Genomic DNA, 57125 nt, shown 5'->3' on the forward strand with positions numbered 1-57125 from the left:
ATATATATTAAATCTGATTAACGAAGAAACAGGACGATTAAAAGATTAAAATGAAAAAGTTAATACCATTTGCGATTATTTTTACTTCAAATGTCGCGCTCGCTAATTGTATCAACCAAAGTGAAAACTATGTTACTTCAAAAGTTTTGAAAAGCTCTGATACAAAAATTACTCAGGTGGATGGAAAACTCGCATCAGTAATTAATGAGGATCTTTCCATTGTGCAAGATGAAAAAATTGAAAAGGTTGAAGCTACAAACGCCACGGAAAGTTGCACATTTGATAAGAACTCAATGTCGTTAGTTCTACACTATGATACTAATGAGCACTATTTAACAAACGTACATAAACAAGCTATATCAAAGTATTTAGAACTGGTTAACGAAGACAAACGTATTCTCGTTGAAGGGCACACGGATGATGTCGGAAGCCAGGCTTACAACAAAAGTTTATCCCTTCGACGTGCAAGTACAGCCTCAAAGTATTTAAAGAAAGATCTGGGGCTTGGCAACAGAATTGTGGAAAAGGCCTTTGGGGAGTCTGCACCTATATGTAAGGTGAACGAGAATAAGCTGTCAGGCTGTAACCGTCGAGTTGTATTAACTATAGAGTAATGAGCAATCCACTATTTGCTGTTGTAATTTTAATATTCATGTGCTCAATATTATGTGGTATTTAAAAGCTTAGTTTTTACTAAGCTTTTATTTTTGTGAATATTATTTCTGTAATGTATAAATTAGTTGTCTCAACCAATGAAATGTAAACATATTTTCGTGTCGATATTTTTGTTTTTTGGTAACGCTTACCATTCCTATGCTGAAGTAGAAAAACCAGCGATGAGCGCCCAACTAGAGGAGTATGTATATAACCCTCGTATACTCAAAGATGTTTCTGACACTTTATTAGGCATCGACTTAAATAAAAATAATATCAGAGATGATGTCGATAAAGTCGTTAACCACCTAGAAGTAACAGAAGCTGATAAAGAGTTTATGTTACGTTATATCCAATATGCGACAAGTATATTAAGTTATGACTTCGCAAAAGATAGGTTAGAAAATCCGCTGATTGCTAGCGAACTCTACAAAGAACTCAATTATATAAATAGTTGCTATAAAGAGTCAGGTGTTGATGGTAAAGATTTATATGATTCAATAAATGCATTAAACGTATTGATGTTTAATACAGATGCTAGAATCATTGCCTATCTACATTATGAAAAATACTTGGATATTAGAAATACATACGAATTGCTAAGCTATGATTGTAAAAACAAAAAATATCATCAAGTTTAATCGTGATATCTTTGAAATTTAAAAAGATCTGTTATTTAAAAACGAATTTAGCCACCATCGCTTTTGTTCTGTCTATACAATTATTATCAGTACACGAGGTAAAGCCGCTAGATAACCTCGCCTAGCTTACGGATACAACTGTATGGTTCTTGGCATCGGGAACAAGCAAAGAGCTAAGATTTGTAAAATGGTTTTAGCGTTTCTTTGATGTTGTTTCGAATACGCTTGTGGTGCAGGTTGTTTTTTTCTCTTTTGTGATAAATGAAATGGTAGGTGACAAGGTTTGACTCAATGGGCAAGTCAATCACTTGTAAGTCTAGTTGTTCCTTCCATTTCATTGCAAAAGACTGGGGGATTATCGCGATATTGTCACTCTCAATCACGTTTAACACAACGCCAGAAAGAGAAGATGCCACGGTTTCGACTTGTACGTTATTTAGGTATTGGTTGTGATTGGTCGTTTGATTCACAGCCCATTCATCAGTCAGCACGCAGTGTTTCTCTTTAAAAAACTGCTTGGTATTGATTTGTCCATTTATTCTCGGATGTGTTTTGCGGCATACGACGACATTTGGCTCTTCGTGAATCACCTCATTGACCAGTGTAGAATCATCAGACTTGATTGAATCAATGACTAACGCAATTTTCTGCTGATAAAGCAGTTCCAGTAACAGGTTTTTTGTCGCGACAGCTTCGTGAACAGAAACGTTGTTAATCGACGATAAACTACCCGAAAATACCTCTGAGCAGTAAACCTTAAATTGAGGCGAAATGGACAATGCATTCTCTACCATACACAGTGCTTGCCTTAGTTTGGGGAGCAAGTTCTGCCCTCTAGAAGTCAGAGAAATTGAACGTCCTACCTTGGTGAAGAGTTGGTATTCAATTAGTGCTTCCAAGCGCCTAATGGAAGCGCTTACTGCTGGTTGCGTCACGCCAAGGTGCTCAGCCGCTTTGGTGTATGATTGATATTCTGCAGCAATTAAAAATGTTTGGATTAAGTTTAAATCCAGTTTTTTATTAGTCATTAAAGTTATGGTCTGTTGTTATTTTAATATTGATTGCTTAATCAATATACCTCTAAAACAAAGATCAATTAACTTCGTTGATGTTATACAGAATATATCAAATATTAATATCTCACCGATAAATGAAACGTTACCATTGAGGAGAATCGAAAGGCTTTAAAAAACAACTAATTATCGTTAATGGATGAAAGTGTGCTTTCAATTATTGGAATCAGCCATTTATAAATAGGACTATTGCGATGGCGATAGTGCATGTATAGGTAAATATCTTGAGACTCGCCTTTGAAGGAGGCTTTTAGTTGTGGAGAGAGTGACAAACTTTTGAGTCCGGAAAGATGCTTTCTTGAAAGAAACGCAGATGTGGGGAATAGAGCATCTGTCTCCGAAATCACTTCTAATAGAGACAATATGGAACTGGACCTAAAAGCGGTTTCGGTTTCAATGTTTTCACGCTCTGCTCAGCACTCAATAAGCGTTCTGTTCTCATTCCAATCTGGGACGATGGCAGTGACAATTGGGTATAGACTTAAGTCATTACAATCGATCGCTTGATCTGATAAAGGGTGCGCATCTCTCGCTAATATCTGAAATTCATCGGTGGCAAGGTGCTTGGTTTGTAGTTCTTTAGGGACATTGTTTAGAGGGTAGTTGATTCCCAAATCTAACTCACCATTAATCAGTTTACTAATGGTATTTGAGCTCCAACTTTCTGTTTCTATTGTGATATTAGGAGCGATATCTAATAACTTTAAATGTAATTTCGCAGGGAAAGAGACGCCAAAAAATCCATTAATTGCGATTTTTATATTCGCGGAACTGCTTTCTGGCGAAAATTCATCAAGTTCTAAAATGAGATTCGATAAATCATCCATTATTTTAGGTAAGCTATCGGATAAAAGTTGTCCTTTGTCCGTAGGCTTTAATCCATACCTCGTTCGCACAAATAGTGGGTCGTTAAAATGCTCACGTAGACGTGCCATCGCCCGGCTGACAGCAGGTTGAGTGATGTTGAGCCTCTTGGCTGCCGCGACTGTTTTCTTCTCTTCCGATACTACTCTAAAAATCTTTAGCAGATTCAAATCTAAATTATGTAGCGGCTTTTTGTTTTTATCTTTATTTTTCATTCGATTACGTTCTGGTGGTGTAAGGCGTATCCGTGTTTGCATAAATTAACTTATACCAAAATTGGTATATTACCAATAATAAATGGTCAATTTATCTCCTTATCTATGAACCTTATGATGATGGTGGGTTTGAGATATGAACAAAGAATAATCGGTTCAACACTAATCTAGACTTGAAAAGACTTGTTCTCATTTGAGCAACACCATCTAATAAGATAAGGATTACTTCCATATGAAAAAGCGCATTTTAGCAGTAGCAGTGACGAGTATGCTTCTGTCTGCCTCTGTCTTTGCACAAGAAACGGTGGTTCCAAGCCGCGTGGGTGATTTGAAATTTGAATCAGATTTTCCGACACAAGAAACAATGAAAAACATGTTGAATGAAATGGATTTTCAGCGTGCAACCCAAGCTTATCTTTGGGGGATCCCTGCCTCAAGTATTATGGAATGGCTGAACGTTAGCCGTAATGATTTTAAATTCGAAGAAGGTCAGTTAGGGTTTTATAATACTCTAAAACAAAAGCAGGGCATTATTACTGCCAACTACACAACGCCATATGTTGTGGGTACTTGGAATTTGGAAAAGACTGGCCCGCTAATTATTAATCTTCCTGAAGCTAAGATGGCGGGCATGTTGCTTGATGTCCATCAGCGCGTACTGTCTGATTTGAGCTTATTGGGCCCGGATAAAGGTAAAGGTGGCAAATACTTGATTGTGCCACCGAGCGAAAAATACAAAGATCTAAATCCAAAAGGTTATTACGTCATTAGACCAAAAAACAATGTGGTATTTGCTGGTTTGCGTATTCTTGAACCGGATGTCGATCGCGTAGTGAAACAAGTGGTACCAAACATCACAACGCAACCATACGCTGGTGGTAAACTAGGTCGTAAAATCCCGGTTGCTCAAGTGCCGGAAATTGACTGGACGCATATTCCAAAAGATGGCTTGGAATACTGGAAGACCATCCATCAAATCATCCAAGAAAACCCAGTGGAAGAACGCGATCGTTTTGTTATGGCTCAGCTGAAGTTCTTAGGTATCGAGAAGGGTAAGCCGTTTAACCCAACAGAAGAGCAAAAGAAAATTCTGCTTGAAGCAAGTAAAGTTGGCCGAGCAATGGCGCAATCAAATGATTACACCAAGCGTTTTACACAGCCGTACTGGAAAGACACGAATTGGAAAGATGCCATCAGTGTGTCACTTGATCAACGAAGCGAAAACTACGATGAACTTGATGAACGTGCGGCTTGGTTCTACGAAGCTGTCACGGTTTCTCGCGGTATGAAGAGTACTGTTCCAGGCTTTGGTCAGCGTTACTTAGTAACGTATCAAGATAGTGATGGTAACTGGCTTTCAGGTGAACATACCTACAAACTGCATGTTCCAGCGAATGTCCCTGCGTCAAACTTCTGGTCGACGACGGTTTACGATGAACACAATCGTCTGATGATCATCAACGATGCAGGCTCACCAGACATTTCTTCTCGTAAGAATTTAAAAGTCAACTCCGACGGTTCGGTTGACGTTTACTACGGTCCAAAGCCAGTGAAAGGTTATGAGAACAACTGGGTACAAACGAACCCAGGAGAAGGTTGGTTTACATATTTCCGCTTCTACGGCCCAACAGAGCAAATGTTCGATAAGAGCTGGACGATGGGTGATATCGAACTCGTCAAATAAGAACATTGGTATCAATATAGGGAAACACACGTCTCCCTGAGTTATAACACGGCACCTCAAAACTGAGATTGTCTGTTGTAAAATTAAGCTCGGCTACAGGACTGTTTTTACCTGTGGCTGAGCTTTTACTAAATAAACCATGCTTATCAACTGGCTAAGTCTTTAGAATAATCTGATGGCGCGTTTTCCAACTTTCCAGTTGTTTATTGGCTGAAACACAGAACATTTACTGTTGAGATATTGAACGCAAATATCGTGTAGTCAAAGGTGGAATATCTTGTCAGAATGTCCTTACTTATTTTTAATTAATCAATTAAAAACATATAGTTAATTGTCATTTCGCTAAAGTTCGAAATTTGACTTTTTTGCTGATCAATTTAGTCTGGCTTTCCAATTAGAGGAAGCATTTATGTTCAGCATTCTAAGAAAAATAATCATACTTACCGCAACCGTAACCAGTCTTGCGGTTTCCTTTAATGCGCTTGCGAAAGAAAATACAAAAGACAGCATCGTAGTCGGCGTTATCACACAAAACGACTCTTCAAATTCCGTTGTAGACAGTGTCGGTCCATTTTATGGCATCAACCTCGATTATCTCTCTAACATCGCTAAGGTTCTTGGGCTCAACCTAGAACTGCGCGCTTATCAACACATTCCGCCGTTGCTTAACGATGTTGAAAACGGTGTGATTGATGGCGCTGTGGGTTTTAGCAAAACGCCAGAAAGAGAGAAGCGTTTTCTGTTCTCGAAACCCTTTTTCTCGAGCACCATCGCTGCTTGGTATCGTGATGCTAGCTACAAAGATCGTGATATTCGCGATATCAAATGGGTGTGTGTGGAAGGCAGCGTGTACTGCGACAATCTAACTTCGCAGGGCATCGACAACATTATCTATGTGAAAACGCGTTTAGAAGCTTTTGATGACGTTCGACGCGGCAAAGCTAACGCGTTGATTTACACCTATGTGGGCATTACCGAATACCTTGATGCTAATGATATTGTGAAAGGAATTGTCGATATTCCGAATTGGCTGCAAGAAGAGGAGGTGAGTTTTATCGCCTCACTAGACAACCAGAAACTGATCGACAGCATCGACAAAATTCTTGAATGGGAGCAGAGCGGTAAAAACATTCGTTCGGTGGCATCAAAAAACCCGTATCACATCAACGACAAGTTGCTGGTGGCGTACCGTCGTAATCATAAAAGTAACTTAACGATCACGTACAGCAGCAGTGATGAAGCGTATCCATTTCTCTATCGAGATTCGCACACGGGTAAGCTGGACGGATTCTTCCCAGACTTTATCGACTTAATTCAGTCGCGTACGGGTTTGGCCTTTAGTTATGTGAAACCGACGTCGAGTCTTTCTAATGGGTTGACGGCGTTTGATGCCGATATTGTCCCGGTATCTTATGTGGGCCCAGTGCCTAAGTCAGACTGGCTGATCACTAAACCATTCATGCACAGCAATTACGTTTCTATCCAAGCAGAAGAGAGCGAACGCGACAAGTCATCACCAGAAAAAGCGGGCATTCTACTGAGTTTAAAGAAGCAAGGGTTGGTGCACTTAGGTGTGTGGCAACAGGACCGTTTTGACCGTTATGACGATTTAAAACAGTTGCTTACGGATTTGAAATCGGGCGTTTTGGACGTGGCTTACATTCCTGATGACGTTGTTCATAGCATGATAGCGCAAGATCAGGTCGATGGTTTGGTGATCAATGAGCAAGACGTTCTGACGTTCTCGAATGCGTTTGCAGTTGCAAAACACAATACGCAGCTCCAACACATGCTCAACAGCATCATCGAAACCATTGACTCAAATGAGATAGAAAAACTTCTGCGCTCGCACCGAAGCTTCAACCTAGTTTATGGCTACGACGACGAGCAAATGGCAAAATTTTTCTTGGCAGGTGCGGTCGCTTTTTCTCTGATGTTTGCTGCCGCGTATTTCATTCTTGCGCACCTACGTCTAAAGGTGAAATTAGCTGAGCTGAATGCCAACAATGAAGAAGCGGAAAAACAATGGCTGATGGGCATCATTCAAGAAATTAACAGCTTGGTGTTTATTCACGGTGAAGATAACCAGTTGGAAATGAGCAACTGTGCCAACTACAAGAGCAAGCAATGCCAAGAATGTAAGCTGAAAAGCTGCTCGACTAATGCGCCTCTCGTGAACAACTCGGATGAATTGGCCACTGTAATTGGCGGACAACGCATCTCGGAAGAGGTCGCGTCTGCGGGGTGCGAACTCGGTATTAAACATGTGTATCGAGAGCGTAAAACCATCGCGTCTCCAAGCGGGAAGAAGAAGTTTGTGCTGACGGTGATTCAAGACATTACTCAGCAAAAAGAGCGTGAGCAGGCGTTAATTGATGCGCAAAAAGAAGCACAAACTGCAGTGCGCGCCCGTGAAAACTTTTTAGCGACCATGAGTCACGAGTTAAGAACTCCATTATCGGCGGCGCACGGCATCCTCGATTTGCTGAATCGCCAAGTGACGGCTGATTCAAATCGCGAGTTGATCGCTCAGGCCATGCGATCACTCAATCATTTGAATGTGCTAGTAGACGAAGTGTTGGATTACTCAAAGCTGGAAGCAGGGCAGTTAACCGTTGCTCCCGCTAAAACCGACTTACTCAAAACCTTGTGCGATGTGTTTAGAAGCTTCGAGCCAAGAGCGCTTGCGAAAGGTTTGGATTACAAAGTTACGATCAAGCCGCTTTCGGATGCTTTCATTGAAGTCGATGCACTGAGATTAGTGCAAATCACCACCAATCTGCTCTCAAATGCCGTGAAATTCACAGCAGAAGGCGAGATCGGAATCAGTGTCATCTTGCACGAAAAGCAGCTTATTTTGAAAGTTGCAGATACGGGCATTGGCATGACGGATGGCCAACTCGAAGGCATTCTCAACCCGTTTGTTCAAGCGGATGACAGCATTACGCGCAAATATGGCGGCACAGGGTTAGGGCTGAGCATCGTTGACCGATTGATCGAGTGTATGGGCGGCGTGCTCTGCATCGATTCACAATTCGGCTTGGGTACGACGATCACCGTCAAATTGCCAATTGAGCGTTGTGATTCAGAACCAGAAGTGCGTTTGAACTGGACTTACAGCGAGGCATTGCCACTCAGCATTCGTCAGTGGTGTGACGCATGGAAAATGCAGCCAGCAACACTGGCAAGAAGTATGGCGAACCTTTACGCCGCACAAGACAACGAAGCGGGCTTTGATGGTGTGATGCTGCGCGATGATCGAGAAATTCTCGGTAGTCTCACGTTGCGAGAGCTTCAATACCCAGATGCGCTGTTCAACTTGCTTAGCCAAACGCAGCAAGAGACCAAGCTGGACGAGCTTAAGTCCGAAGAAGTTTCGTGGATTCTCGGAACGGTATTAGTTGCGGAAGATAACCCAATCAACCAAAGCGTGATTTCAATGCAGCTGCGTGAGCTTGGTATCGAACCTGTGATTGTGAACAACGGCCGTGAGGCTTGGGAGTACATCAACCAAGATGAAAACGTCGTGTTGCTGCTGACCGATTTTCACATGCCAGAAATGGATGGCTATGAACTGATTAAACATGTGAGGGCGTCTGGTTTCAAATCGCTTCCAATCATCGGTGTGACGGCAGAGGATGCTCGGCTTGCCAATGAGCGAACACAAGACATCGGTATTGATGATGTACTTTACAAGCCTTACGACCTCAACAAATTGAAAACCGTTTTGGTGCCATTTATTGGCAAGAAAGAAAAGACCCGATTACCGGATTGGATTAAGCGTTTTAAAACGCAAGACGCAAAAGAAATTGCGCGTGTGTTTAGCCAATCTATGGCGATGGATATTGAAAACCTACAAGCCGCCCCGACAGAGCGAGATAAAAAACGGGTTATCCACGGCATCAAAGGTGCAGTTGGGGCAATTGGAATCAGCATGCTGACTGAGCTTTGCATTGAGGCAGAGCGAGTCACCGCGGCGGAGTTTGACAGGCGAGCAGCGGAGTTAATTTTACGAATCGAGCAGGAGATCGACAATATAGACTATTGGGCAGAGATGAATGAATACACAGCTTAATGTGATGGTGATTGATGACCATCCACTACAAACCACAATACTTACGCAGATATTGAATCGCTATTGCGCGCAAGTAACGTCCTTCAACGGTGTCGATGATGCGATTCAATGTGCGCAACGTCAGCATTTTGATGTGATTTTTTGCGATATCCAGATGCCAGGAAAAGACGGCATCGACATGATGGAAATGCTCGATCAGATTCAATACCAAGGACAAGTTGTGTTAGTCAGCGCGATGGAGCTGACCATCATCTCTGCGGTGCGTGCCATGTGCGAAGGGTTTAGCTTTGAGGTGTTAGGAAAGCTGCCTAAGCCGTATGACGAAAACCAAGTGGTTGAACTGCTGAGCCTAATGAAAGGTGAAAAAACCAAAAAGGCGTCGTTTATTCAACCCATCGAAGTGCAAGATCAAGAGTTTTTATTCGCGTTGGGTGAAGGGCGAGTGAAAAACTATTACCAACCGCTAGTGGATGCGCAAAGTGGAGAGGTGCTTGGGTATGAAGCGCTCGCGCGTTGGAGTCATCCGATTTATGGCGTGTTGTCGCCTTACCACTTTCTGCCGATTGTTGAACGTTGTCACCTCTCTGCCGAGTTGTTCCAAGCCGTTTTGAATAACGCGATTTATGACATCAAGCATCGGGGTTTGACGCAAAAAGTATCCATCAATGTTGATCATGAAAACTTGGAAGATCCGGAATTTTCACATCGCTTTTTGCAGCAATGCCTTGAGAACGAGATTGAACCCTCTCAAATCACCATTGAAATTACAGAGCGCGACACGTTCCAAACCAGTGCATCTCTGTACAAGAACTTACTCAAGCTAAGAATGAACGGCGTCACCGTCTCAATTGATGACTTTGGCACTGGCTCATCGACGTTTGAAAAACTGGCTCAACTGCCGTTCAACGAGCTCAAAATAGATCGCTCGTTTGTGCAAGGCGTCGAGTGCGATATGAAAAAACGCAACATCGTTGTCGCCATCTGTGCGCTGGCGAAAAGTTTGAACATACGGCTCGTCGCGGAAGGAATTGAAGATGAAGTCACGCTTCAAGTGATGCGTGAATACGGAATTGACCTTTGCCAAGGTTTCTACATCGACAAACCCATGCCTTTAGAAGCAATAACCATACTGAATGAAAGATATGAATAAAATGAATTGTTTGATCTTTGATGATCACCCTTTAGTTTGCGTTGCAATCAAATCCTTACTGAAAGAGCTGGGGATGACCAATGAAGTGTTTACCGCAACGTCTGCAAAGTCTGCATTTAAGACATTAAAAGAAAGCAACATTGAACTGCTGATTTTGGATGTGAACTTGGCCGATTGCGACGGCTTTGATTTCTACAAACGCATCAAATCCCACGGTTATGAAGGCAAGGTCATTTTCTTCTCGGCGGAAACCAGCCAAATGTACAGTCAAATGGCGTTTCGATCTGGCGCAGATGGTTATGTGTGCAAATCGGAAAATCACGACATTCTGAAAGACGCTATCGAAGCGGTGGTGAAGGGCTATACCTTCTTTAAATTTAAGCAAGTCGCGAACGAAGTCAGAGAAATGCCGCAACTTTCGAGCAGAGAAAGTGCCGTGATGAAGTATTTGCTGCAAGGCAAGTCCAATCGAGATATCGCGTCTGTGTTGTCGATTAGCGATAAAACTGTCAGCACTTATAAACGCCGCGTACTGGATAAATTTAACGTAAAGAACATTGTCGAGCTAACGAGAGTAGCGGGGACCTAAGGAGACACCATGACATTTAAAAGCATCGCGCTGTCTTTCTTTGTGGCGACGTTACTGTTTGCGACTTCAACAATGATGATAGGCGCTGTGTTGATTTCTTATGAAGTAAAGCAGTTCAACACCTACGCAAATAACCTAGCCAAAATAAAGCAAAAAGTCATTTTAATGGGGCTGCTGACGGAAGCGAAGCTTGAACAATACAAAGGCTTGAGCGTGGATGAAGTAGAAGCTCAAACTGAGTTCAGCTTCCAAGACGCGATTTACTCGCTGTCACCGTACGAAAAGCTGAATTACGTTGAAGCCGTCGCACGCAAATCGCTGCATCAAGCCGAAGCGTATTTATCAAATGCGTTTAATCGACAAAATGCCATTATGTACTTTCGCTCTTATACTGGGAGCAAGTTGATTTTAGAGCGACCAATCAAAGCGTTAGAAGGTGTGAAGGCCACATTCGATGTCGATTGGTGCAAGAGCAACTACTCTTGCGTTCTGGCTGCGTGGAAAGAACAACTGACTGATCGCGTGTTGTTTTCTCTGCCGTTTAAAACCACCTACTCGGATGACATGGCAATAAGCATCATGAGCCCGGTTTATTTCCAAGGTGAGCTAGTCGGCGAGTTTTCAGAACAGCTCTATCTTTCATCACTTTATAACGAAGGGAAAGCCGTCGACGTACAGATCTCCAATGGTAACAAGCAAATGGTGATCTATTTTTCGGGTTATCCGTGGCCATCGTTCGCGTACACCCAATCTTTTGTGGCAGACAACAACAACTTGATTGTCTACATGTACCCGTTCAGTAAAGTGATGGTGGATTACAGCTTTCTGTTTGTTATTTTCTTTTTGGCAACCTTGGCATATTACAACAAAGCGCATGAATCCAAAGAGAGCAAACTTCGTCTGGCGACGGCACTGACGAATGTGACAAAAGACGATTTAACTGGGTTACTTAACCGCAGAGTCTTTAAAGATAGCGAATTCAAACGCCGCTTGAAAACGGCCCCTTATTCCGTCATTGCCATTGATGGCGACAGGATCAAGCGAATCAATGATCGCTATGGTCATCACGTTGGGGACGAGGTTATCGAGATCATTGCCGATGCGATGCGTAAAGTGTTCAGAACCAGCGATTATCTCGTCCGAACTGGGGGCGATGAGTTTATCGCAATCTTGCCGGGGTGCAGCATCAGTCAGTCTTCGATGTTGGCGAAAAAGTTACGTAGCGTTGTCAAAGACAACCGACTTAAAACGTTAGACATTGAAGTCAGCGTAAGCACTGGCGTTGCGGCAAACGAATCACACGAATCACTGCAAGATGTTATCGTTCGAGCGGATGAAGATCTCTATGAGATGAAAAAACGCAGACAACAATCACAGTAAGTAATAGTTTTATTGATAAAAATGCCAAGTGATTGGACATAACCATGACATAACTGTTTGATTAATTTGACCAAACAGAAAGAGTTGTCTTTTATATTAGAGCAGCCAGCAAACAATGGCTGCTCTAATTATTTTCTGACCTTACATCTGGTGTCGCGTGTGAACAAAGATCTCGACTTAAACCTACTCAAAATTCTTGTCTTATTAGATAAGCACCGCCAACTCAAGCCCGTTGCAAAAGCGATGGGGAAAAGTGAAGCGTCCATCAGTAAATACCTTGCCCGATTACGACTTCAGCTTAACGATGAGCTGTTTATCCGACATCCTCACCACATGGAGCCGACGGACTATTTAAAGCGTCAACTGCCCAAAATTGCCGACGCGTTGGAAAAGCTTGAAACCTGCTTAATCAGTGGTGAGTTTGAGCCAGAAAACTACGAAAAAGACATCACAGTCTGTTTACCGCAAACCGCTCAATACTCATTTGGTCACTTGCTCGCAATGGATTTGATGGAGCTGTTCCCTAAAGCACACATTTCAGTGGCCACCATTACTGAGTACACGGTTGAAGAGATCATCCTAGGCAAGGTGGATGCGCAGCTTCATTACTTTAACGATGACTTACCGAAATCTGTCCATCAGAAATTCATTGGTTATGCACCCGCAGTGGTTGTGGTTCCGGAAGAGTTGGGGATTACAACTCTTGAAGAAGCTGCACAATTACCATTCATCATGTTAGAAATCATCGGCTGGAAAGAGAAAGAGCAGCTTGCCAAGCGCGCAATGGAGAGTCACGGTATGGTGATCAACCGAATTGCAGCGTTAGATAATGTCAGCAGCGTGTTGAAGCTAATTAAGCAAAAGAGTGCGGCAACGGTGTTACTTGAGTATCAAGCGCCAATAGAAGGGTACAACTTTATACGAGTACCGGAATCTTACTACCCGAATGGTTGGCCCAAGATTGTGGTGCAAATGAAGCAAAGTCATCGGCATGATGCAATGCACCAGCTGTTAACTGGCGCCATTGCAAAATACATGAGTGCTTAATTCTCAGTGCTTAGCGGCAAAACTGAATGTTTTCTGACTGAGGGATAGTATGCAGCAGCTCAATCAATGAGTCTGCGTGGTACTTCTTCAAGATACGTGTTTTGTAGGTACTGATCGTTTTAGCGCTCAGTGAAAGCTGCTCAGAAATTTTCTTATTTGAGTAGCCTTGCGCTAAGTAATGGAACACCATAGCTTCGCGGTTTGATAGCGTCACATCACCCGATGATGGCGTGTGAGTCGACTTAAACATCGAGTAACCGCGAGACACACTCACAATCGCATCGGCGATAGTTTCTCTTGCTTCATTCTTGTTTAAGAAGCCGTTAGCGCCCATTTCGTAAGCGGCTTTAGAAAGGCTAGAGTAGTCACGTGAAGAGACAAACAACAGTCGTCCACGATAGCCCGTCGCTAAAATGTTTTTGGCTAAACGCATACCATCTCGGTCGCCAAGCACTACGTCTAAAATAATCAAATCAATCCTTTGACTTCGAACTAGCTCCATTACTTCCGCACTGTCAGTGGTTTGGATTACTTCAGCTGTGTTGATTGCATTTTCAACAAGAGAAGCAAGCGCTTCGCTGTACAATGGCTGGTCGTCGATAATAAGAACGTTATTCAAAGTGAACCTCATCTAATATTTCAACTAGTACGCTGTCAGGCAACAGCTCGATTGGATGAGTAGGATTGTAGGAAAAACCTTGCTGAGAGGAAGGAAAATGACTCTTTCCAAAAATGAAAATCAGTGTCTTATTTTTTGGAATGTTGGCGGCAGCCATTGAAACACTTAACGATGAGAAAATTGTGTAAAAACACGCTCTGACAGAAAACTAACAAACAGAAAACGTTAATTCATCCATTGCTGACCGTGATGTTCTGTTTCGCATATTGATACATGTTGTTGTATTTAATGGATTGTAATTCTCGGTTATCACACAAGTTTCGTATTACGCGGTCACAATGCTCGAGCTTACGATAAATTGCGTATTCGCCGCGATACTCAAATGGGCGAAGTGAGGCTAACCTCACAATCGCTAAACAGATTTTCTTAGAGTGAGGAAGAAGGTCGTGCAGTTGAAAGTAGCGATCAAAGTGCGGTGTGATTGAGGAGGTAGAAATCGACTTCTGAGCGGTAATTTGTCTTCGGATTTGCTCGATTTTGGTCTGCGATTCTTGCAGGCGCACTTCCAGGCTTTTGAGCATGTGCACTTGGCTTCGGAAAATACTTGGATGCTGCGCCTCGGCAATGGCTCGGCGAGCACGTGGCAACATCGATTTCATTTCACTTAAAAATGAACAACGTTCGAGCAGTACGCACAGATGGTAAAGATCATAGAAGTGCGACAGTTGATTGCTGGCTAGTACGGCTCTGACTTGAGAAATAGCGGCTTTTAAATCACCACGAATCAGTGCGATGTGTGCGTCAATCAATGCAAATTGGGCTTTGAATTGCGAGTTCTTCTCTATTTCACCAATCAGTGGGTTTAATCCAAACAGAAGGTTTTCAAAGCATTGATTTGAAGGTGCATTGAGCGCTCGGTATAAGTGGCAGCGCACAAAATTCAGTTTGGTGAAGATGCCACCTCGGAAGGTATTTTCGTTTTTTTCGTAGTAGCGCTTAATGTAAGTGACCGCGTCATCGTAAGATTCGCTGGCTAAAGAGAGGTTGGTGATCACCAGTTCACGCTCAGAACCAGCATCCAACAACATAGTCGATTGCTTAAGGTGTTTGATCGCTTTAGGAATGTCTTCACTCAGTACCGCCATGTTAGACATTTCATCGTGATAGTAGGGGTTCTCTTTTTTACTGCTCAAGCTTTCCAGAACTTCTTGTGCTTTTTCTAAGTCATCGGTCTCAATTAGCGTGTTGGCGAGTGCAGTTTTAATCCAGTCAAAATTGTCTTCTTTGAGTAACTTTTCGTATTCGCTACGGGCGCTAGAAAACTGTTTGTTTTGCACCATTGCATGCGCACGGTAACGTCTGATCAGTTTTGAATATTCGGGATGAAAGGGAAGAAGGGTATCGGTGGCTTCAATCACGCCTTCAAAGTCCATCTCACGCAGTTTTTCGTAAATCGGTAGTAGCACGCTTCTGCGTTTCATGGCTGACAGCAGTCGGTTGCGAAAAAAGGTGTGATTAAACGGTTTTAGCAAGTAGTCATCAGGGTCGCTGTCCACTATTGAACGTACGATCTTGTGATCATTTTCTCCGGTCAAAAAAACGAAAGTTGTATGTGCAGGCAGAATTTGCGCGTGCTTTAACTCTTCTAACAACTGAAAGCCATTGAGCTGAGTTTGAAAGTTGTAGTCACAAATCACCAAATCAAAATGCATTTGCTTACAAAGATTGATGACCTCAAAAGGTTTATAAGCGTAATAGATGTCACTTAAATCGAGTTGTCGAAGTATCGCGGTCACGCTACTCGTAACCAGTCTGGAATCGTCAGCGACCAGAACTTTACACAGATTACGGTCAAAACTCATGGGTCAATCCTTGTGCAGTCAAAGCATGTAATAAAATTCAATGCAGCGGAAGCTTAAATGCTTCTCTTGAGGTTATTTTGAGGGAAGAGAATCGCTTTACGTATGTTGAGTAACCCAATGATGGACGTCATTCACGCTTAGCTCTAGATCGGTGATGAGTTTCTCTAACGCCGTTTGATAAAGGGGGGAATCAGATCGGCCCAATTGTTCGGTCAATAAAGCGGATTGATGAATATGCTCCAAGCCTATTTGTGCGAGCCCGCCTTTAATCTTGTGCACGGTCTGGAGTAAATGTTTTGGTTCGTGTAGATGCGCTTTTAACGCTTCGAGATCTTCTGTCATGGTTTCCAGATACACCTTTGCCATGTGGTGTTGCATATCGGCTGGAAAGTGAGTTAACCATTGAGTATGTAGAGAAGAGTCTGAATTCATATAAGTGGAGCATCGTTTGTTATTGATTAAGAACAGATAAATAGTTATTAATTTTAAGAAACGGGTCAAGTATAGGACTGTTTTTAAACTAATTCTAAATTATTGATATCTAATGTTTTGTTGTGGTTGTGAGGCTTTTCTTACATCAAAATAGGAAGCCAATAAGGGAGAGGTTGCTGCACTACACTCGATAGCTGCGTTTCAAATTTCTTCATGTTAGAAATGAGTGGCATTTTATTGCTATCTTCTGCGTTGTAACTTTGCTTGTGGCATAAAGCATTCGCTCAAATTATTCCTAAACTTTTCAGTGTTATGGCCGTTATAGAACGTAACGAAGGCGGGAGAGTAGAATCTCTACCGAAGTCTTGTTCAAAATTGAGACATATTTTCACTGTTTGAGATGGAAGTGTGCAGTAATCGTCCTTTTGAAGGTTTACAAACACAGTCGTAAAGACTAAAAAGGACGCTCGGATTTTTTGCCGTAGGAAGAAGTTCTTTACGGTATTGCATCAAGCCTTTTCTTGACGCGTTTTTTGGATATTGGGTCTATGAGTAACGTAACCAGCACCATTTTGACTGAAAGTGGTACCAATGAGCTCGAAATTATTGAGTTTCACCTAGAAAAACAATTGCCAGACGGCAGCACCAAAACCTGTTATTACGGTATTAACGTTGCCAAAGTACGTGAAGTGATTCGCGTGCCTGAGACGACAGATTATCCGAACGCGCAACCTCATATGATTGGTGTGTTCTCATCTCGCGATGTCCTAACGCCTTTAGTCGATTTGGCTGGTTGGTTAGGTGTACCTACGCGACAAGATCTTGAGCGCAAGTTTGTTATCGTTACCGATTTCAACAAGATGACCAATGGCTTCCTAATCGACAGCATTTCACGTATTCACCGTATTTCATGGAATGATGTGGAATCGCCAAGTCAGTTTTTAGAAGCCGGTGAGCAGGATTGTGTTGTGGCGGTCGTTCGCAAAGATGGCAACCTGATTATGATCCTCGACTTTGAAAAGATCATTGCAGACATTAACCCTGAGCTGAGTATGGAAAAATACGACGTGAAAGTGGATAAATCTGTTGATTTGAACCAGCGCATGGTTGGTAAGCGTAACGCGAAAACCATCATGGTTGTGGACGATTCCGCGTTCATCCGTTCTCTGATTCAAGATACTTTGGCGTCGTCAGGTTACAACGTTATCACCTGCAAAGACGGTGGTGAAGCGCATGAGAAATTGATGAGCCTGATTGAAGTTGCGAAAGAAGAACAGCTACCAGTGCGAGGACTGCTGGATGCGGTTGTGACGGACGTAGAAATGCCTCGAATGGATGGCATGCACTTAGTGAAAAGGTTGCGTGAAACCGAAGCATTTCGCCAAATGCCAATCATCATGTTCTCGTCACTAATGAGTGAAGATAACCGAGCAAAAGCACTGTCGCTTGGCGCTAATGACACCATTACCAAGCCTGAAATTGGTCGTATGGTGAATATGATGGATAAATACGTATTCGCTTAATTTGCGTATCGCTCATCAAGCACAGAGTTAAAAGTAATAAGGCTGCCGATTGGCAGCCTTATTTGGTTATGTGCAAGGATTAATTCTTAGAGTATAAGTTTCATTTTCTCGCATTGGTGGGCCATAAATGATGCTACATTTTTCCTTTGACGCCGTTTTATCATCTCTTGCCATCACGGCTACGAGCCTATCTTTTTCAAAAGTTTCAATCTTCCAATCAGATGAGCCATGTTGATTTTCTAATTCAACCACAAGCAATCCTAAAGCAGTTTCGTCTGCATCAGGGTATCCGTATAAGAAGACGCATCGCTTATTACTACCAATATTACAGCCATCGAAAGGCAAATCAGCTTTAGTGAATTTGTTGTCAAAATTAGCCACATATGCGTCGCTCTCTAATCCGGCGATGGCCATTTTTCCGTAACCAATCCCCAACGCCGACTCAATGGCACCTTTCATACCTTCTAAGCGGGCTTCGCGAGCATCGTTTTGTAAGTTTAAAAAACGTGGTGCGGCGGTGACAGCAAGAATGCCGAGTATCACAATCACCACTACTAACTCAATTAGAGTAAATCCAGTCTGTTTTTTCATATTATTTTCACAGCAAGTTAAAGGTAAAAAAGTAAATAACTGTACGCTTTTTTGTTGTGGAAATAAGTACAGTATTGATAAAAGGGTCAGCATTATAGAGCGATGCAAAATAAAGCGCTAGAGCTCGACATCAATCATTTTGATGATTTTATCAACGGCATATGTGTTGTTTTGGTGTACAGTGCATTCAGTTTTCTGTAAGAAAAGCCTTACGTTGGTAGTGAGGTTAGCGAAAATGAATGTTGTCTAAAAACAGACAAATAGATTGTCTTTTCATGGTCATTGAGGAATGCTACGCAAGGCGGGGTTAGGCAACCATCTCGAAATGCGATAAGTCTAGCGCCCTTATTGATCATCTGAATATAAGAACAATCTAGATGGAATTTGATTCGGTTAACTTGCTTGCGATGGGACTGATTTTTCTCGGTTCTTTTGTCCAAACTGCGATTGGTTTTGGCTTAGCCATTGTGGCCGCGCCATTGCTCATTCTATGGGCGCCCGAATATGTGCCTGCACCTATCTGTTTGGTCGCGTTGTTTATTTCGATCATGAATGCGCTGAAACACCGCAGTAGCGTCGAAATCGGTGGTTTAAAAATGGCATTGATTGGCCGAGTTCCCGGTTCTATTGCTGGTGGCTTCATGCTGTTCTTTGTCTCCACTCAAGCACTGACGTTGTGGATCGGTTTACTCGTTCTATTCGCGGTTATCGTCAGTGTGCTTCCGTTTCGTATTGAACCAACACCTCAGCGTATGACGTTAGCTGGATTTTTCTCCGGTTTGTTTGGTACCAGCTCGGCAATCGGTGGCCCTCCGATGGCATTGCTATTGCAGCATCAAGAAGCGAACCAGTTACGCGGTAACTTGTCGGCATTTTTCGTATTCAGTTCTATCATCTCTCTGGTGGTTCAAATCCCAGCGGGCTTCTTTACGTTGCATCATCTTGTGATTACGATTCCGTTGCTACCAGCTGCCGGGCTAGGGTATTGGCTGGCGATGAAAACGACGCAATCGCTGCCGAAAGAAAAGATTCGTTTTGGTGCGTTACTGCTGTGTTTTGTTAGTGGCTTTACGGCAGTCGTACAAGGGCTGAACCTGTAACAATTAGGCGCGATGATAATCACTTTACAAACGCCTTTTGCGCTATAAAATCGCGTCACTTTTTCTTCATCTCAATGAGCAATAGCCTATGAATCATCGTCACTACGGCAATTTTATGGCTGCGTTATCCTTCGTTATTTGGGGATTACTGCCGGTTTACTACCGTTTTCTTCCTAATGCTGCAATGGATGAGTTGCTGGCATGGCGCATTATTGGCTCGGTACCCGTAGGGATTCTTATCGTCTACGCGGTGACTCGCCATTGGCCAAATTGGTCACAGGTGTGGCGAGATAAAAAGTCTCTTTGGTATGCCTTTGTGGCAAGTAGCCTAATGTGTATTTCTTGGAGTGCATTTACGTGGGCGTTGACTCACCATCGAGTGATTGATGCAAGCTTGGGCTTTTTCATCGGGCCACTTGTGTCTGTCGCTTTAGGTGTATTTGTTTTGGGAGACAAGCTTTCTAAGGGGCAATTAATTGCAATATTGCTCGCAACTTGTGGCGTGTTATACCAAGTGTTTCAATACGGGCAGCTACCGTTTGTTGCCTTAACAATGGGGCTTTTCTTTGCGCTTTATGGACTCTACAAAAAGAAAATCAACTACGATTGGAGCACAACATTGTTTATTGAAGCACTTGTTCTTGCGCCGTTTGCGTTGGGATATTTGCTGTTCAAACAATGGACGACTGGCGAGCTTGCTTCTTCCGTTGATACGACAACTTTATTGCTTTACTTCGGCAGCGCGCCAATCACGATTCTGCCTTTGATCTTCTACTCAATCGCGATTCGTATTACAAACTTATCGACGGTTGGCTTGATGCAATACATAGAGCCGAGCTTGCAGTTTATTCTTGCTGTCGTGTTCTTTGGGGAGCTATTCGATGACGTTAAAGCGGTTACGTTTGCCTTTATCTGGGTGGGTTTGTTGCTCACGATCTTCGAAGGCGTTGCGAAAGGAATAAAGCGTAAAAAGTTGGCTAATCATTCGGTGTAGGTTGAATCCGGTTTAAACCAAATTTGGGCCAACCACGCTCGTTTTAGTTCATTGTGCATCCAAGTAAAACCAAACATAAAAGCGCTCAGTCGAGCGCTTTTTTTATCACTGAAATTCAAGTTATGAATAGCGATGTTTTTCATTATTCGGCATCTTGAAGTTACTTAGGTATAGTGAATAGGTATCTGAATAGAAAGGACTCAACATGATCACTGCACTTTATGCCAGTATTCTGGCTCTACTTTTAGTTTGGTTAGCGTTTCAAGTCATCAAACAAAGGCGCCTTAACAAGGTTGCGTACGCAGATGGCGGCGTAGAAGCACTGCAAATTGCCCGCAGCGCACAAAGTAACGCAAGCGAATACATACCCATTACGCTAATTCTTATGGCGTTGTTAGAGTTTAACGGCGCAGCACCCATTTGGATTCATCTTACCGGTATTATCTTTGTAATTGGCCGCATCATTCATGCCAGAGGTATCCTACAAGAGAGTTTTAAAGGAAGAGTGAAGGGCATGCAGCTGACGTTTCTCGTGATTGTGTCTCTTGTGGTTTTGAATATGTTCTACTTCCCTTACGGAAAATTGTGGTAAGTCTAATAAGTTCCTACAGCGCGAATCTGTTTGCGAATTGCTAAATCGAGTTTGCAAATTGCAATGAAAACTGTGAGCAAACAGTCGCTATTGATGAAGTTTTAATGAAATTGATTAAATATCAGCCTGTTTCTATGCGCTTTAAAGTTGGCACGCCTCATGCTTTAGTACTACTGACCCTTTCTAAGCCGAGGGTCACCTAGCCAACTGACGTTGTTAGTGAACCCAATTGTTCACAAGTATATACAGCCAATCACACACCTTGTGGTTGGCTTTTTTTTATCTTCAGGTTTCCTATCTCTACACGCTATTAGGGTGTTTGCCTTATCGAATAAAACCAACAAGTGTGATAACTTGCGCGCGGTTTAAATGTAATTGGTTGTATTAATGAAGAAAACAATACGTGTAGTAGGTGTGGCATCTTTACTGTGCTGTCAGTCGGTTAATGCGATGAGCGAAAAAGACTGGGACGTTCTAACGGATATTGGCACTTACGGTTTAGTGGCAACCGCTGCAGCTGTGCCAGCTTATAAAGGCGATTGGGAAGGGTTCTGGCAAGCAGGATTGAGCATTGGCACTGCTTCTGGTGTTGGTTTGATTGGTAAAAACACCATCGATGAAGAACGCCCAGATAAAAGTGACAACGACAGCTTTCCATCCAACCACACTGCAAACGCATTTGCTTCTGCGACCAACCTTTACTTGCGTTATGGATGGGAAGCCGGACTTCCTGCATACAGCATGGCAGCGTTAGTGGGCGTCGGCCGTGTTGAAGCCAAGAAACACTACTGGCGAGACGTGTTGGCAGGCGCGGCTTTAGGCACGTTGAGTGCTTATATTTTTACTGATGCGTATGACGAAAATGTACAGCTTGTACCTTGGGTGACCAGCGAGGATGCGGGTATCTCCATCACTTATCGTTGGTAAGGATATGAGTTAGATATATGAATCGAATGAAAAAAGCCTCGGAAATGTCCGAGGCTTTGTTGTTTATGAAGTTACTTAGAACTGCGCTTTAATCCAGATCATACGGTGGTCAGATGAAACATCTTTACCATTACCGTATTTGCCGATGCGCGAATCGTTAAACAGTTTACGACCTTCTTCATAAGATGCAGACCAGTAAACGCCGGAATCAACCACGTTTAAGTTTGCAGAAGGCAAGGCGTAGTCTACACCTAAACCAAATGTTGAAGTGATACGGTTCGGATATGGGTGAGTTGAGCTCTTTTCAACGGCGTGTTCAGCTGCGCCAAAGCTTGTTGGGTACAGGTTGCCGTTCATCACGTCTTGGTTAACCAGCGGATCACTATGCAGCTCTTGCATGATAGAGCTAATACCATCGCCAGCAACTGGATCGAGGTTTTGGTCGCCCATCATGACGAATTTAGCACCGCTCGCCAAGCCACCTTGTTTGCCTGCATCGTCGTAGAAAAATTCTTTTCCTTGGATGTAATGGTGCCAAAATTCCACTTCCGCTGCGTTTTGCGCTTGGTTTTTACCTGGATCGAAAACTGGTGGTGTAGGGTGCGACATCAGAAGATGAACAACCTCATTACCATTGCTGGTCGGGATGATAATTGGTGCATCTACGTGGTTTTTAGAAGAGAGGCGTACTTGAGCCCATTCCTCTGCAGAGTACCACTCATCGCCACACTTCATATTGTCTGGAATTTTTTGTGAGCCGTCACAGATAGTAATGGTTGGGATTTTCGCGCCTTCTAAATCTTTCCATTTAAACTCTTGGAAGGTTCGTGTATTTGCCGTATCAATTTTGTACTTAGACATTAGGGCAAAGGCGTATTGGCCATGGTACATGCCAAAGCCCCATGCATCCCCCGGCATTTGGCCGGCAGTGCCGTTGTTGTCGAGGTCAAAATCGCTCAACAAACCTGTGTTGGTAGAATAAGACTCCGCGTAAGGGTATTCGATAGGTTCGAGGTTTGCTTCTTCGCCCGCGCCATCGAGACTTTGTGCAACAGACAGGTAGTTCTTTTGGAAGCCTTCAAGGGCTGCTTTGTCTTCGCCTGTTCCGTCGTTGTTGTATTCCGCCATCATCAGTACATCAGGGCGATTCTTTTGAATGATCGCAGCAACGTTGCGAATTTGAATGACCTTTTCCGCAGTGGTTTTGTCTTCAGCTGCGATGGAGCCGTCTAAATAGGCTGTAACCAATGCAGCTTGCTGCGCTGGTTCAATTTGCATTTCATTTACTAAAGCTTCGAAGGTCGCACGGTCAAAAGAGAGGTTGTAGGTGGCAATCTTTACTTCTGTTGGCTGAACGTTTACGTATTTCGTGTCGTCGTCATTGCAGCCAGTCAGTAAAGCAGCACCGATAAGGAGAGCGAGAGAAGTTTTAATTGTTTTCATGGGTGCGTCATACCTTATAATTGATTCGGGCAAATATTAATAACATCAGTAATATTTGTAAGCGATATGAGTCACACAAACGTTTGCATAATTACATATACAATCAATTTTTGTGTGATTTGTGCAATAAATGCGACAGTTTCAACATCAAAAGGTTATATGCAAATTGTTAAAGGCATGTGTCGAGAGCGTTGAATCGCCATAAACTCATCCATAAGGTCTATAAATTCCTGTGCTAGACTCAATGAACAGAATGAGATCAATAAGCCTAACGTCCTGTTAAGGGATTATTCGGCGCATAAAATCTGTCAGTTTGGCTTTGCTATTTGTGCAAAATAGGGGACTTACCGATGGATCTAGGATCAAAATATCAGCGCAAGCTCGTAGTTGGCTTTGTGTTGGTGTCACCACTTCTTGTTTCACCTTCTCTCTCTGCCGCTCAGTTGGAGCGATTAGAGCCAAATCATGGACGTGTGGTTTCTCTCGAAAAGCAAAACCTTGCCGCGACCCAAAATGTCGCCAAAGCGCTTGGATTAAAGCCGGGCAATAATGTTCAAAAGCTTAAAGCCAACCAAGACAAAAATGGTGATGTCCACGTCCGGTATCAACAAACCTACAAAGGAATTCCGATCTGGGGGAAACAGATCGTTTTACACCGCGATAAACAAGGGAAAATCAAACGCTTTGGCGGTACGTTAGTTCATGATATCGGGCAAGACATTTCTAACACGACTCCTCAGCTCAGCCTTGAAAGAATAAGAAGCAAAGTACAAAAGCCGTATTTGGATGTTGGCTATCACATCGAAGATCAGCAACAGGGATTACGTATTTATATCGATGACAAAGACGTTGCGCATTTAGCCTATGAGATCCAGTTTTTTGCCGATTCTGAACAAGCGTTAAACCCCACTAGACCAACTTATCTCGTGGATGCTAAATCCGGTGAAGTGCTGTTGCAGTATGAAGGATTAGCTCATGCAGAAGCAGATGGCCCGGGAGGCAATCAAAAGATTGGTTTCTATGAGTATGGTAAGGAATACGACCCGCTACTTGTTCAGCAGTCGGGGAGCACTTGTATCATGGATACGCCTAATATCGTCCAAACCATCAACCTAGATGGCCGAACCTCAGGCAGTGTTCACACCTTTAATTGTCCAACGAATACGGTCAAAGAGATTAACGGCGCGTACAGTCCGTTAAACGATGCGCACTACTTTGGCAAAGTGGTATACGACATGTACAAAGATTGGTTGAATACTGCTCCCTTGACGTTTCAGCTGCAAATGCGAGTCCATTACCGCAAGCGATATGAAAATGCCTTCTGGAATGGATCGAGTATGACATTCGGCGACGGAGCGAGTTACTTCTATCCGTTAGTGAGTTTGGATGTCTCCGCGCATGAGGTCAGCCACGGGTTTACAGAGCAAAATTCTAACCTGATTTATTCAGGTCAATCTGGCGGTATTAATGAAGCGTTTTCGGATATGGCTGGCGAAGCAGCGGAGTTCTATTCCCGAGGTTCAAACGATTGGAAAGTCGGATTTGATATTCGTAAGTCTCCAACTGGCGCATTACGTTACATGGACAACCCTCCGTTAGACGGACGCTCGATTGACCACGCGTCTCAATATGTCAGTGGTATGGATGTTCATTACTCTAGTGGTGTGTTTAACAAGACGTTTTATCTGTTAGCCGTCGATTATGATTGGGGCACCGAAAACACCTTCAAGGCATTTGCCCACGCGAACCAAAACTATTGGACACCAAGCGCGACGTTTGATTCAGCTGCCGCTGGCGTATTGGCGGCGGCGCAAGACTTAAGCTTACCTGCGAGTGATGTGACGGCGGCTTTTGCCCAAGTTGGCGTGTCGACGGATGGTGGTGTCGTTGAACCACCTTCAAGCGCTTGTGATGCTGTGTCGTTGAGTAATGGGACATCAAGCAATATCGAATCTGCTTCGACAGGGCAGTGGCACTGCTTCACTATTGATGTGCCAGCAAACGGTTCAGACTTAACCATCACGACCGCAGGTTCAAATGGGGATGCCGACCTCTACGTTAAGTTGGGCAGTGCGCCAAGTTTGTCAAACTACGATTGTCGCTCTATCAGCTCGAATAGTAACGAAGTGTGCAGTTTTGCTACGCCAAGTGAAGGGACGTGGCATATTGGGGTTTACGCGTATAGCGGTATCAGTAACGTGAGTGTAACCGCGAGTTATACAGAACAAGAAGCCCCACCACCTTCTGGCGGTGTGACAACGCAATCCATTAACAATGGCAAAACGTGGACGGCGATTGTCACGGGCTCAGGATTGCATGATGGAGTGTGGAACAACAACCCTAGTGATTCATGTGGCAATGATAGCGAGTGTAGCAAATCGGGTATTGATAAAAAAACTGGTTCGGTAAGCTTCACGCTGAGTGATGGGCAAACTTTTGTCATTCTCAAACCATAGCGACAAAGCATATTTCCTAAGGCTCTGAAATTCTCAGAGCCTTATTTTTCTCTTACGAACTTTTGATTATACTCGAGGGCCACACAGAAGTGAGGACGACCTCACCGCTCTATCTTTTCTCGGGGACGACCCCAATCTCGTTGGGAAATATGACATGGCTTGGGGAATTCTCTTCATTGCGGGCTTGTGTGAAATCGCATGGGCTGTCGGTCTTAAATATTCACAAGGGTTTACCAAATTTGGCGCTTCGGCGTTCACCATCGTTTTTATGTTGTTGAGCTTTTGGCTGCTTGGTATCGCGTTAAGAACCTTACCTTTAGGCATCGCTTATGGCGTCTGGGTTGGCATTGGTGCAATAGGCACGGCAATCGTCGGTATCTACTTGTTCAATGAGCCAGCAACGCTAATTAAAGCACTGAGTTTATTGATGATTGTGGCAGGTATTGCAGGGTTAAAAATCTCTGCTTAACGCCGGGTTAAACATAAAAGAAAAGCCAGAGTCGACTCTGGCTTTGTTGCATTTAAATATCTTGCCCGTTTGGGATGGAGGCGTTAAGCGCTGCGCTTAATAAAAGGCAACCGTAAATGATGGCCGAACACATTGATCAATGCGCCCGCTACAATTAACGCGCCGCCAATGTATGTCCATAGTGATGGAAGTTCGCCAAAGAACACAATGCCTAACAGTACCGAAAAGACTATCTGCACGTAAGAGTAGGCTGATGCTTTACCTGCTTGTTGAGTTTGCATCGCCTTAGTCAGCCCAAGTTGACCAATTTGAGTGAACACGCCGACCAATACCAACATACACGTCAGGTAAAGATCTGGCATGACAAAGTTATCTCCCATAAACAGGATGGACGTTGGTAGCGCCACAAGTGGGAAGTAGAAAATGATCACCGAGCTGTCTTCGGTTTGACTGAGCTTTCTTACAATGACATAAGCAATAGAGCTACCAAAAGCACCTAAAATAGCAATCATTACACTGAACATCGGAAGTGTTTGTGCAGATTCTACGCCGGTTTCTGGCCGAACCATGACGTAGACGCCGAGCAAACATAGCGCAATACAAATGAAGGTTGTGGGCTGAATTCGCTCTTTCAAAAAAATGACAGCGAGCAGCGCCGTAAATACCGGATGAATGTATTGGAAGATGGTTGCCTCTGCCAAAGGTAACGTGGTCACCGAATAGTAAACACACATCAGCGCGAAGGTGCCCACCGCGCCACGCGCTAAAAGTAGTGTTTTGTTGTTGCCCCAAACAGAGATTCGTTTTCGTTTCACATCTAAATAACTGATCACTAAAGAAACGAGTGCTCTTGCTGCAACGATTTCAAAGACAGGGATACCATGAAGACTGACGTGCTTTACCGTGGCCGACATTAGCGCGAACCCGAAAGCGGAGAGCACCATAAAGCGCACACCAATGGGAACCATAGTGTTGAGTGAATTAGACATTTTACTGCTCATTTGTTGCGACAGATCGCACTTTAGCATACTCAACAGACAAAATGATCGGCGGCATTCAAACATCTCTGCCGAGAGAAAGAATAAGCGGTAGACTGTGGGTTCTCAATCAACCTATCTTTCTTTCGCGCATGGAGCGCATCTAGGAAATATCTAGATATTTAAGGAGCATACATGATCCCAATACAAGCGACGCATGTCTCTGGCGTTGTCATCTCTCGAATTGATGGCGTAGATAAAATTCTGTTACTCAAACGCGTTAAAGGCGGGTATTGGTGCCATGTGGCTGGTGGTGTAGAGGCTGGTGAAACAGGATGGCAAACCATTCTGAGAGAGCTAAAAGAAGAGACGCAGATTGACGATGTTGAGTTACATAAGGCGGACTTTTTAGAACAGTTCTACGAAGCGAAGGAGAACCGAATCTTGGTCATCCCATGCTTTGTGTTATTTTGTCCGCCAAACCAACCTGTGGTGCTTAATGAAGAACACACGGAATATCGCTGGTGTTCGCTGGAAGAAGCAAAGCAGCTTACGCCGTTTGCCAATCAACATCATCTCTATGATCATGTTTGGCAATACTATGTTGATGTGGAGTCGCTGACACCGTATACATTAATCGAGCAAAACAGCTAGGAAAGGGCAACAAGGACGTGACTCATAAAATTTCTGTGCGAGCAGCACAAAAGCAGGATTCTGCAACCATCTTAAGATTTGTTAAAGAGTTAGCTCGTTACGAGCATTTAGAACATGAAGTTAAAGCCAGCGTCGAAGACGTTGATCGAGCGATTTTCGGCGAAGATTCGACGACACACGCAGTGATTTGTTATGTGAACGAAGAACCGATAGGATTCGCCGTCTACTTTTTTAACTACTCAACATGGCTTGGAAAGAACGGACTCTACTTGGAAGATCTATATGTTTCTTCTGAGTACCGAAATGTTGGTGCTGGGAAAGCGTTGTTAAAGCATTTGGCGAATATTGCCGTTGATCGTGGTTGTGGCCGTTTTGAATGGGCTGTATTGGATTGGAACCAACCCGCGATTGATTTCTATCAGTCAATCGGTGCAGAGCCTCAAGATGAATGGAGGATCTATCGACTGGCGGGAGATGCATTGCAGCGCTTTGCTAAAGGATGATGTGAATGGGAGATTCGATGTATCCACACGACTATCAAGGGAATGGCTCGCAAGCGCGCTTTTCCGTCTCGGAAAGGGTCTCTATTGAGCCTCTAACCACCAAGCATGCGACGGTTTTACTGGAAGTGGTGAACACGTATCGAAACAGCCTATCTGGCTATTTACCTTGGACGGACTTTGTGACCAACCGCAGAGAAGCAGTGAACTACATCTCTCAGCGCGTGAACAGCAAAGCGTTAGATGCCCACTGGTGCGCGATTTATTTTGATGAGCAGTTTACGGGCGTTATTGGCATCAAGGGTGTGGATTCGCACACACACGTTACTGAGATTGGCTATTGGTTGGCGAACAATGGGCGAGGACACCGAGTGATTGACCAAGTGCTTGCGGTTCTGATTCCTTTTTTAAAACAGAAAGGGCATGCGCAGTTCATCCAATTCCACTGTATGGAAGATAACATTGCCAGTATCAATATTGCTGAGCGTGCTGGTGCCACATTAAAAGAATACGTTGATCACGAGTTCGAGACGCTTGACCGCTCTCAACGACTAGGCATTTATGAATTGCGTCTGACTTAGGTCCAAACCCACCGATATTTTAATCAGAGTTCGAACTCTAATTTCGCGAGCGCTACAATAGTAACATTGTTGCGCTCGTGTTAATTTGGAGCGTCATTGATCGAAACTAGGCTAGGAGAAGCATCATGAACGCAATCGCAGAGGTTGACGTGGACAACTCGTTACAACAAAGCCTCGACCGCTTAAAAGCGGCGTATGTCGCCGAACCTTATCCTAGTTTGGATGAACGTAAGCAGCGCCTTATTATGCTAAAACAAGCGCTTATCGCGAACAAACAAGCGTTGGTGGAAGCGCTGAGTGACGATTTTGGTTATCGTTCAGAATTTGATACCGCAATGACCGACGTTTTGCCGACGGTCTCGCACATCAATTACACCCTCAAGCGGCTAAAAAAATGGTGCAAACCTAGTAAACGTGAATCAGGCCTGTTGCTTGCTCCGTCGAAAGTGACCGTTCAATATCAGCCACTCGGCGTTGTCGGGATCATTTCGCCGTGGAACTTTCCTGTCATTTTGAGCCTTGCGCCTTTAGTGACTGCTTTGGCCGCAGGCAATCGTGTGATGATGAAGCTCAGCGAATTTACGCCCAAAACCAATAAAGTCATCGTCAATATTTGTCACGAGCTGTCGGAATATGTCGAAGTATTTGAAGGTGAAGCGGACGTTGCACAAGCATTCAGTCAACTGCCATTTGATCATCTTTTGTTTACTGGCTCGACAAATGTTGGCCGCGCTGTGGCTAAAGCAGCGGCAGAAAATTTGACTCCAGTGACGTTAGAACTGGGTGGAAAATCTCCGGTGATCATCACAGAAGATGCAGACATGAAGAAAACCGTTGATGCGATTTTGTTTGGTAAATGCATCAATGCGGGCCAAATTTGTGTGGCGCCTGATTACGCGTTTGTACCGCAAGAACGCATCGAAGAGTTCATCACGCTGTTCTTAAAACGTTTTGAAAAACTCTATTTGAAATCCAACAAGAATCAAAAGCTGACCCATATTATCAACCAACGACAGTATGAGCGTTTGACTGCACTGCTTGAGGATGCCAAAACCCAAGGCGCAAGCCTCCATACCGTTGAAGCGTCACCTCAAGAGGAACGGCTTTTGTACCCTCATTTGGTCACAAACGTGTCAGCGGATATGCGAATCATGCAAGAGGAAATCTTTGGGCCACTTCTACCCATCAAGCCATACAAAAGCTTAGAGGAAGCGATTGACTACATTAATCAGCACCAGCGGCCACTTGCGCTGTATGTTATGTCGGACGACAAATCGACCATCAAACATATCGTGCGCAACACACACAGTGGCGGAGTCGGCATTAACGATACGGTATTACACGTTGGCGCTGAAGATGCACCTTTCGGTGGCATTGGGCAATCGGGCATTGGTCATTATCACGGAGTGGAAGGATTCAGAACCTTTAGCCATGCGAAAACCGTACTCCACACGCCGAAATGGCTGCCAAGAACGGGGGCTTTAATGCGTCGCAGAGCAATGGCGATAAAAGCGATTCAAAAGATTTTTGTTCGATAGTGATTGGATTGTTCAAAAACCGCCCAAACGGGCGGTTTTTTGGTTTCTATGCGTTCTAAATTGCGGATTACCAAAGGCCGAGAAGCTTCCACCACGCACCGCCAACAAAAACAAAGATTGGAATGACGATGAGTGAGAAGATAAAACCGATTTTCCACCAGTTTTGCAGAGTGTGGAAGCCAGCACCAAATAAGATTGGCGCAGGGCCAGACGAGTAATGCGTGGTCGACATATACAAGTTACTGAAAACACCAAGAACAATCGCAGCAAGCATCGGAGGTGCGCCAGCAGAGATCGCAATTGCCAAGAACGCGGAGTACATCGCACTGATGTGTGCCATTGCACTCGCCATCAAATAGTGGCTGTAGTAGTAAACCAAAAGAAGCACGACGATGGTTGTCACCCAGCCAAAGCCGGACAGTGACTCGGCCATAGACTCGCTGAACCAGCTGATGAATCCGAGTTTGTTAAGTTGCGCAGCCATCATTACCAATACAGCGAACCAAGTTATGGTGTGCCATGCTTCTTTTTCGCCAAGAACGGCGTCCCATGTGATGGTGTGAGTGAGAAGCAAGAAAACTAACCCAAGTAAAGCCGTAACCGTTGCATGAATGCCTAATGTTGGGCCCAATACCCAAAGTGAAACCATACCGATAAAGGTGATACAAACCATCAGTTCGTCACGCGTCATTTTGCCCATTTCAGCCAGCTTTTGACGCGCAATTTCACGCATTTCTGGTGTCTTCTTTAGCTCTGGTGGAAACACCATGTACATCACGAGAGGGATGAGGAACAAACACAACAAACCAGGGACGATCGCCGCGGTTGCCCAGCCAGCCCATGTGATTTCAACGCCTTGTTCTTTTGCGAAGTTAGCGGCGAGTGGGTTACCTGCCATAGAGGTCAGGAACATCGCACAAGTAATCGCGTTACATTGGAAGATACATTGCACCAAAAATGCGCCGATTCGGTTCTCAGTACCTTTTTCTGGGTCGGAATCATAAGCACTCGCAACCGAGCGAAATAGCGGAGAAATAATACCGCCACAACGTGCTGTGGTACTTGGGGTTGCAGGTGCAAACAGCAAATCAGTCAACACTAAGCCGTAAGCAAGGCCTAATGAGTTGTGACCAAGTTTAGAGATAAACCAGTATCCGACGCGTCGACCAAAGCCGGTGGTAATAAAACCGCGAGAGATAAAGAACGCAGCTGCAATCATCCAAATCGTTGGGTGCGCGAAGCCAGTCAGTGCGGTTTTGATTGGCAGTACGCCAAGCAGTGTCGCGAGCGTCAAACCCATCAAGGCCATCGCGCCAAGAGGAAGTGGGGCGAGGATCAAGCTTAGTACGGTGGTGACGAAAATCGCCATCATTTGCCAAGCTTGATCGGTGAGTCCTTCCGGGGTTGGGATAAACCATAAGATGCAGCCTATCGCGACCAGTAGGAGTATTTTCATTTGGGAACTATTCATACATCCATCTCCAAGTTATTTTCTTCATCATAGGGTTTGGAAATGGCAAAAAACTGAGAGAAATCAATTTCATCAACGACGTACTTGAGCTCTTTATCAATTTGCATGTCACGACAAAATCTGTTTGAAAAATAATTGAGAATAAACGCATTAAATTAATAAAAGTCATAAAAATCACCACTGAGATCCGCGTCAAAATTCATGGTGAGAGCCCCTAAGTCGAATAAGGAATTGCGGTAAGCTTAGGGCAAGTCATTTCTTGGAATCCTATCGTGCCGTTTGCTTCTTTTTCTTTTACTAAACAACTGGCCGTATTGCTCAGTGGTGTAATGCTATTGGGCATGTTGAGTTGGTGGAGTTACAGTGCTCATCAGTTGGACGACATCCTCACTCATCAAATCAGCCTGCGTGCTCAAGTTCAGTCGCAGCAGCTCTCGCAATTGTCCAGCCTTATTGCCGCTGTTGGGTCTGGTAGCGCAAGCAAAACGTCAGAAATCATCAATGCGGTTCAGGCGGTGAGTGATGCGGATTTTATCACTGTGAGTGATCGCGCAGGAATTCGGCTGGCACATCCTGTCGCTGAACGCGTTGGTCTGCCTGTATTGGGAGGTGACATTGAAAGAGCGCTGGAAAACGGCGAGTCCTATCTTTCTTATGGCGTGGGATCTTTAGGGCCATCGGTTCGTTACATATCTCCCATTTTTTCCAATGAAGGCGATGTGATTGGCATGATCAAAGTTGGCTATTTGATTGATACTTTGGATCTCTGGACAAGCGAACGGTTATTGCCCTTGATATCGTTCGGAATCATTGCCGTCGCTATTTGTATTTGGTTGTCTTGGAAGTTTTCTCGCTATGTTCGAACTCAAATGCAAGAGTTAGAACCTTGGCAGCTTAAGCAGGCATTAAAAACGCATCAAGGCGTGCTGCAAGCGACGTATGAAGGATTGGTCGCGATAAACTCCGAGGGAAGTTTGTATCTTATTAATGATTCCGCTCGCGCTATGCTCAACTATCATCAAGAGCTTGGCAACGTATTTACCGACGGGATAGATAACCCTGAAAGTTTTTCGCTGAAAGGTGACGATTACATTAATGGATTGATTCGCGTGAATGGCAAAAATTTGGTGATGAACAGAGTTACGCTTCGTACGTCGACAGGTGAACCTTATGGCGCAGTGTTTAGCTTGCGTGACCAAAATGAGATGCACGTACTCTCGGAGAAAATCAGTCAGGTGACGCAGTACATGGAGAACATGCGCGTTGCGCGTCACGAGTATCAAAATAAGCTTTCGACTATCTCGGGCCTCTTACAAATGGGGGCTTACGATAAAGCGCTTTCAGTTTGTTTGTCGCAAGCGAAAGCCAGTCAATCACAACTGGATTCGCTACATGCGCTGAATAGCAGACCGGCCTTGTCAGCCTTGATTTTGGCAAAGGCGAGCAAAGCCAACGAACTGGGTGTGGCACTGAGCATTGACTGCCAAAGTGATTTGAGCGCGCTGTCTCGCCGTTTGTCAGAAGAACAATTGTGTGGGTTGATTGGCAATTTAGCTCAAAACGCTTTGGAAGCGGTGAAAGGACGAGAGAACGGTCATGTACACATCGGTATTTCAGAATCGGCCTGCGAGTACACCATTCAGGTTTCGAACAATGGCCCGCTGATCGAGAGTGAATTTGATGCGTTGTGCGAATTGGGCTTTACCACTAAGCAAAACAAAGCCGATCATGGAGTAGACATGTACCTTGTACGTTCCATCGTTGAGCAAGGCAATGGGCATATGGAGTTGGACAGTGACGAGCAAGAAACCGCGTTTACGATCTATTTTCCCAAGGAGTTAGGATGATAAAAGTAGTCATAGTGGAAGATGATCCCAACATTGCAGAGCTTCATCACCATTTCATTGAGCAAGTGGAACAATATCAAGTCGTCGGTATTGCCGGCAGTATTCACATTGCCCAGCAGCTAGTTACGCATACTAAGCCGGATTTGGTAATCGTCGACAACTACTTGCCAGACGGGCAAGGTGTCGAGCTGGTTTATCAATGGTTAGAGAGCGACCAGAAACCAGAATGCATTTTGGTCACGGCGGCCAATGACGCATCTACGGTTCAAAAAGCTCATCGTTTCGGCGCATTTGATTACCTCGTCAAGCCCGTTGATTACTCAAGACTAACTGAAAGCTTGCTCCGTTTCGCAAAGGTCAAAAACCATATGCGTAGCCAAGAGAGTTTTCGACAGTCGCAGCTTGATGATTTGTTCCATCTTGGAAAAGGCACGCCAACCGATTTGGCTGGTTTAGATCCTTTTATGTTCCGTCAGGTGGTGGATCTGTTTACGCATGTGCATGTCGAGCACACCGCATTGAGTGTGTCGGAAAGCTTAACCATCAGTAAGAGCACGGCGCGTCGTTATTTGGATAAAGCCGTTGAACACGGTGAGTTGGTGGCCTTTTTAGAACACGGGAAAGTAGGGCGACCGACTCGGGTTTATCGCAATAAGTTAGTATCAGAAAGCTAAGTGTTTGAGATAAAGCACAAAGAAAGGCTCTTGTTGAAAGAGCCTTTTTCACGAAATGTCGACATATTTTGGCAAGTTTAATGCAGAACTTCACTGCTGAATCTTAAGTATTTGCAGTCGTTCATCAAATCTTTAAATGCCTTTCTATCCAGCTTAATCAGAGTTTCATGATCGCCGGCTTCGAGATAGACATGTTCCAAATTTGCTAACCTTTCATCGCAAACTGTCGACATGTGGTAAGGGCTACCAATCGGCGGAATAGCGCCGTGTTCACAATCGGTGAAGAGTCGATAAACCATGCGCTCTTTCACCAAGTGGAAGGTGGCGTTAAATTCGTCGTTTAATCTCGACAAACTGATTTTGTTGTTGGCAGGTAAGACCGCCATTATATGACGCCCTTCATGATCCTCAAGAATCACACCTTTTGCGATATTCATTAAAGGCACACCTGCGGCAACACCACTTTGTAGCGAGCTATGACTGTGGCTGTGATTCACGGTTTGAAAGTGAATGTTATGCTCAGTCAAATATTCATCTAATCGGGTTGCAATTGTCATATAGCCTCCACGTGTATGAGACCCATAAAGAGTATAGGAGAGGACGGTCGCAATCGCGCATTTTACTCCGCTTGCACTGACGCTCTTTGGCTCCTGTTCTACGCTTATTTGAAAGCCAGCGACAAAGCATGGTGAAAAACAATAACTAGGGGGCAACATGAGCAAGCCAATCATCGCCGATAACAAGCCGATCAAGGTCGAATTGAAGGCCGGGCAAGAATACTATTTTTGCCGTTGTGGGCGATCAAAAAAGCAACCTTATTGTGACGGCTCGCATTCTGGAACTGGGATGAAGCCAATGAGCTTTACTGCGGAAAAAGATGAAGATGCTTATCTCTGCCAGTGCAAGCACACCGCCAATGCGCCTTTTTGCGACGGTACGCATAAACGATTTACCGCCGAGCAAGTGGGCAAAGAAGGTCCCGATCAAAAACGAGAGAAAAGTGAAAAGCTCGCCGCTGCCAATACTCAAGAGGAGCCAACTCTAGAATTTATTCACCAACTTGCCAGAGAAGGGCTCTCTAAGCTCGGTCATCATGGGCCGATGGCTGCAATGGGCGTGCCTAGGCACTTGTTACCACATTGGGATGCAATACAAATCATGGTGGCGCAAATGGCGACACAACCGCTGTTGGAAGATGTTCCCGTGTCTACCGAGTTGATTGTGGGGCCAAACGCACGTAAGCCGCTCAAGCTCGCTATTCCTTTATTGGTGTCGGACATGAGTTTTGGTGCGCTTTCGGAAGAAGCGAAAATCGCGCTGGCAAAAGGTGCGGAGTTAGCCGGAACTGGGATTTGCTCCGGGGAAGGCGGCATGTTGCCAGAAGAGCAAGCCGCTAATTCGCGATATTTTTATGAGCTAGCCAGTGCGAAGTTTGGCTACGACGAATCCAAGCTCCTAAAGGTTCAAGCATTTCACTTTAAAGGTGGGCAAGGTGCGAAAACGGGGACAGGAGGCCATCTTCCTGCCAACAAAAACGTTGGTAAGATCTCTCAGGTGAGGGGCATTCCTGAAGGGCAACCTGCAATATCGCCACCAACCTTTACCGATCTTCATACTACTCACGATTTCAGAAAGTTTGCCGACAGAGTTCGTGGCATTACTGGCGGTATTCCGATTGGCTTTAAATTGAGTGCTAACCATATTGAGCAAGACATCCAGTTTGCGCTTGATGCGAGTGCCGATTACATCATTCTCGATGGCCGTGGTGGTGGCACGGGCGCGGCACCAACCATGTTCCGTGATCACATTAGCGTACCGACCATTCCTGCGTTAGCCCGCGCACGTAAATACTTAGATGAAAAAGGTGCAAGTGACCGCGTCACGTTAATCATCACTGGTGGACTTCGCGTTCCTATGGATTTTGTCAAAGCGTTAGCGCTCGGTGCAGACGGCGTGGCGATAGCGAATAGCGCGATGCAATCAATTGGTTGTGTCGCAGCTCGTATCTGCAACACCAATAACTGTCCGGCAGGCATTGCGACGCAAAATGCCGATTTGAGGCAGCGTCTCGATGTTGAAAAATCGTCTCAACAACTGAAAAACTTCTTTGAATCATCGGTTGAGCTCATGCAAGTGATGGCAAGGGCGTGTGGGCATCATTCACTCAGCCAATTCAATGTTCGGGATTTAGCGACGTGGGATCAAAACATGGCGAGATTGTCTGGCGTTAAGTATTCAGGGGTAAATCCAATCTGATCTGAATCCATATAAAACGCATATATGTACATGTTTGGTAACAGTAAAAGCTTGTAAACAGCGTGCAAATTTTGAAGAAAAAGACTTCTTTCTTGCGTCAAGTGGACTACGCTGTTTTGGTCAGGTATTCAATGTTTTTCGCATTGAGTAGAGAATGAGTAGCCAAGGAGGCTACAAAATAAAGGAGTACAATATGAGCAATACAAACGGCGGTTCAGTAGGTAAATGTCCAGTTATGCATGGTGGACAAACATCTACAGACAAGTCGGTGATGGATTGGTGGCCGAATGCCTTAAACTTAGACATCCTGCATCAGCACGACTCCAAAACGAATCCATTTGGTCCAGATTTTAATTACAAAGAAGAACTTAAAAAACTGGACGTCGACGCACTCAAGCAAGACTTAAAAGACCTAATGACAAACAGCCAAGATTGGTGGCCAGCAGACTGGGGACACTACGGCGGTTTGATGATTCGTATGGCATGGCACGCGGCTGGTAGCTATCGTATCGCAGACGGACGTGGTGGTGCCGCAACCGGTAACCAACGCTTTGCCCCTCTCAACTCTTGGCCAGATAACGCCAACCTAGACAAAGCACGCCGACTTCTTTGGCCGATCAAGAGAAAGTACGGCAACAAGTTAAGCTGGGCCGACCTGATTATTCTCGCAGGTAACATGGCTTATGAATCGATGGGCTTTAAAACCTTTGGCTTTGGTTTTGGTCGCGAAGATATTTGGCATCCAGAAAAAGACACCTATTGGGGTTCTGAGCAAGAGTGGCTTGCGCCAAGTGGCGCGAAAAACAGCCGTTACTCCGGAGAGCGTGATTTAGAGAACCCACTTGCAGCAGTAATGATGGGCTTGATCTATGTGAACCCAGAAGGGGTGGATGGCAATCCAGATCCACTGAAAACGGCGCAAGACATGCGAGTGACATTTGCGCGCATGGCAATGAACGATGAGGAAACCGTTGCACTAACGGCTGGTGGTCATACAGTGGGTAAATGTCACGGTAACGGTGATGCTGCCAACCTTGGCCCAGATCCAGAAGGCGCTGACGTGCATGAACAAGGCCTTGGTTGGATGAACCACAAGACTCGTGGTATTGGTCGTGACACGGTAACAAGCGGTTTGGAAGGGGCTTGGACAACGCATCCGACTCAATGGGATAACGGTTATTTCTATTTGCTCTTCAAATACGATTGGGAACTGAAGAAGAGCCCAGCCGGCGCTTGGCAATGGGAGCCTATCGACATTGAAGAACAAGACAAGCCTGTTGATGTAGAAGATGGCTCTAAGCGCTACAATCCAATCATGACCGATGCCGACATGGCACTCAAAATGGACCCTGAATATCGCAAGATTTCAGAGCGTTTCCAACAAGACCCTGCATACTTTGAAGATATGTTTGCCCGTGCGTGGTTCAAACTGACTCACCGTGATATGGGACCAAAATCGTGCTACCTAGGCCCAGATGTACCTAGCGAAGATCTGATTTGGCAAGACCCAACGCCAGCAGGCAAAACGGACTACAACGTCGATCTTGTGAAAGGCAAAATCGAAGCGAGCGGCTTGTCTATCGCTGATTTGGTCGCCACCGCTTGGGACAGTGCCCGTACTTATCGTGGCTCTGACCGACGGGGCGGCGCAAATGGCGCGAGAATTCGTTTGGCTCCGCAAAAAGATTGGCAAGGTAACGAGCCAGAGCGTCTAAGTCATGTTCTTGCTGTGCTAGAAAGCATCGCAGCAGAAGAGGGCTGTAGCGTTGCTGATGCTATCGTACTTGCTGGTAACGTAGGTATTGAATTGGCTGCGCGAGCGGCAGGCCACGATGTATCTGTGCCTTTCGCACCAGGTCGAGGCGATGCTTCTCAAGATATGACGGATGTGGAATCGTTCGAAGTGCTTGAACCTGTGGCTGACGGTTTCCGAAATTGGTTGAAGAAAGACTATGTGGTGAAGCCGGAAGAGTTGTTGCTCGACCGAGCTCAGCTTATGGGTTTGACAGCACCAGAAATGACGGTACTGATTGGTGGTTTACGCGTTCTGGGTAGCAACTACGGTGGCAGCAAAGATGGCGTCTTTACCGACCGCGTGGGTACGTTATCGAACGATTTCTTCGTAAACCTCACCGATATGGCTTACACATGGAAGCCAACGGGTGAGAACCAATACGAAATTCGTGATCGTAAAACAGACCAAGTGAAATGGACGGCGACTCGAGTAGATCTTGTCTTTGGTTCAAACTCGATTCTACGTTCGTACGCGGAAGTGTATGCGCAAGATGATAATCAGGAAAAATTCATCCATGATTTCGTCGCTGCATGGACGAAAGTCATGAACGCGGATCGTTTTGACTTGCAATAAGTGAAACGATGTTCATCGATAGATGCGTAAACAAAGTTGATGAATAAGTAAGAGAGGCGGGCGCAATGCTCGCCTTTTTCTTTACGTGGCTGTTTACTTTGTTTGAAAATTAAGCTCATTTGAACCATAATCACTAGACCATATGAACTAAAGGAGCTTGATATGGCAACTGCAGCATTAAAAAGCTTCAAACCGAAACAACCTCATAAAGCCAATTTCTGGTTTATGTTGGGTATTGAAGACGCCGAGACAGGTCGCACTGATGCGGTTCACAAAGGTTTTGAACCTAAGGTGTATCGCAATATTGTTGAGCGTGTGAAGCTATCTCAAAATGAGTTTCAAAACGTCACATTGATACCTGTCAGCACGATCAAGCGTCGTCTAAAAAACGATGAACGCTTCAATACGCAAGAAAGTGATGCGATTTATCGATTAGCGATGTTATTAAAACTCGCGACAGAGCTGTTTGACAACGAAGAACGCGCGCTTGAATGGATGAAAGAGAATGTTTACGGCTTAGGTGGAAAAAGGCCGCTAGACATGGTCTCGACCACGGTGGATTTTGAAATCGTGAAAGATTTGATCGGCCGTTTAGAGCACGGGGTGTTCTCGTAATATGAAGCTCTATCGTCTCACACAAAAGAAATTTGCTGACACGCCATTCAGCCCCGTTGGCGCAAAGTTATTTGGAGGGCGATGGAACTCAAAAGGAACCGAAGCCCTCTACTTCTCTGAATCGGAATCCCTTTGCTCGTTGGAAGTGTTTGTTCACGTAAACAACGATCCTGCCATCACCAAGTTGTACGATTTATATCGTATCGAAATGCCAGAATACCTCATCGCCACCTTAGATGAAGAAGATCTCCCAGTGACGTGGCGAGCAATACCGGCGAGCGAGTCTACGCAATACATTGGTGATCAGTTTCTCAATGATCCTCATCCTGAGTTTGCTGCGCTGCAAGTGCCTTCAACGATTTCACCTCGTGATAAAAACTACGTAGTGAACCCAAATCATCCCAAAATGAAAGAGATCATCAAGAAAGCCGAAAAGCTTGATTTCGCGTTTGACCCGCGCATTTTCAAATAGAGGCGTTGGCTTTCTCTTGCTCTAAAATATTCAGCGCTTACCTGAGATAAGCGCTGAAGCATAAAAGCTTATTTTCTTGGTTATTGTCGGTCGTAAGTGAACTGTTGAGCTTCATTCGTACTGTTGTGGTAATGCCCAAGCACCAACTCAGCACCTTTGTAAGATAAATGGCTGTCATCGGTATACATGGCGTTGTTCGCACCAACTTTCATTCGACATACGCCATTTCTGCAAATGGCATCGGTCAAGTCGACAAACTCAACGTGCTCAAATTGATCAAAGTAGTTCACTAACTTCGCCACGTTTTGAGGGTGATGTCGCTTGGGAGAGAAATCGCATGCGGACTCTTCCGGCTCGCCAAACAAACGCGCTTTCCAAAGGCATTCTCCTACCGCAAACGGTGCAGAAGGCGTTGGGCCGAAAACGACCACTTCTTTCCCTTCCAGTTCATTCAACAATCCAGTTAATGATGCCTCGTAATCGGCTTGTGAAAGCTCTTTATTGAAGTTGGAAGAGATAACGACGCGACGAATAGAAGGGGTACGCAAAATGGTATCGACTGCCTCTTTGAAGAACTGTCGGCAAGAAATTGAGCCAGCAGCTTCCAGGATGTCGACATAACCGACCGCACAGGAATCTTGAGTAAGTTGCACCACGCCAGTTGGTGTTACTTCGGATAGACGCTTCACGTAAACCATGCTGTGACTATTGCCTAACACAGCAATGGTGGGTTGCGGCGCAGACGAGCACACATCGTTAACGTCGGTGTTGCCGTTGCAATCTAAACCGTAACCGTTGTTAACGCGCATGGCCTCGAAAAATGCGCTTCTTTCTGGAAAGCCACCGTTTTGATGACCAATAACGCCGAACGTCAACAAGGGCAGTGTCAACAACACAACAACCGTAGACACAGTACGCATACTCATGGCTTTTCGGCTGCGGAACGGCTTTTCAACAAAGCGCCAAGTGAAGTAAGACAGTACAAAAAGAGCGGCAATGTAAAGCGAGATATTGACGTCTTGAGTTGCGTCCAGCATGTAGCGGTAAAACACAAATAGCGGAATATGCCACAAGTACAAGCTGTAGCTGATTAAGCCGACGAACACGACCCATTTTAGGCTCAGCAATTTACCGCAGACATTGTCTTTAGAGGCAAACAAAATCACTAACGCGCTACCGATGACTGGCACCAGCAAAGTGATACCCGCGCCATCTTGCGATTTTTCAAACAAAAGTGCAGAGGCCAATATCAAAACGATGCCAATGGTTGCCAGCGTATCGTTGGATTGAACTTGGGTTTTTCTCATTACTAATGCGAGTAATGAACCGGTTGCCAGCTCCCAAGCACGAGAAAAGATCATGTAGAAGGCGAAATCAGGATCGTTGCTCGCATAAACAATAGTCATCAAACTCAGCGCAAATACCGCGATGAAAAAAGTCAGGTAAAACGCGTTTTTGCCACGAGCGAGTAGCATGAGTAGCAAAGGAATGACAATGTAGTATTGTTCTTCAACGCCCAAGCTCCAGGTGTGAAATAGCGGATTGGCTTGATCTTCTAAACCGAAGTAATTGTGGCCTTTTAAATACAGAAGAATGTTGGATGAAGAAAGAATAGAAGACACTGCGAACTGACCAACGTCTTTGTGTGCTTGTGGCAAAAATAGCCACCAAGACATCAAATAGCTGACGGCAATCACCACCAGTAGCAGGGGAAGTATGCGGCGAATGCGTCGCTCATAAAAATCACCGAGGCTAAACTTCTGGTTTTCCAAATCGTTAATCACGATGGTGGTGATCAAATAGCCGCTGATAACAAAAAATACGTCGACGCCAATAAAGCCACCAGCGAATTGCTCAACTCCTGCATGAAACAAAATCACCAACGTGACAGCAATCGCCCTTAATCCGTCCACTTCCGCTCTGTAAGTCATATCGTGTCCCTCCAACATTCCGTTTAACGAAGTAGAGCAAAATATGAACCAGAAATAATGTTGCTTTAAATCAGCACCTTAAATTGATTGTCAAAATGAAAAGGCTGGGGGAAATAACGAATTCCCAAATTGAATTTCAATATGGAAATCCCAGAAAGAGTGATGTTAAGAAGCGCTAAATCAAAGAACGTAAAGCGCGAGGCTCTTAGACTTCATTGAAAATGATAACGCTAAAGAAACAATGACAGAGAATACGATTCAGGAAAAAATTGCCAGCTTTACTTGTATCGAAGAAGCGTTGAATTACTTCGAAATCGAGTTTGATAGCCGATTTATCGAAAACAACCGAACCGAGTTGGTTAAGAGATTTAATGGCTACTTAATCCTCACTAAACCGGATGATTGGTTTTCAGGCCGCCGCGCACTGAAAAACGCCTACTGTAAAGTACAACGCAGTTTACTAAGTAAAACGACGCGCTCTGCGTGCCGAGGTTGTACATCTTGTCAAAGACGTTAATTCTTGGTGGCTTAGCCTAAAAAAGAACCCTGCATCTTGGCGTTACAGGGGGAAGAGCAAGGTTCTTTTGGGTTAGCTATTGGTTTGTCGCGAGTTGCGAATCGGCTTTACGTAGATGAGTTAACCCGCGTGATAAGCAGGGTAGTCCACTAAGCCTTTTTCACCGCCGCCGAACAATGTGGCAGGGTCATGTTCTGCCAGTGGATAGCCATGCTTGATGCGGCTTGGTAAGTCTGGGTTTGCAACAAACGGACGACCAAAACCGATCATGTCGGCTAAACCACTCTCAATCGCGTGTTGCGCCTTTTCTGCGTTGTAACGACCGGCATAGATCAGTGTGCCTTTATACGCCTCACGAACTGCGGTTTTAAAGTCGTGCGGAGTGTCTGGCGCGTCGTCCCAATCCACTTCTGCAATGTGAATGTAAACCACATTGAGTTTATCAAGCAGCGCAGCAGCAGCGGTGTAGGTGTCGACTGGTGTGCTATCAACGGTGCCGTTTAACGAAGTGAATGGTGCAAGGCGAACACCAACACGCTCTGCGCCAATGGCTTGCGTCATCGCTTCGACCACTTCACCAAGAAAACGCAGACGGTTTTCAATTGAGCCGCCGTATTCATCGGTGCGGTTGTTCGCTTCAGAATCGATAAACTGGTTAACCAAGTAGCCATTTGCTGCATGAAGTTCGACACCATCAAACCCAGCTTTTATCGCGTTTAATGCGGCTTGGCGGTATTCTTCAATAACATTCTTGATGTCTTGTTTGGTCATTTCACGCGGCTCAACCACGTCGACAAAGCCAGGTTCGTCTGTGCCATTGTCGATAAATACTTTCACGTTTTCTGCTTTAAGCGCAGAAGATGAAATAGGTTGCTCGCCGCCGATGTTGTCAGGATGAGTCACACGACCAACGTGCCATAATTGCGCGAAGATAACGCCGCCTTTCTCGTGCACTGCATCAGTTACTTTTTTCCAGCCAGCAATTTGCTCTGGGCTATAAATACCCGGTGTCCACGCGTAGCCTTGACCCATTGGTGAAATTTGTGTGCCTTCAGCAACGATTAATCCCGCTTCGGCGCGTTGAGCGTAGTAGGTGGCCATCATGTCGTTGGCAACATTACCCGGTTGAGAGGTTCGAGAGCGCGTCATCGGAGGCATGACGATGCGGTTTTTTAATGAGAGAGAGCCAAGTTGAATCGGTTGAAATAATGCGTCTGTCATAGGAAACCTCGTTATTGTTTAGTTTGAATCAGTTCGATTGGGTAGCCGTCGGGATCTTTAATGAAGGCGATGTGCGTTTCTCCTCCTTTCATTGGACCGGGTTCGCGAGTGACGTTACCACCAAGCGCTTTGATTTTTTCGCAAGCTGCGTAAATGTCTTCACACCCAAGCGCTATGTGCCCGAATGCGTTACCTAAGTCGTAACTGCCGGTATCCCAGTTATAAGTTAGCTCGATGGTCGCGCCATCTGGTTGATCAGGGCTACCAACAAACACCAGTGAGTAACGGTATTCTTGGTTTTCAAAACGATCCAAAACGCTCATACCCAGAACTTTTGTATAAAATTCGATAGATTTGTCTAGGTCAACAACACGGATCATCGTGTGGAGAAACTTCATAAGTCGCCTTTCATAACGTTGCGTAATCACGATGCAAACCTTATCGCTACTCTAAATAAACTGGAAATTATCGTTAATTATGAAAATGATTATTTAACGTTATGGATAATGAGGTTGTTGGCCCTACAACGTGCAAACAAAGATTACTCGCCGTTTCTTTTTGATAATTGGCATATGCTAATTACTCTTTTTACAAGCCGAGTACTTATCATGTCCGCAAACAGCCACTTTCATTCCACTCACGAAGCTCATTATCAATGTGCGGTTTGTTCTTCAATCGATGCGAATCCGAACTCTTTGGCTGTGAACTACCAGTGCCTAGCCGATGGTTCTGTTGTCGGAGAGTTTCACGTTTTACCGCGTCATCAAGGTTACACCGACCTGTTGCATGGTGGCATTGCGAGTTCGCTGCTCGATGGTGCAATGACGCACTGTTTGTTATTTAGAGACATTCAAGCCCTTACCGCGCAGTTGGATGTGCGCTACCATGCACCTATTGAGCTAGATGAGCACGTTATGATTACTGCACACTGTGAAGGTGAACGCCGCGGTATATATCAATTGGTGGCTCAATTGCTGGTCAATAATGAAGTTAGAGTGACGGCAAAAGGGAAGTTTATTCGTCCTAAAGAGGCGTAAATAAAAACTCGTTCTACGGAGAGATAATGAAGAAATTTGATGAGCTGTACGCAATTGCGACGAGAAAATCTCAATATGACCAAACCAACACTTGGTTTAAAGGCGTAGAGACTTATCTGGAGGCCATTGGCAAAGAAGTCGATGAAGTCCGTGAAGAGATTCGTGAGGACCGCCTTTGTCATTTGGAAGACGAGTTAGGCGATGTGTTGTGGAACTATCTTAACGTATTAAAAGCGTTGGAAAGAGAAAAGGGCATAGATCCTGAGAAAGTACTCGAAAGAGCCTGCACTAAATACGAGCAGCGTGTATCTGCGATTGAATCGGGACGCAGTTGGGATAAGGTTAAACAGCAGCAGAAACAAGCCTTGAACGCGGAACATGAAGCCGCGCAGTTAGAGACCATGAAGAGCCAATAACTGCGCGTGATATTATTTAAGATGCGGCGGGATGGGGAAGCCTGATCAATCCTTCGTGCTATTGACGAGCAGCAGGTCACAAGGCGGTTGATCAAGTAACGTGTCTACAGTGCTGCCAGACCAAAATTGGGATGACATGCTTCGTTTACACGCGCCCATAATCAGAATTGCCGCTTGTGATTGCTTAACTGTTTTTGGTAACGCCGTTTCAGGGTTTCCTTCTGGCAGCAGCAGTGGTACTCGTGTTAACTTTTGCGCAGTAATAAAGTCCGTAATGCCTGCTTTTTGGTTGCTCAAAATTTCTGCACGATAGCGAGACAGATAAGGCGCAACGTAGCGGCAGTAAACTAATGTCATTTTTCCGCTCAAGGTTTTTTCTAGCTTTGAGCCTCGCGATACGATGGCTTTATCTACGACTGATTTTGCATCTCCTCGATGAAGCGGATCTATCGCGCAAAGCATGTTGGCGTGAGAAGGCCATGAACGCTCACTTAATAGCAATAAATCACAATCGTTTTTTGCTAGCTCGGTGAGTAAGGTTTGAATGTCGTGCTTGTTAAAATGCCCCACGAGCAGTAAATCTGTGTCGTCGACAAGCCGTTTCGCGACTTGAGCAATCCAATGACTCCCTTTGAAATGCTCGTAAGAGAGTGTTGGCGTTTCAACTTCCTCTTCTTCACAAAGTTCGATAACGAAGTCTTTAAATTTTGATGTCCAAGCTTCAAACTCAGCTTGTCTCTTTTCTATATGGTCAGAGTTGAAACTAAGGAAATGCGCGAACGCGTGATCTTCACTCCGGCGGTGATCTTCCACCAATACCACGATGGGTTGAGCCAGCGCTGTCGCAAACTGAATCACTTTACGAAGCACCTTACGACTTGGTAAGGCGGCTTGCTGAGTCAGAAAAAATACTGGTGCCATTGATTACTCCATTATCAAACGAGGCAAATGCGCCTAATGCACACTAAAAGTTTATACCATCCCCTTATGCAAAGACGTTCTGTTTCTGCGAGCAAAATATAAATTCCGCAATTGTGTGCGCCATTGCCTAAAATTTGAACATCAGGATCTCATGCCTTTAGGTAATAGACATCGTGTTGACACTAACGTGATGCCCAAGGAAATCGGTGACAATGATGATAGATTCCAGCCAATTACAAATTAATCGCAAAGTGCCTCATTTGCTTGCCGAGATCATTAAAGCGATAGAGTCGACCGAAGACCTCGGTTTTTTGAAAGACTATCAGGAAGCGCAAATCGCGAACATTTTGGAGTCGGTCAACATTGCTTATCGTAAACGCGTGATAGAAGCGGTGCCGCCAGAGAAGTACTGGACGGTATTAAATTTGCTGCGATACGACACCGCCAAGCACATTCATCAATCACTCAACAAAGAGCTGCAACATGAACGCTTAGCGTACATCACGGATTCGGAACTGATCATCTTTGCAGACTTTCTACCGACCGAATTTGTGGATGAGTACCTTATCGACCAAAGTGAAGAGTCGGTCGCGCACATTCAACAAGCATTGTCGTATGAAGATAATAAAGTGGGGAGATATGCCGAGCCGCATTTTTTAGTCGCAAATCCTAAAAACAGCGTAGGAGGCATCAAAACCGAGTTGTTAAAACGCGGACAAAGCCCGGTGCGATTGATCATTGTGCGCGATGTCGGAGGCGTTATTGGGACGATAGAACCTCAAACCCTGTTGCTGCATGAGAACCATACCAAACTCACAGACTTGACCGTAGTAACGCCAATTCTGGAAGATATCCAAACGATTCAAAGCGTCAGTAAACAGGTCTCGATTGATGGTGGAGCGCATTGGTTTCCTATCATGGCTGGTGGCAAAATTATGGGCGTTTTGTCGATGGCGACCATCGCGATTACCTTGCGTGAACTCAGCCTACAAGCTGTAGTGGCAGAAAACGTACGAAGTGAAGAAGATTTGTTCACACCATTAACTGTGGCGACAAGGCTAAGAGCACTTTGGTTGGTGATTAACTTGCTGACCGCTTTTGTTGCCTCTGCCATCATTGGTATTTTTGATAACGTGGTCGAGCAAGTTGTAGCGCTTGCTATCTTAATGCCCGTTGTGGCGAGTATGGGCGGCATCGCAGGTAGCCAAACCTTAGCGGTGGCCATTCGGGGTATCGCATTGAACCACTTGCACCAAAGTAACTTGAAGCTATTGGTGAATAAGGAGTTAAAAATCGCCACCATTAATGGCTTGATCATGGGATTAGTCATCGCAGGTGTCGTCTACATGGTGTTTGACTCTTGGCCATTGGCGCTTATTATCTGTTGTGCAATTTTCCTCAATAGTTTGGCGGCCGCGGCATCGGGGACGTTGATACCATTCACGTTGAAGAAGTTTAACATTGACCCCGCCGTGGCTGGCTCGGTAGTATTAACAACCGTTACCGATGTCGTCGGTTTCTTTGCGTTCTTAGGCTTAGGTGCCATCTTCTTGATATAGAAAGCCAATTGACGCGTTAACCTAATGATCCAATCTCTCCATTTCCCAACCCAATATTTTGGGCAAGTTTGGTTTGCTCAAAATTCCTCCGTTTTCATAAACGCTGAACACGCCGTTTAAGCTTTCATTTCATCAATATTTTTCACTGCTCATTTCTACCCCAAAACTTTCCACTAACGATCTCGCTTAACGCTGGCGTGTCAAATGCCATGCCAATTTCAAACGCCAAATGATGCCAATTTTCTTGGCTGTACACGCATTACTTCACTCAAACAAAAAATAAAATAAGGAAAAGATTTTGAACAAACTCATCGTATTCACTGGTGGTCCCGGTGCAGGAAAAACCTCGGTTATCGAACAACTAAAAACACAAGGCTTTATCTGCGCGCCAGAAACAGGTCGTCACGTGATACAAACGCAGGTTGCGAATCACGGTTCAGCATTACCTTGGAATGACAAACAAGCCTTTCGAGATGAAATGACAAAAGAAGAAGTGAGCAACTACCGATCTTTCAATGTCCGCCAAGGGGACGTATTTTTTGATCGCAGTATTGTGGATGTATATGGCTACAGCAAGTTGGAACAACTGCCAATTTCGCATGAGCTCATCACGCATTGCCAAACGCTTCGTTATCATTCTCAAGTATTCATTTTTCCACCATGGGCATCGATATTCAGCAACGATGAAGAGCGAAAGCAAGATTTTTCTGAAGCGGTCGCCACATATCAACAGATGGTCGATGCATACCACAAGTTTGGTTATCAATTGATCGAAGTGCCCAAAATGTCAGTCGAAGACAGAGTGGCGTTTATTCTCGACTCAGTCATCGAATAAGGCAGACAGGTGAATAATGCAAACAAATGCGTAAGGCGATTGTGACCACGACGACAATATGCGCAAAGGGAGTTATTTATACTGGATAAAATTCAATAACTTAATTGAGTATTATGTCTTTTAAATATCTTACCTTATTGCTTGCAACGACGAGCATGAACAGCTTTGCTGATGTGGACCTGCCTTCGGGGGATGATTGGTTAAACCATGTGACGAATGGCCTAGCCCCATATTGGATGATGGAAAGCGCGCATGGGCAACCTGCGGGGAATTTTCCGACATTTCGTTGTGATAACGGTGTCATTCTCGACCCACAAAAGCCGTGTGAAGAATTAAACAAAGGGTGGATTAGCCCGCACTTCGATCGCGAATACACACGCATGAAATCGCGTCAAACTTACGCTTATGGCGTGCTTTTTCATCTTACGGGTGACAAACAAGCATTAGAGCTAGCCAAGAAAGGGGCTTATTACCTGATTGATCATCTACAAGATGAGAAAAACGGTGGCTTCGTGAGCTTTACACGTAGTGGAAAGCCGGGGATGGAGTGGCAACAGCGAACTTCTCAAGACCAAGCTTACGCCTTGGTGGGCTTGGCGATGTACTACTACTTGACGCAAGATCCAAAGGTTGAACAAGCACTTATCGACCAGCAAGCGTTTATATTTAAACAATACCGACGAAGCGATGATCGCGGTCTGGCGTGGGTTTTGAAAGATGGTGATGGAGAAAGTGAGAAGCAGCAAGAGTTAGTCGCTCAACTTGACCAAATTAATGGCTACTTGTTGTTAACGGCGCCACTTTTACCAGAGGCAGCGCAAGCCAAGTGGAAACAAGATCTGCAATGGCTGACGCAAGTGATGCTGGATAACTACCACTCCGACAAAGAGCAGCGCTTTTATGGCGCGATACACCACAAAGCGGTAATGATGCCAGATGCGAAACACAATGATTTTGGACACACCATCAAAGCGTATTGGATGACGTATCTCACTGGTCAGTTGTTGGAGAATTCCAATTGGACAGAGTTTGGTTTCAAAGGAATGAAACACACGCTTAAACAAGCGCAATACCAGCAAAACTTTGAGCAAGTCAAAGCGCTCTTCTCACCAGAATGGCAGAGTAAATGGACGCAAGAGAGCATTCCTGCTTGGCAATCAAGACCGCACAAGCATTACAGCTCGTCTTGGGAATGGGCTGAACTCGATCAAGCGGCGATGACGGTTTCTCTTGTCGATGGTTCGATGAAAGAAACGCTTCAATACACGTTACCCACCTTTATGGACGTGTGGGTGGATCATCAGTACGGAGGTGTTGGTCTGAATCCTAAATCAACCAAAGCGTTCCATTGGGGAAATGGTTACCACCAGTTTGAACATGCGTTGGTCGGGTATTTGTACGCGCAACAAATGGCAAAACAGTCCGCTAACCTTTACTACGCGCGACCAGCCGAAAGTAAAATGCCACTTAATCCATATTACTTTAACGCGGATATAAAAGCGTTTTCGTCGCAAAGTGATGGAGTCACTACCGCAACGTTCACCAATATTCGACCATAACTTGGTCGATGGTAGTGTGGTGGTTAAAGTCTGCGTGCAAACTAACAAAACCCAATGGTAAACTGCGGGTCTGTTTTACATAGTATTTAAAGGTAATTTGATGAACCCGATTCTTGCGATGTTGAAAGAAAACAATATTAGCGACGAGCAAATCAACGAGCTATTTCAGGCGTTAACTCAAAACCCTCTGGCTGCAATGGCAACTATCAGCCAACTAGGTCTGCCACAAGATCAGCTTCAAGCGTTAATGGCGCAGGTAATGCAAAACCCTGTACTGATTAAAGAAGCAGTGGAAGAGCTAGGCCTAGACTTCTCCAAAGTAGTAGAAGCCAAAGCGAAGCTACAGCAGTAATCGAGTTTTCGATAAAAACAAAAGCCGCCAGAGCCAAATGGTTCTGGCGGCTTTTTTACATCAGATGAAAGGTACGCGACTCCAACGGGAAAGCGAATAGGTTGAGCTTAACTTGGTGCTTGCATAAAAAATTAAGTGCGATTCTAGTCACGTCGCATGAACTCACGGGTGCTATTGGAAATAAATGAATTGTTTCTAATACATAGAACGTATTAACATGGTTGCACTAGACCCATATGAGTAAATTCATTGAATATACAATTTTAGAGAGGGTTTAGTTTTAAAAAAATAGTTAGTTGGAATCTAGGTTAAATGAAAATAAATATATTTAAAAAGCTACAAGTTGTATTTCTTGTGGTGTCAGCATCTTTAATGGTGGGGTGTTCGTCTATAGATGCGCATGCTGGTGGCGGATACGGAAAGCCGTTTTCAGGCACAGCGTTATCTGTCGCACGACAACCTTGCTATTTAAGAGCTGATATTACTTCCATCGCGTTATACCCACTTTCATTGATTGACATTCCTTTGTCGTTAGCAACGGACGTTGTGTTTCTTCCTGTTGATTTAATCATGGTAGCTACACCAACAACGAGTTATGGCGGTGTTGTTTCTCTAGGTTGTCCAAGCGGCAGCATGATCTAACACGCTTATTTTATTCAAATAAATGGAAGGAAATGAAAGTGGAATCGAAAAATAATTACTCAACAGAAAACAACGCTTCCTCGGTGCTCTTTGTAACGTCGCTTTTGTGTTTGGCATCAGTTTGTTTGGCCATACTGCTATTTATTATTGAGTACATTTCTGGCATGGAAATGAACGGTGTCGGCTTTCTTGGGACGTTAATACCAGCGATGAGTGTAGGATATTATTTTGGCTATAAAACAGGGAATATAATGCCTTCGACAACGAGATGGTATTCAGTGCTGCTTTGGAATTTATCGAGCTTAGTGGTGTTTTCTCTCATCTTAATGTTTTTGGGCATCTCTATATTTGAATTGATAGCGGAACTAGGTTGGTTCAGTATTATTATCGTTGTATTAACCTTAATAACCGTTTGTCTCGCGTACTTTATTTTTAAGAGTGGTGAAAAAATGGCGATTAAGGTTTTGCTAAAAGCGCAAAAGGGTGCGTAACTCAAATATAACGGACGCTTAAAGATTGATACGTAAAAAAGACGCCAGCCATATCGTGCTGGCGTTATTGTTTTCTCTTTCTTTGTGTCTCTTTGGTCTCTAGCAAAATCGAATGTTTTAGACGAAACGGTCTTTCCACGAAAACTCAACATGTTTATGTCTGCCCAAACGTGTGTATAATTCGCCGGAAATTACGATTTACAGATAACGAAAGGTAAGTATGGCAGTCCTCGAAATTCTCTCCATTCCAGACCCAAGGCTTAAAGTAAAAGCAGAAAAAGTCACTGATGTATCGACAATACAAACGTTGATCGACGATATGCTAGAAACACTTTATGCAACGGGCAATGGCATCGGTTTAGCTTCAACCCAAGTGGGCAGAAAAGAGGCAGTTGTTGTCATCGATATCTCTGACGAACGCAATGATCCTTTAATCTTAGTCAACCCAGAAGTGGTGAGCGGAGAAAACAAAGCACTTGGTCAAGAAGGGTGCCTATCTGTTCCCGAATACTATGCCGATGTAGAGCGTTACACATCAGTTGTTGTGTCTGCATTGGACCGTGATGGCAACCCGATTACAATCGAGAGCGATGAGTTCTTAGCGATTGTGATGCAGCACGAAATTGACCACCTATCTGGTAACTTGTTCATTGATTACCTTTCACCGTTAAAGCAAAAAATGGCGATGAAAAAAGTGAAGAAGTACGTAAAAGCGCAAGCTAAGTAAGATGGGAGGAAGTAACTCACAACCGCGAGTTGCTTCCTTTTAAATCAAGAATAAGTAGAGTGGTTTATCTCGGTTTTTTGGGGACATAACGCTTTACGACCTTCATAAGCCTCTGAAATGAAGAACAGTCCATATGTGACTCATGAGGGCAGGAGGCAACATGGTTTAGGCTGTCTCGCACCGCTTTCAAACGTGTTATTTGCTCATCAATCTCAAGCGCCTTTTTCGCCAGTAAGTCACGATCAATGTATGGTTTTGAACCTTCTGAGTGATTCAACATTTCCGCCATTTCGTTAAGTGATATTCCAGCGATACGCCCTAAACTAATTAAGTTGAGTTTACTGAGTACCTCTGGCGAATATTGACGTCTCAATCCATTCCTTCCTATTGAGCGAATTAACCCCAATTGTTCGTAGTATCTGAGTGTTGAGGTCGGCAATCCTGATTTTTTAACCACTTCAGCAATATCCATTCTATTCCTCATTGACTTCAAGTTGGCTTTAAGTTGTAGCATGCAACTAAGACCTTAACAAATCAAAAACTTGAGGAGCGAAAAATGCTGTTTTTAATAGGATTACAAGCGGCGCTAATAGGGATTGGTGCGACTGTGATAATGGATTTATGGGCTTGGCTACAAAGGAGAGTGTTTGGTGTTCCCTCATTAAATTATGCATTGGTTGCGCGCTGGGTTTTGTGCATGCCAAAAGGGAAGCTTGTGCATGCGCCAATTATGTCAACAGACCCGATGCCGGGAGAAAAAGCACTCGGTTGGTTTTTGCATTATGCCATTGGCGTTGTTTTCGCTTTGGCTCACATTGCTGTTTTTGGTCATCATTGGTTGGTAGAGCCTAGCCTAACACCTGGCTTAATTACAGGTGCGGTAACGTTGGTGTTCCCATTTTTGGTCATTCAACCTTGTTTAGGATTTGGTTTTGCTGCCAGTAAAACCCCAACACCTTGGAAAGCTCGTTTTCTTAGCACATTGGCGCATTTGGCTTATGGATTGGGCTTATTCATTACCGCATTCGCTATCAAAGGTGTGAGTCAGTATGTTATGTAGTGAGCATGTGCATCATAAAAACGTACTGTTTTCGGTTTGGATTTATGATGCTCAACTCTTGGTTTTTTTGGCGCTCTGTTCATAGTGAGCAGATATCTTTTAAATCTGTCGTATCAATCCAAGACGTAAAGTCGGCCAACATTTAACATTACCTTAACTCCGTTATGGCAAGTGATTTACCGATAAAAATTAGAATTGTCTGGTTTGACATCAAGATTATTGAGGATTTCAGATGGCTTCAAAAGCGACAGGGATATCGATACTGAGTTTATTAGTAGCTCCGGTGGCGATGGGAGAGACCGCAAGCGCATACGATTTATGTTTGCTAGAAACAATCAAAAAAAGCAATGGCGAAGAAACGATCGAGAGCATTCGCAAGCAGTGTGAGTTAGATACCGTCACGAGCACTGCGTCTGTCGAATCAACAACGAAAGAATCAGAAGAACCGCAAGAAAGCTTGATCGATAAACGTTTGGAGTCAGAAAAGCAAACCGCGTTCGAGCCTTTTAGCTTGGTTGCACATCGAATTAACTACATTCTTCCGTTTACTTATAGTGACCGCGTAAACAAACGTGCGTATGCCGACACCAAATACGGCGATGAACTGCGTAAGGAAGAGGCAGAGTTTCAAATCAGCTTTAAAGTACCAATGAACTACGACGATTTGTTGTTTGACGGCGATGGTCTGTTTTTTGGTATGACGCTCAAATCGTTCTGGCAGGTATACACAGGGGATGCGTCGCGTCCGTTTCGCGAAACCAATTATCGTCCTGAGCTGTTTTACTTCACTCCTACAAGTTGGCAGCCGCTTGGTGGCTCAACTTGGCTGGGTTTCGGTATTGAGCATGAATCAAATGGTCAGAGACAAGAGCTATCGCGCAGTTGGAACCGCGTTTATACCAACTTAACCTTTGCGAAAGACAATTTTGTCGCCTCTATCCAGCCTTGGTGGCGCATACCTGAGGACGAAAAAACCTTTCCGAATGATCCTAAAGGTGATGATAACCCAGATATCGAAGATTACATGGGGCATTTTGAGCTAACAAGCGCCTACAAATGGGACGATTACGAGTTGACGTTCTTGGGGCGCGAGAATTTTAAAACGCATAAAGGCTATGCTGAGATAGGTTTGTTGTTTCCAATTTGGGGAAAAGTTAGGGGATATGCTCAATACTCGACTGGATACGGCAAGAGCTTAATTGACTACGATCATAATCAGCAGCGCATTGGTGTTGGTATCGCGATCAACGGTGTTCTGTAGTTTTTCGATAGTCCAATAGAAATAAACGCTGGCAATTGAGATTTCAGTATTTAGAATGCGTGGCTAAAATTGATTTCCAACCTAGAGTGATTTTATGCTTCGTGATTACACCTTCGATTGTCTTGTAACCATGCCTCGCCATGAACTGGAAGAGTTTAGTGCTCGCATGATCAGTAAAATGGTGCCAGAAGACGTGATGAATGAGCTGTTTACTTTTGATCAAGAAGAAGTGGATAGCGAAGACCGTATGTTGTCTGCACGTCTTGATGCAATGCTACGCATGACAGCAATCGCACTGAGTGAAATTCAACAAGCGTTTGATGACTCAGACAATGCAAAGCAAAATAGCGAGCGAATGACGCGACTGGTGCTTTGGCATTTCTATGCGATTTCATTCCATTTGGAAGAGGCAATCACGCTAGAAACACACTGTGAACTAGTAGAAAAACTACTCGAAAATACCCCTTCGGATGTTTTTGCTTGGGTGAAAACTCTGACAGAGCTTCTGCATACTTACGCTGAAATCAACGCGAAAGAAAACCCTCGAGACTAAGGTTTTTTGTCGTTAATCGTTCAGTAAACAAGGCTAGCTATCTGGTTCGCCTTGTTTTATTTTACGTCTGTAAAATCCGCCGTTTTGGACTTCTGACGTACACCTCGATCCTCGCTTCAGGTTCGCTTCTCACTAGCGAATAGGGCGATTCCTTCTTACACTAAAATCAAAGCATTTGTTTTCGAACACTTTAATGCATCATTAAGCCGTGATTTCCAATCCACTTAAATACGGATAATTTATGTCGGAGAACGTTCTGGTTTTTAAATTTGAACCGATTTTGAAGCGCATATGCCTTCTCTCTCGCCTACGTTATCGTGGTGGGCGTAAATAATGGACCCGTTAACGCAAGGTTTACTGGGCGCTGCTTTGCCGCAGTCTGCAAGTAACAAGCGGCATATTGTGGCTGCTGGCGTGTTAGGCGTGGCCGCTGGGATGGCTCCGGATTTTGACGTACTTATCCGTTCATCAAGTGACCCATTACTGTTTTTGGAATATCACCGACACTTTACCCATTCATTGTTGTTTATCCCTTTTGGCAGTTTTCTCTGTGCTTTAGTGTTGTATCCGTTGTTTGCAAAAAGACGAGAGCTAAACTTTCAACAGAGTTGGTTTTATTGTGCCCTTGGTTATAGCACCCATGCGCTGTTAGATGCTTGCACCAGCTATGGGACTCAGCTTTTTTGGCCGATAAGCAACACACGCTATGCCTGGAATACGATCTCTGTTATCGACCCCGCTTTCTCACTTCCGATTTTGATCCTGCTTTTCTTTGCCGCACTGAAGCGAAATCGAAATTACGCGCGTGTCGCATTTCTATGGTCTCTGGCTTATCTGACTCTTGGGGTTATTCAACGAGATAGAGCAGAAGCGGTCGGATGGAAAATTGTCCAAGAGCGACAGCACAGCGCTGTGCAGCTAAAAGCAAAACCAACCTTCGGCAATCTTTTGGTCTGGAAAGTGATTTATGAAACGGAAGATAACTACTATGTGGATGCGGTAAGAGTGGGGCGCTCAATAAAAATCTATCCTGGCGAATCCACACCAAAGCTCAATGTGAAAACACAATTTCCATGGCTCGACCCGCAATCGCAGCAAGCGAAAGATATTGAACGTTTCCGTTGGTTTTCAAATGGTTTTGTAGTGCAAGACCCGGATGACGAAATGCGAATTGTTGATGTGCGTTACTCCATCGTGCCAAACCAAATTAATGCGCTGTGGGGCATCAATCTATCCCCAAAAGCCAGTGCGGATGAACACGTCGAATACACTGCTCATCGAGGTAGTACAGCGGAAGACCGCCAAACTTTTCTCAATATGCTTACGGATTTTGACTGAGCGCTTACTTGGGGTACAAGGGGAGCGACTCAGTGACTATCAAGCCGATTGAAAGTCCTTCACCAGTGTCGGCTTATTAGCAAAGAAGATTTTGCTAGACAGAGATTTGTACTTCCATCCAAGAGACAACAGTCGTTTTGCTAAGCTTTTGTTTTCAATGATAGCGACTTCAACGCCTTGGTAATGATATGGATGGCTTTTAATGTAGTCGATAAATGCAGTAAGCACGCCTTGCCCGCGAACGGAGGGCACGAAGTTGACTGCAACAATGGAAAAGCGCTGGCTGCCTACAGGGCAACGGACAAAGCAGTGTCCAAGCGGATGAGTGATGGTCTCGGAAAACTCAGGAAACGCGCGAGACTCTAAATCTTG

Annotated in this window: 57 protein-coding genes (2 of these 57 running past the window's edge); 40 read left to right on the forward strand and 17 right to left on the reverse strand. The window is 44.5% G+C overall.

Annotated elements, in window-relative coordinates; translation table 11 throughout:
- The 3 genes from DYB02_RS23855 to DYB02_RS23865 all read left to right on the forward strand — a co-directional run.
- A protein-coding gene (locus tag DYB02_RS23855) for a VWA domain-containing protein (protein WP_005454199.1) crosses the window boundary here: on the forward strand, positions 1-49 show its final stretch. The gene continues 1337 nt to the left of window position 1, outside the view; 49 of the gene's 1386 nt are visible here — the last part of the coding sequence; the start codon falls outside the window, past its left edge; its stop codon occupies positions 47-49.
- Between the two features lies 1 nt (position 50).
- Positions 51-614 carry an OmpA family protein gene (locus DYB02_RS23860; protein ID WP_005459729.1) on the forward strand — a complete coding sequence of 188 codons (564 nt, stop codon included), beginning with the start codon at positions 51-53 and terminating at the stop codon, positions 612-614.
- Between the two features lie 222 nt (positions 615-836).
- Positions 837-1295 carry a hypothetical protein gene (locus DYB02_RS23865; protein ID WP_015313138.1) on the forward strand — a complete coding sequence of 153 codons (459 nt, stop codon included), beginning with the start codon at positions 837-839 and terminating at the stop codon, positions 1293-1295.
- 173 nt (positions 1296-1468) lie between these two features.
- Here DYB02_RS23865 and DYB02_RS23870 read toward each other — a convergent pair whose 3' ends face one another.
- Positions 1469-2323, reverse strand: a complete 855-nt coding sequence (locus DYB02_RS23870) for a LysR family transcriptional regulator (RefSeq protein ID WP_029804092.1) — start codon at positions 2321-2323, stop codon at positions 1469-1471.
- A 458-nt stretch (positions 2324-2781) separates the two neighbouring features.
- Positions 2782-3447, reverse strand: a complete 666-nt coding sequence (locus tag DYB02_RS23875; protein ID WP_225868832.1) for a LysR family transcriptional regulator — start codon at positions 3445-3447, stop codon at positions 2782-2784.
- Between the two features lie 232 nt (positions 3448-3679).
- Between DYB02_RS23875 and DYB02_RS23880 the strand changes: the two genes are divergently transcribed.
- The 6 genes from DYB02_RS23880 to DYB02_RS23905 all read left to right on the forward strand — a co-directional run bounded on the left by DYB02_RS23880 (position 3680) and on the right by DYB02_RS23905 (position 13372).
- Positions 3680-5131: a DUF1254 domain-containing protein gene (locus tag DYB02_RS23880; protein WP_029804093.1), complete on the forward strand. Its 1452-nt coding sequence runs from the start codon at positions 3680-3682 to the stop codon at positions 5129-5131.
- Between the two features lie 409 nt (positions 5132-5540).
- Positions 5541-9206, forward strand: coding sequence for an ATP-binding protein (locus DYB02_RS23885; RefSeq protein WP_029804095.1), 3666 nt, complete (start codon positions 5541-5543; stop codon positions 9204-9206).
- Complete coding sequence (locus tag DYB02_RS23890) at positions 9190-10356, forward strand: EAL domain-containing response regulator (protein ID WP_029804096.1); 1167 nt, start codon at positions 9190-9192, stop codon at positions 10354-10356. Before DYB02_RS23885 ends, DYB02_RS23890 begins: the two co-directional genes overlap by 17 nt.
- Positions 10349-10945: a response regulator transcription factor gene (locus DYB02_RS23895; RefSeq protein ID WP_005481323.1), complete on the forward strand. Its 597-nt coding sequence runs from the start codon at positions 10349-10351 to the stop codon at positions 10943-10945. The genes DYB02_RS23890 and DYB02_RS23895 overlap by 8 nt, the downstream gene beginning before the upstream one ends.
- 9 nt (positions 10946-10954) lie before the next feature.
- Complete coding sequence (locus tag DYB02_RS23900; protein ID WP_005486479.1) at positions 10955-12325, forward strand: GGDEF domain-containing protein; 1371 nt, start codon at positions 10955-10957, stop codon at positions 12323-12325.
- A 159-nt stretch (positions 12326-12484) separates the two neighbouring features.
- Positions 12485-13372, forward strand: coding sequence for a LysR family transcriptional regulator (locus DYB02_RS23905; RefSeq protein WP_005486496.1), 888 nt, complete (start codon positions 12485-12487; stop codon positions 13370-13372).
- Between the two features lie 10 nt (positions 13373-13382).
- Here the strand turns inward: DYB02_RS23905 and DYB02_RS23910 are convergent, their stop codons facing one another.
- The 4 genes from DYB02_RS23910 to DYB02_RS23925 all read right to left on the reverse strand — a co-directional run bounded on the left by DYB02_RS23910 (position 13383) and on the right by DYB02_RS23925 (position 16285).
- A complete protein-coding gene (locus DYB02_RS23910) occupies positions 13383-13991 on the reverse strand; it encodes a response regulator transcription factor (protein WP_005454317.1) in 609 nt (202 codons plus the stop codon).
- The gene (locus DYB02_RS23915) at positions 13984-14148 is read right to left on the reverse strand and encodes a hypothetical protein (RefSeq protein ID WP_005454149.1); all 165 of its coding nucleotides are present in this window, start codon (positions 14146-14148) and stop codon (positions 13984-13986) included. The genes DYB02_RS23910 and DYB02_RS23915 overlap by 8 nt, the downstream gene beginning before the upstream one ends.
- Positions 14149-14221: 73 nt before the next feature.
- Positions 14222-15853, reverse strand: a complete 1632-nt coding sequence (locus DYB02_RS23920; protein WP_029804097.1) for a response regulator — start codon at positions 15851-15853, stop codon at positions 14222-14224.
- A 96-nt stretch (positions 15854-15949) separates the two neighbouring features.
- Positions 15950-16285 carry an Hpt domain-containing protein gene (locus DYB02_RS23925; protein ID WP_225868831.1) on the reverse strand — a complete coding sequence of 112 codons (336 nt, stop codon included), beginning with the start codon at positions 16283-16285 and terminating at the stop codon, positions 15950-15952.
- A 548-nt stretch (positions 16286-16833) separates the two neighbouring features.
- On the opposite strand from DYB02_RS23925, the gene DYB02_RS23935 reads away from it, so the two are divergent.
- Entirely contained in the window at positions 16834-17808 is a 975-nt protein-coding gene (locus tag DYB02_RS23935; protein ID WP_029805090.1) for a chemotaxis protein CheV, read from the forward strand.
- A 66-nt stretch (positions 17809-17874) separates the two neighbouring features.
- On the opposite strand, the gene DYB02_RS23940 is transcribed toward DYB02_RS23935, so the two are convergent.
- Positions 17875-18399, reverse strand: coding sequence for a prepilin-type N-terminal cleavage/methylation domain-containing protein (locus DYB02_RS23940; protein WP_025504144.1), 525 nt, complete (start codon positions 18397-18399; stop codon positions 17875-17877).
- Positions 18400-18776: 377 nt separating this feature from the next.
- Between DYB02_RS23940 and DYB02_RS23950 the strand changes: the two genes are divergently transcribed.
- The 4 genes from DYB02_RS23950 (at position 18777) to DYB02_RS23970 (ending at position 22012) form a co-directional block, all read left to right on the forward strand.
- Entirely contained in the window at positions 18777-19499 is a 723-nt protein-coding gene (locus tag DYB02_RS23950) for a sulfite exporter TauE/SafE family protein (protein ID WP_005486597.1), read from the forward strand.
- A gap of 88 nt (positions 19500-19587) precedes the next feature.
- A complete protein-coding gene (gene rarD, locus DYB02_RS23955; RefSeq protein ID WP_029805089.1) occupies positions 19588-20493 on the forward strand; it encodes an EamA family transporter RarD in 906 nt (301 codons plus the stop codon).
- 205 nt (positions 20494-20698) lie between these two features.
- Positions 20699-21085, forward strand: a complete 387-nt coding sequence (locus tag DYB02_RS23965) for an MAPEG family protein (RefSeq protein WP_005454090.1) — start codon at positions 20699-20701, stop codon at positions 21083-21085.
- 387 nt (positions 21086-21472) lie between these two features.
- Positions 21473-22012, forward strand: a complete 540-nt coding sequence (locus DYB02_RS23970) for a phosphatase PAP2 family protein (protein WP_024702901.1) — start codon at positions 21473-21475, stop codon at positions 22010-22012.
- Positions 22013-22087: 75 nt separating this feature from the next.
- On the opposite strand, the gene DYB02_RS23975 is transcribed toward DYB02_RS23970, so the two are convergent.
- Entirely contained in the window at positions 22088-23455 is a 1368-nt protein-coding gene (locus DYB02_RS23975; RefSeq protein ID WP_029805087.1) for an endonuclease/exonuclease/phosphatase family protein, read from the reverse strand.
- Between the two features lie 350 nt (positions 23456-23805).
- On the opposite strand from DYB02_RS23975, the gene DYB02_RS23980 reads away from it, so the two are divergent.
- Together DYB02_RS23980 and DYB02_RS23985 are read left to right on the forward strand one after the other, a co-directional pair.
- Complete coding sequence (locus DYB02_RS23980; protein ID WP_029805086.1) at positions 23806-25911, forward strand: M4 family metallopeptidase; 2106 nt, start codon at positions 23806-23808, stop codon at positions 25909-25911.
- Positions 25912-26065: 154 nt separating this feature from the next.
- On the forward strand, positions 26066-26380 hold the full coding sequence (locus DYB02_RS23985; protein WP_005454078.1) for a DMT family transporter: 315 nt from the start codon (positions 26066-26068) through the stop codon (positions 26378-26380).
- Positions 26381-26463: 83 nt separating this feature from the next.
- Here the strand turns inward: DYB02_RS23985 and DYB02_RS23990 are convergent, their stop codons facing one another.
- Positions 26464-27369, reverse strand: a complete 906-nt coding sequence (locus tag DYB02_RS23990) for a DMT family transporter (RefSeq protein WP_029805084.1) — start codon at positions 27367-27369, stop codon at positions 26464-26466.
- A 183-nt stretch (positions 27370-27552) separates the two neighbouring features.
- Between DYB02_RS23990 and DYB02_RS23995 the strand changes: the two genes are divergently transcribed.
- The 4 genes from DYB02_RS23995 to DYB02_RS24010 all read left to right on the forward strand — a co-directional run bounded on the left by DYB02_RS23995 (position 27553) and on the right by DYB02_RS24010 (position 30630).
- Positions 27553-28011, forward strand: a complete 459-nt coding sequence (locus tag DYB02_RS23995; RefSeq protein WP_015313152.1) for an NUDIX hydrolase — start codon at positions 27553-27555, stop codon at positions 28009-28011.
- Between the two features lie 17 nt (positions 28012-28028).
- Complete coding sequence (locus DYB02_RS24000; RefSeq protein ID WP_029805082.1) at positions 28029-28514, forward strand: GNAT family N-acetyltransferase; 486 nt, start codon at positions 28029-28031, stop codon at positions 28512-28514.
- A 5-nt stretch (positions 28515-28519) separates the two neighbouring features.
- Positions 28520-29092 (forward strand): GNAT family N-acetyltransferase, encoded by a 573-nt coding sequence (locus DYB02_RS24005; RefSeq protein ID WP_005454340.1) that lies wholly within the window; start codon positions 28520-28522, stop codon positions 29090-29092.
- 125 nt (positions 29093-29217) lie between these two features.
- Positions 29218-30630 (forward strand): coniferyl aldehyde dehydrogenase, encoded by a 1413-nt coding sequence (locus tag DYB02_RS24010; RefSeq protein WP_005454152.1) that lies wholly within the window; start codon positions 29218-29220, stop codon positions 30628-30630.
- Positions 30631-30697: 67 nt separating this feature from the next.
- On the opposite strand, the gene DYB02_RS24015 is transcribed toward DYB02_RS24010, so the two are convergent.
- Entirely contained in the window at positions 30698-32101 is a 1404-nt protein-coding gene (locus tag DYB02_RS24015) for an anion permease (protein WP_029804741.1), read from the reverse strand.
- A 272-nt stretch (positions 32102-32373) separates the two neighbouring features.
- Between DYB02_RS24015 and DYB02_RS24020 the strand changes: the two genes are divergently transcribed.
- Both DYB02_RS24020 and DYB02_RS24025 read left to right on the forward strand, forming a co-directional pair.
- Positions 32374-33948 carry an ATP-binding protein gene (locus DYB02_RS24020; protein WP_029804742.1) on the forward strand — a complete coding sequence of 525 codons (1575 nt, stop codon included), beginning with the start codon at positions 32374-32376 and terminating at the stop codon, positions 33946-33948.
- On the forward strand, positions 33945-34622 hold the full coding sequence (locus DYB02_RS24025; RefSeq protein WP_025554541.1) for a response regulator: 678 nt from the start codon (positions 33945-33947) through the stop codon (positions 34620-34622). The genes DYB02_RS24020 and DYB02_RS24025 overlap by 4 nt, the downstream gene beginning before the upstream one ends.
- Before the next feature lie 77 nt (positions 34623-34699).
- Here the strand turns inward: DYB02_RS24025 and DYB02_RS24030 are convergent, their stop codons facing one another.
- Positions 34700-35179: an aminoacyl-tRNA deacylase gene (locus DYB02_RS24030; protein ID WP_020842041.1), complete on the reverse strand. Its 480-nt coding sequence runs from the start codon at positions 35177-35179 to the stop codon at positions 34700-34702.
- A gap of 157 nt (positions 35180-35336) precedes the next feature.
- Here DYB02_RS24030 and DYB02_RS24035 point away from each other — a divergent pair, with 157 nt between their 5' ends.
- The 4 genes from DYB02_RS24035 to DYB02_RS24055 all read left to right on the forward strand — a co-directional run bounded on the left by DYB02_RS24035 (position 35337) and on the right by DYB02_RS24055 (position 40333).
- A complete protein-coding gene (locus DYB02_RS24035) occupies positions 35337-36878 on the forward strand; it encodes a glutamate synthase-related protein (RefSeq protein ID WP_025634841.1) in 1542 nt (513 codons plus the stop codon).
- 193 nt (positions 36879-37071) lie between these two features.
- Positions 37072-39246, forward strand: a complete 2175-nt coding sequence (gene katG / locus DYB02_RS24045) for a catalase/peroxidase HPI (RefSeq protein ID WP_029804743.1) — start codon at positions 37072-37074, stop codon at positions 39244-39246.
- 162 nt (positions 39247-39408) lie between these two features.
- On the forward strand, positions 39409-39861 hold the full coding sequence (locus DYB02_RS24050; RefSeq protein WP_005454082.1) for an Xre family toxin-antitoxin system antitoxin: 453 nt from the start codon (positions 39409-39411) through the stop codon (positions 39859-39861).
- 1 nt (position 39862) lies between these two features.
- Positions 39863-40333: an RES family NAD+ phosphorylase gene (locus tag DYB02_RS24055; protein ID WP_005376497.1), complete on the forward strand. Its 471-nt coding sequence runs from the start codon at positions 39863-39865 to the stop codon at positions 40331-40333.
- A gap of 80 nt (positions 40334-40413) precedes the next feature.
- Here DYB02_RS24055 and DYB02_RS24060 read toward each other — a convergent pair whose 3' ends face one another.
- Positions 40414-42264 carry an acyltransferase family protein gene (locus DYB02_RS24060; RefSeq protein WP_029804744.1) on the reverse strand — a complete coding sequence of 617 codons (1851 nt, stop codon included), beginning with the start codon at positions 42262-42264 and terminating at the stop codon, positions 40414-40416.
- Between the two features lie 241 nt (positions 42265-42505).
- On the opposite strand from DYB02_RS24060, the gene DYB02_RS24065 reads away from it, so the two are divergent.
- Entirely contained in the window at positions 42506-42781 is a 276-nt protein-coding gene (locus tag DYB02_RS24065) for a nitrogenase-stabilizing/protective protein NifW (protein ID WP_005454233.1), read from the forward strand.
- Positions 42782-42901: 120 nt separating this feature from the next.
- Here DYB02_RS24065 and DYB02_RS24070 read toward each other — a convergent pair whose 3' ends face one another.
- Both DYB02_RS24070 and gloA read right to left on the reverse strand, forming a co-directional pair.
- Complete coding sequence (locus DYB02_RS24070; RefSeq protein WP_029804745.1) at positions 42902-44002, reverse strand: alkene reductase; 1101 nt, start codon at positions 44000-44002, stop codon at positions 42902-42904.
- 11 nt (positions 44003-44013) lie between these two features.
- The gene (gloA, locus tag DYB02_RS24075; RefSeq protein ID WP_005395208.1) at positions 44014-44400 is read right to left on the reverse strand and encodes a lactoylglutathione lyase; all 387 of its coding nucleotides are present in this window, start codon (positions 44398-44400) and stop codon (positions 44014-44016) included.
- Between the two features lie 210 nt (positions 44401-44610).
- On the opposite strand from gloA, the gene DYB02_RS24080 reads away from it, so the two are divergent.
- Positions 44611-45039 (forward strand): PaaI family thioesterase, encoded by a 429-nt coding sequence (locus tag DYB02_RS24080; protein ID WP_025604569.1) that lies wholly within the window; start codon positions 44611-44613, stop codon positions 45037-45039.
- A gap of 26 nt (positions 45040-45065) precedes the next feature.
- Entirely contained in the window at positions 45066-45455 is a 390-nt protein-coding gene (locus DYB02_RS24085; protein ID WP_025535246.1) for a MazG nucleotide pyrophosphohydrolase domain-containing protein, read from the forward strand.
- A 45-nt stretch (positions 45456-45500) separates the two neighbouring features.
- Here the strand turns inward: DYB02_RS24085 and DYB02_RS24090 are convergent, their stop codons facing one another.
- Positions 45501-46376: a universal stress protein gene (locus tag DYB02_RS24090; RefSeq protein ID WP_029804746.1), complete on the reverse strand. Its 876-nt coding sequence runs from the start codon at positions 46374-46376 to the stop codon at positions 45501-45503.
- A 212-nt stretch (positions 46377-46588) separates the two neighbouring features.
- Here DYB02_RS24090 and DYB02_RS24095 point away from each other — a divergent pair, with 212 nt between their 5' ends.
- From DYB02_RS24095 to def, 7 genes are all read left to right on the forward strand, one after another.
- The gene (locus DYB02_RS24095; protein ID WP_021448459.1) at positions 46589-47935 is read left to right on the forward strand and encodes a magnesium transporter; all 1347 of its coding nucleotides are present in this window, start codon (positions 46589-46591) and stop codon (positions 47933-47935) included.
- Between the two features lie 298 nt (positions 47936-48233).
- A complete protein-coding gene (locus tag DYB02_RS24100) occupies positions 48234-48770 on the forward strand; it encodes an AAA family ATPase (protein WP_029806794.1) in 537 nt (178 codons plus the stop codon).
- A 113-nt stretch (positions 48771-48883) separates the two neighbouring features.
- Positions 48884-50329 carry an AGE family epimerase/isomerase gene (locus DYB02_RS24105; protein WP_029806795.1) on the forward strand — a complete coding sequence of 482 codons (1446 nt, stop codon included), beginning with the start codon at positions 48884-48886 and terminating at the stop codon, positions 50327-50329.
- A 100-nt stretch (positions 50330-50429) separates the two neighbouring features.
- Positions 50430-50681, forward strand: coding sequence for a DUF2999 family protein (locus DYB02_RS24110; protein ID WP_005395194.1), 252 nt, complete (start codon positions 50430-50432; stop codon positions 50679-50681).
- A gap of 312 nt (positions 50682-50993) precedes the next feature.
- Positions 50994-51323, forward strand: a complete 330-nt coding sequence (locus DYB02_RS24115; protein WP_005478428.1) for a YceK/YidQ family lipoprotein — start codon at positions 50994-50996, stop codon at positions 51321-51323.
- A 32-nt stretch (positions 51324-51355) separates the two neighbouring features.
- Positions 51356-51814: an ABZJ_00895 family protein gene (locus tag DYB02_RS24120; protein ID WP_029793330.1), complete on the forward strand. Its 459-nt coding sequence runs from the start codon at positions 51356-51358 to the stop codon at positions 51812-51814.
- Positions 51815-52034: 220 nt separating this feature from the next.
- A complete protein-coding gene (def, locus tag DYB02_RS24125) occupies positions 52035-52541 on the forward strand; it encodes a peptide deformylase (RefSeq protein WP_005395192.1) in 507 nt (168 codons plus the stop codon).
- A 64-nt stretch (positions 52542-52605) separates the two neighbouring features.
- On the opposite strand, the gene DYB02_RS24130 is transcribed toward def, so the two are convergent.
- Positions 52606-53013, reverse strand: coding sequence for a helix-turn-helix domain-containing protein (locus DYB02_RS24130; protein WP_020842055.1), 408 nt, complete (start codon positions 53011-53013; stop codon positions 52606-52608).
- Positions 53014-53097: 84 nt separating this feature from the next.
- Between DYB02_RS24130 and DYB02_RS24135 the strand changes: the two genes are divergently transcribed.
- From DYB02_RS24135 to DYB02_RS24155, 4 genes are all read left to right on the forward strand, one after another.
- Positions 53098-53601, forward strand: coding sequence for a DUF2938 domain-containing protein (locus DYB02_RS24135; RefSeq protein ID WP_029806354.1), 504 nt, complete (start codon positions 53098-53100; stop codon positions 53599-53601).
- Positions 53602-53833: 232 nt separating this feature from the next.
- The gene (locus DYB02_RS24145; protein WP_005478421.1) at positions 53834-54862 is read left to right on the forward strand and encodes a phospholipase A; all 1029 of its coding nucleotides are present in this window, start codon (positions 53834-53836) and stop codon (positions 54860-54862) included.
- A gap of 94 nt (positions 54863-54956) precedes the next feature.
- Positions 54957-55415: a hypothetical protein gene (locus tag DYB02_RS24150; protein WP_029806353.1), complete on the forward strand. Its 459-nt coding sequence runs from the start codon at positions 54957-54959 to the stop codon at positions 55413-55415.
- Between the two features lie 333 nt (positions 55416-55748).
- Positions 55749-56753 (forward strand): metal-dependent hydrolase, encoded by a 1005-nt coding sequence (locus DYB02_RS24155; protein WP_029806352.1) that lies wholly within the window; start codon positions 55749-55751, stop codon positions 56751-56753.
- A gap of 39 nt (positions 56754-56792) precedes the next feature.
- Here the strand turns inward: DYB02_RS24155 and DYB02_RS24160 are convergent, their stop codons facing one another.
- Positions 56793-57125, reverse strand: partial view of a hypothetical protein gene (locus tag DYB02_RS24160; protein ID WP_005498716.1) — the 3' portion only. It continues 60 nt past the right edge of the window; only the last 333 of its 393 coding nucleotides appear in the window; the start codon falls outside the window, past its right edge — the gene reads right to left on this strand; it ends in the stop codon at positions 56793-56795.

The organism is Vibrio parahaemolyticus (assembly GCF_900460535.1).
Taxonomy (GTDB): domain Bacteria; phylum Pseudomonadota; class Gammaproteobacteria; order Enterobacterales; family Vibrionaceae; genus Vibrio; species Vibrio parahaemolyticus.

Excerpts from the sequence above, each read along its gene's own strand:
- katG (WP_029804743.1), top strand. The coding sequence starts at position 37,072 with ATGAGCAATACAAACGGCGGTTCAGTAGGTAAATGTCCAGTTATGCAT.
- DYB02_RS24135 (WP_029806354.1), top strand. The coding sequence starts at position 53,098 with ATGCTGTTTTTAATAGGATTACAAGCGGCGCTAATAGGGATTGGTGCG.
- DYB02_RS24145 (WP_005478421.1), top strand. The coding sequence starts at position 53,834 with ATGGCTTCAAAAGCGACAGGGATATCGATACTGAGTTTATTAGTAGCT.
- DYB02_RS24055 (WP_005376497.1), top strand. The coding sequence starts at position 39,863 with ATGAAGCTCTATCGTCTCACACAAAAGAAATTTGCTGACACGCCATTC.
- DYB02_RS23860 (WP_005459729.1), top strand. The coding sequence starts at position 51 with ATGAAAAAGTTAATACCATTTGCGATTATTTTTACTTCAAATGTCGCG.
- DYB02_RS24065 (WP_005454233.1), top strand. The coding sequence starts at position 42,506 with ATGACAGAGAATACGATTCAGGAAAAAATTGCCAGCTTTACTTGTATC.
- rarD (WP_029805089.1), top strand. The coding sequence starts at position 19,588 with ATGAATCATCGTCACTACGGCAATTTTATGGCTGCGTTATCCTTCGTT.
- gloA (WP_005395208.1), bottom strand. The coding sequence starts at position 44,400 with ATGAAGTTTCTCCACACGATGATCCGTGTTGTTGACCTAGACAAATCT.
- DYB02_RS24080 (WP_025604569.1), top strand. The coding sequence starts at position 44,611 with ATGTCCGCAAACAGCCACTTTCATTCCACTCACGAAGCTCATTATCAA.
- DYB02_RS23990 (WP_029805084.1), bottom strand. The coding sequence starts at position 27,369 with ATGTCTAATTCACTCAACACTATGGTTCCCATTGGTGTGCGCTTTATG.
- DYB02_RS24130 (WP_020842055.1), bottom strand. The coding sequence starts at position 53,013 with ATGGATATTGCTGAAGTGGTTAAAAAATCAGGATTGCCGACCTCAACA.
- DYB02_RS24035 (WP_025634841.1), top strand. The coding sequence starts at position 35,337 with ATGAGCAAGCCAATCATCGCCGATAACAAGCCGATCAAGGTCGAATTG.
- DYB02_RS23935 (WP_029805090.1), top strand. The coding sequence starts at position 16,834 with ATGAGTAACGTAACCAGCACCATTTTGACTGAAAGTGGTACCAATGAG.
- DYB02_RS24010 (WP_005454152.1), top strand. The coding sequence starts at position 29,218 with ATGAACGCAATCGCAGAGGTTGACGTGGACAACTCGTTACAACAAAGC.
- DYB02_RS23995 (WP_015313152.1), top strand. The coding sequence starts at position 27,553 with ATGATCCCAATACAAGCGACGCATGTCTCTGGCGTTGTCATCTCTCGA.
- DYB02_RS24085 (WP_025535246.1), top strand. The coding sequence starts at position 45,066 with ATGAAGAAATTTGATGAGCTGTACGCAATTGCGACGAGAAAATCTCAA.
- DYB02_RS24090 (WP_029804746.1), bottom strand. The coding sequence starts at position 46,376 with ATGGCACCAGTATTTTTTCTGACTCAGCAAGCCGCCTTACCAAGTCGT.
- DYB02_RS24025 (WP_025554541.1), top strand. The coding sequence starts at position 33,945 with ATGATAAAAGTAGTCATAGTGGAAGATGATCCCAACATTGCAGAGCTT.
- DYB02_RS24070 (WP_029804745.1), bottom strand. The coding sequence starts at position 44,002 with ATGACAGACGCATTATTTCAACCGATTCAACTTGGCTCTCTCTCATTA.
- DYB02_RS23940 (WP_025504144.1), bottom strand. The coding sequence starts at position 18,399 with ATGAAAAAACAGACTGGATTTACTCTAATTGAGTTAGTAGTGGTGATT.
- DYB02_RS23965 (WP_005454090.1), top strand. The coding sequence starts at position 20,699 with ATGATCACTGCACTTTATGCCAGTATTCTGGCTCTACTTTTAGTTTGG.
- DYB02_RS24155 (WP_029806352.1), top strand. The coding sequence starts at position 55,749 with ATGGACCCGTTAACGCAAGGTTTACTGGGCGCTGCTTTGCCGCAGTCT.
- DYB02_RS23925 (WP_225868831.1), bottom strand. The coding sequence starts at position 16,285 with ATGAATTCAGACTCTTCTCTACATACTCAATGGTTAACTCACTTTCCA.
- DYB02_RS23890 (WP_029804096.1), top strand. The coding sequence starts at position 9,190 with ATGAATACACAGCTTAATGTGATGGTGATTGATGACCATCCACTACAA.
- DYB02_RS24005 (WP_005454340.1), top strand. The coding sequence starts at position 28,520 with ATGGGAGATTCGATGTATCCACACGACTATCAAGGGAATGGCTCGCAA.
- def (WP_005395192.1), top strand. The coding sequence starts at position 52,035 with ATGGCAGTCCTCGAAATTCTCTCCATTCCAGACCCAAGGCTTAAAGTA.
- DYB02_RS24110 (WP_005395194.1), top strand. The coding sequence starts at position 50,430 with ATGAACCCGATTCTTGCGATGTTGAAAGAAAACAATATTAGCGACGAG.
- DYB02_RS23885 (WP_029804095.1), top strand. The coding sequence starts at position 5,541 with ATGTTCAGCATTCTAAGAAAAATAATCATACTTACCGCAACCGTAACC.
- DYB02_RS23865 (WP_015313138.1), top strand. The coding sequence starts at position 837 with ATGAGCGCCCAACTAGAGGAGTATGTATATAACCCTCGTATACTCAAA.
- DYB02_RS23900 (WP_005486479.1), top strand. The coding sequence starts at position 10,955 with ATGACATTTAAAAGCATCGCGCTGTCTTTCTTTGTGGCGACGTTACTG.
- DYB02_RS23985 (WP_005454078.1), top strand. The coding sequence starts at position 26,066 with ATGGCTTGGGGAATTCTCTTCATTGCGGGCTTGTGTGAAATCGCATGG.
- DYB02_RS23970 (WP_024702901.1), top strand. The coding sequence starts at position 21,473 with ATGAAGAAAACAATACGTGTAGTAGGTGTGGCATCTTTACTGTGCTGT.
- DYB02_RS24120 (WP_029793330.1), top strand. The coding sequence starts at position 51,356 with ATGAAAGTGGAATCGAAAAATAATTACTCAACAGAAAACAACGCTTCC.
- DYB02_RS23950 (WP_005486597.1), top strand. The coding sequence starts at position 18,777 with ATGGAATTTGATTCGGTTAACTTGCTTGCGATGGGACTGATTTTTCTC.
- DYB02_RS23880 (WP_029804093.1), top strand. The coding sequence starts at position 3,680 with ATGAAAAAGCGCATTTTAGCAGTAGCAGTGACGAGTATGCTTCTGTCT.
- DYB02_RS23895 (WP_005481323.1), top strand. The coding sequence starts at position 10,349 with ATGAATAAAATGAATTGTTTGATCTTTGATGATCACCCTTTAGTTTGC.
- DYB02_RS24105 (WP_029806795.1), top strand. The coding sequence starts at position 48,884 with ATGTCTTTTAAATATCTTACCTTATTGCTTGCAACGACGAGCATGAAC.
- DYB02_RS24060 (WP_029804744.1), bottom strand. The coding sequence starts at position 42,264 with ATGACTTACAGAGCGGAAGTGGACGGATTAAGGGCGATTGCTGTCACG.
- DYB02_RS24095 (WP_021448459.1), top strand. The coding sequence starts at position 46,589 with ATGATGATAGATTCCAGCCAATTACAAATTAATCGCAAAGTGCCTCAT.
- DYB02_RS23870 (WP_029804092.1), bottom strand. The coding sequence starts at position 2,323 with ATGACTAATAAAAAACTGGATTTAAACTTAATCCAAACATTTTTAATT.
- DYB02_RS23920 (WP_029804097.1), bottom strand. The coding sequence starts at position 15,853 with ATGAGTTTTGACCGTAATCTGTGTAAAGTTCTGGTCGCTGACGATTCC.
- DYB02_RS24150 (WP_029806353.1), top strand. The coding sequence starts at position 54,957 with ATGCTTCGTGATTACACCTTCGATTGTCTTGTAACCATGCCTCGCCAT.
- DYB02_RS24030 (WP_020842041.1), bottom strand. The coding sequence starts at position 35,179 with ATGACAATTGCAACCCGATTAGATGAATATTTGACTGAGCATAACATT.
- DYB02_RS23875 (WP_225868832.1), bottom strand. The coding sequence starts at position 3,447 with ATGAAAAATAAAGATAAAAACAAAAAGCCGCTACATAATTTAGATTTG.
- DYB02_RS24015 (WP_029804741.1), bottom strand. The coding sequence starts at position 32,101 with ATGAATAGTTCCCAAATGAAAATACTCCTACTGGTCGCGATAGGCTGC.
- DYB02_RS23915 (WP_005454149.1), bottom strand. The coding sequence starts at position 14,148 with ATGGCTGCCGCCAACATTCCAAAAAATAAGACACTGATTTTCATTTTT.
- DYB02_RS24115 (WP_005478428.1), top strand. The coding sequence starts at position 50,994 with ATGAAAATAAATATATTTAAAAAGCTACAAGTTGTATTTCTTGTGGTG.
- DYB02_RS23980 (WP_029805086.1), top strand. The coding sequence starts at position 23,806 with ATGGATCTAGGATCAAAATATCAGCGCAAGCTCGTAGTTGGCTTTGTG.
- DYB02_RS23975 (WP_029805087.1), bottom strand. The coding sequence starts at position 23,455 with ATGAAAACAATTAAAACTTCTCTCGCTCTCCTTATCGGTGCTGCTTTA.
- DYB02_RS24050 (WP_005454082.1), top strand. The coding sequence starts at position 39,409 with ATGGCAACTGCAGCATTAAAAAGCTTCAAACCGAAACAACCTCATAAA.